Here is a 57671-nt window from a genome sequence, read left to right as displayed (position 1 = left end):
AACCTGCTGTTGCAGGTGATGGACAACGGTATGCTGACCGATAACAACGGCCGTAAAGCGGACTTCCGCAATGTGGTGGTGGTGATGACCACGAACGCCGGTGTACGTGAAACCGAGCGTAAATCGATTGGCCTGATTCATCAGGACAACAGCACTGACGCGATGGAAGAGATCAAAAAGATCTTTACCCCAGAGTTCCGTAACCGTCTCGACAACATTATCTGGTTCCGTCATCTGGATACCACGGTGATTCATCAGGTAGTGGATAAGTTTATTGTTGAGTTGCAGGCCCAATTGGATGCAAAAGGTGTGTCACTGGAAGTGAGTGATGACGCCCGTGATTGGCTGGCTGACAAAGGTTACGACAAAGCGATGGGTGCACGCCCGATGGCGCGTGCCGTGCAGGAAAATCTGAAGAAACCGTTGGCGAACGAGCTGCTGTTTGGTTCATTGGTTGATGGCGGTTCAGTATCGGTGGCGCTGGATAAAGAGAAAAACCAGCTGACTTACCACTTCCTGAGTGCGGAAAAACGTAAAACCGAAGGCACCGTGCATTAACATGCCAAGCTGCAAATAAGAAAAGGCCGGATAAGAATCCGGCCTTTTTTTTCGCGCTCAGTTACTTGCCACCAACGCGAGATGTGGGCAACAACTTAGCGACTACGGAAGACAATGCGGCCTTTGCTCAGGTCGTACGGGGTCAACTCGACAGTCACTTTGTCGCCCGTCAGGATGCGGATGTAGTTTTTGCGCATTTTACCGGAGATATGAGCGGTAACCACGTGCCCGTTTTCAAGTTCTACGCGGAACATGGTGTTAGGTAACGTATCCAGTACGGTACCTTGCATTTCAATATTGTCTTCTTTGGCCATCGAATCCTCTGGGTGAACTACCAAACTGTTGAACCGGCAAGATAATGCCGAATTCCATGATTTATGTAAAGAACCGTTGGTGATTTTGCCAACGCTTCGCCGTGCGGCGCGCCATTTTGCGCGTGCATTACGGATAAATTCGGGTGTTTTTGACGTCTGCGGGGGATTAGCGGGCTAAGAATCTGTCTTGATCAGCATCAGTGCATGACTGAGACAGTTTCGGGAAATGGATGAGATTCCCAACCTGGCAATTCCGGCTCGCCACAGCGAAGCGCGGACGACATACCAAACTCGCTCATAATATCACTTTTGTAGGGAATTGTGTGCAAAACATCTGCCGGAAGGTTCAAAAAAGGGTTTGTGTTTGCCAGCAACCGCTTAAAACGGGCTGCCAAGCCAATGTTTGCACATACTGTAAATAATCAACGCGCGGGATTTCTACGGCGCCGAGTGAAGCGGTATGCGGGTTGAGCACCTGGCAATCTATTAAACGTCCCTGATGTGCCAGGAAATGTTGCGCGAAAACCCACAACGCTGTTTTTGACGCATTTTCTTGACGACTGAACATCGATTCACCGCAAAAAATCTGTCCCAGTGCTAATCCATACATGCCACCCACCAGGCGGTGATCGCTCCAGACTTCAATGGAGTGCGCATGCCCCAGTTCGTATAAGCGTAACCATGCACGCTTAACTTCAAAGGTAATCCATGTCCCTTCCTGGCGACCGCTGGCGCAACCTTCCAGCACCTGAGGAAACGCCTGGTTCATGGTGACACGATAAGGTGATTTGCGATGAAAACGTTCCATGCTGCGGCTAAGATGGAAAGATTCTGGCAACATCACCGCGCGGGGATCCGGCGACCACCACAAGATCGGATCGCCAGGCGAGAACCATGGAAAAATCCCTCGCTGGTAAGCATTCATCAAGCGGGCAGGAGAGAGATCGCCCCCCATCGCCAGCAGTCCATTGGGTTCGCGAAGCGCCATCTCCGGTGGGGGAAAATTTAATGAATCCCGTGAAAGTTGTACCAGTCTCATTGCGTCAATTACCCTTCGGGCTGTTCGCTAAGACTATAGCGCAAAGCGCTGGTGGAAACGCCAATAGCGTCCTTCTTTTGAGATTAATTCGTCGTGGGTGCCTGATTCGATGATTTGCCCCTGGTCCATCACACAGATGCGGTCCATAGCAGAGAGGCCGTTCAAGCGATGCGTTACCATGATGAGTGTCTTGCCATGAGCAACCTGTTGTAACAGCGATAGAATTTGCTTTTCAGTGGTGGCATCCAGACCCTCGGTGGGTTCATCCAGCAACCATAAGTCGCCGTTGTGCAGTAGGGCGCGGGCAATCGCCAATCGACGCAACTCTCCGCCGGACAGTGGCCGGCCACCTTCTCCCATCCAGGCATTCAATCCCTCATCATGGTCGGCCAGATGGGTGAGCCCAACCTGGTGCAAGGCATCGTTTAATTGCGCATCGCTGGCGGCTGGGTCGGCCAGTAACAAATTATCACGCAGTGTCTGGCTAAACAGATGCACCCGTTGCGTCACGACGCTGATGCGTTGGCGCAGACTGGCTTCATCCCATGCCGCGAGTGGGATGTTGTTGAGTTCAATCTCACCCTGTTGAGCTTCCCAACCACGTGTGATCAAGGACAGCAAGCTGGATTTACCACAGCCAGTGGGGCCGAGCAGCGCCAGATGTTCACCTGATTGGATGGTCAGCGAGAGGTGATTCAATACCGATTCCGGGCGTGCGGATAACTGAAAACAATGTTTTCCAACTTAAGACTAAAACCGGACGAAGCAGGGACGGGGGGGTCAGGAAAACGGATCTGGGGTTCCTGCTCAACCAACTCACGGACACGGCGTGCAGCCCCTGTGACCTGCGCCAGCGGCAGAAATGCGCCAGCGACCGGAGCCAGTGCTTCGAATGCGGCCAGCCCGCAGAAAACGAACAGTGCGATGAGCGCCCCCGGTGACGTGTTCTCACCCACACCAGAGGCTGAAATCCACAGCAATAAAACGACGGTGGCGCCGCTAATCAACATCAGCAAACTTTGCGCAAATGCCTGTAAACGATGCTGTCGCTGCTGTGCTTGCTGCCATTCGACTTCTTCGGCATCCAGTTTGCTACGCCATGCGGCGGCGGCGCCGTAAATGCGTAATTCTGCGAGTCCTGTAATCCATTGCGTCAGTTGTAAGCGCCAGTTAGCCTGGCGCTGCGAGATGAGCTGCCCAGCGGAGATCCCTAGCCGCCAAAAAAGGGGCGGGATCGCGAGCAGTGTGAGGAGCATAATGCCCCCTAGCAGCAGAGCCAGTGGCACGTCTAACCACGCTAGTCCGCAAGTGACGACAATGATGACCAGTGCAGCACCGACCAAAGGGGAGATGACCCGTAGGTAAAGATGGTCAAGTGTGTCAACATCGCTGACAAAACGATTCAGCAATTCCCCCTGACGAAACCGTGACAGCTGTTCAGGTGACAGGGCGATCAGCTTGCTGAAGGTAAAGACACGCAGATGCTGCAAGACACGGAACGTCGCGTCATGGCTGACCAGGCGTTCAAAATAGCGTGAGGCAGTGCGTGTAATGGCCGCGCCGCGCACACCTGCTGCTGGCAGCATGTAATTAAAGCTATAAAGCCCGGCAACTCCTGCCAGTGAGGATGCGGCCAGGAACCAACCGGAAAGCGTTAGCAGGCCAATACTGGCGAGCAACGTCACAATGGCAAGGATGATGCCCAAGCCTAAGCGCCAGGGATGACGGCGATACAGACGTAAAAATGGCAATACATTTTTCATCACACAATCTCCTGCTGGCGATGCTGAACCATTTCACGCAACGGGCCATCCTGAGCCATCAAGGGTTGCCAGCCACCCTGCTGTACCAATTGCCCTGACTGCATGACCCACACCTCATCCCAGCTGGCTAAATCATGAAGTTGATGGGTGATCATCAACGTCGTTTGCTGTGTAGCGGCTTGTTGCAATGCATTCATCACATGCACTTCACTTTGGCTATCAAGCCCAGAACCCGGTTCATCTAACAGCAGTAACCGTGCGGGTTTTAACAGTGCTCGGGCAACCGCAATGCGTTGCGCCTGGCCCACAGATAAGCCGAGGGCACCTTCGCCTAATGGGGTATCCAGTCCCTGAGGTAAACGTGACAGAAATTCATCTACACCCGCACACTCCAGTACGCGATTCAAGGTTGTGTCATCCACTGTGCTATTCAGCAGCAGGTTTTCGCGCAGCGTTGCGGCCGGCAGTGTGGGATTTTGTCCGACCCATGCGAGCTGCTGTTGCCAGCTATCGCGGCTGATATCACGCAGCTCATGGCCATTGACCAGCAGTTTGCCTTGATAGGGGAGAAAGCCCAGTAATACATTCATTAAAGCTGTTTTTCCCGCACCACTTTGGCCAACCAGCGCCACCCGCTGGCCGGCAGCCAGAGTGAAGTTCAGTGGTTGCGACAGCGCCTCGCCTTTGGCTGTCAGAACGATCAGATCCCGAGCCTGAAGTGTTATTGGGGTCGCGAAAGTAACGGCAGCGCTGCCATTGGAGATCACACTGTCAGGGCTTTCTGTCAGAAAGCGCTCCAGCGCATCGGCACCGCCAACAGCCTGCGCTTTCGCATGATAGAAGGTACCCAGATCGCGTAAAGGTTGGAAAAACTCCGGAGCCAAAATAAGCGCCAGAAAACCAGCAAATAGCGTGACACCACTGCCGTAATGACCGAAGTTCAATTCACCGAGATAGGAAAAACCAAAGTAAACCGCCACGACAGCAATCGCGAGCGAGGCAAAAAATTCGAGTACGGCTGAAGAGAGAAAAGCAAGGCGAAGCACTTCCATCGTGCGTTCGCGGAAATCCGTCGTGCTTTCTGCGATGGCTTGCTGTTCAGCTTTGGCGCGATGGAACAAACGCAGGGTTTCACGTCCGCGAAGGCGATCATAAAAATCACCACTGAGGCGCGCGAGTGCGACAAAGTTGCGTCGATTTGCTTCCGCTGCACCCATACCGACCATCGCCATAAATAAGGGAATCAGCGGTGCCGTGGCCAGGAGGATTAGGCCGGCTGCCCAGTTGATCGGGAAAATCGCAATCAGAATGGCAAAGGGAATAAAAACGGCCAAAGACATTTGCGGCAGATAGCGTGCGTAGTACTCCTGCATCTCTTCGATCTGTTCCAGCAGCAGCGTTGCCCAACTGCCCGCAGGTTTGCCCTGAATCCATGCTGGACCAAGCGCATTCAGCCGATCCAGTACCTGCTGGCGCAATGCCCGGCGGATAGCCACACCGGCGCGATAACCGGCCATTTCACGCGCATAATTCAGTCCCGCACGCAGAATGAAGCAGAGTAGCAGCAGTAGGAATTCGTACAGCAGCGTACCACGTGGTTGTTGCGCCACAATCAGGCTTTGCAGCAGTGAAGCCAGTATCCACGCTTGGGCAATAATCACCAATGCACCTGCAAAACCCAAGAGTGATGCTGCACGTAAACCGCGCGTGCCGTGTTGGCGTTGCTGACGAAGCCAGCGAAGAATGTGTTGTTGCCGTGATTTTTCCATGCGAAGCCGTTTGATCACTGATGGAGAGGGGGCAAATACCGGATAAACTCTCCGGCCATTATTGGGCGTTTGAACTTTAGCATGCAGGAAATAAAAAAGGCGACCTAAACAGGTCGCCTGACAGCAATTATGATCAGCTTATTAACAAGTTACAGATCGCTTTTAACAAGCCCATCAAGGTAACGTTCTGCATCCAACGCGGCCATACAGCCGGTACCCGCAGAGGTAATCGCCTGGCGATAAATATGATCCATCACATCACCAGCGGCAAACACGCCCGGAATACTGGTTTGTGTTGCATTACCCTGTAGACCAGACTGTACTTTGATATAACCGTTTTCCAGCGCCAGTTGGCCATCGAAAATGGCGGTGTTTGGGCTGTGGCCGATAGCCACAAACAAACCGGCAACCTCTAACGCTTCCGGCTCATCACCTTGGGTGGAGAGGAGTTTCAGGCCAGTAACGCCCATCTGATCGCCGACCACTTCTTCCAGCGTACGATCGGTGTGCAGCACGATATTGCCGTTGCGCACTTTGTCCATCAGACGGTCAATGAGGATCTTTTCAGCACGGAAGTTGTCACGGCGGTGAATCAAATGCACTTTGGATGCAATGTTCGCCAGGTAAAGCGCTTCTTCCACTGCGGTATTACCGCCACCGATAACAGCGACTTCCTGGTTGCGATAGAAGAACCCATCACAGGTTGCACAAGCGGAAACGCCTTTGCCTTTGAAAGCCTCTTCAGAAGGCAGGCCAAGATAGCGCGCAGAGGCTCCCGTTGCGATGATCAGTGCATCAGCAGTGTATTCACCACTGTCACCGATCAGGCGGAAGGGACGGTTCTGCAAATCCACCGTATGAATATGATCAAAGATGATTTCGGTGTTGAACTTCTCAGCATGCTCGTGCATGCGTTCCATCAGTGATGGGCCAGTCAGATCGTGCGGATCGCCAGGCCAGTTCTCAACTTCAGTTGTTGTGGTGAGCTGGCCACCTTTTTCCAGCCCGGTAATCAATACCGGATTCAGGTTAGCGCGCGCGGCATAGACTGCAGCGGTATAACCAGCAGGGCCGGAGCCCAGAATGAGCAGCTTACTGTGTTTGGCCGTACTCATGTGTTCCTCAGTTTTTTTCTGACAACATAGTTTTTGATTGTAGGGAAATTAGCGTCGCAAAAAAAGGTTTCAACGATTTTGTTAACAATCGTTGTAAGCGGCATAGTCGATGAAAGCCGATTTTGCACGCCGTCTGCGCCAAAAGGGGGCATTGCTCGGTAATTCCTGGTGCAGCTGTACAAAAAATCTTATTTAAAACAGCAACCCAGAACTCTGTCTGGCATCTTGTACTGAATTTGGATGTTTTACTTTGACAATCGCCTGCTGTTTTGCGAAAACATTACCAGAAGCGGAGAATATTTAGCGGCTCAAGACAGAATTTCATTTCTGATTTAAGCGATTTTGCCAAATAAACTCAGTCTGACATTGGTAATGACGCATGATGTGGACAGACAACATGCGTCATACGGATGGTCGCATTACTGCACAGACTTATCGGCTTCACTTCAGTAAGGCCCTGAACAATGAGCGTTTTCAGGGTGTGGCAGGTAAAGGGAAGGAATTAAGAGAGACAATAATAATGGTAGACAATAAGAAACGCCCCGGAAAAGACTTGGATCGTATCGACAGAAACATTCTGAATGAATTGCAGAAAGACGGTCGTATTTCCAATGTTGAGCTTTCTAAACGTGTTGGATTATCCCCTACGCCGTGTCTTGAACGTGTGCGTCGCCTGGAGCGTCAAGGCTTCATTCTGGGTTATACCGCACAGTTAAACCCGCATTATCTGGATGCTTCACTGCTGGTGTTCGTTGAGATTACTCTGAATCGTGGTGCGCCCGATGTGTTTGAGCAATTTAACGCCGCCGTACAAAAACTTGAGGAAACTCAAGAGTGTCACCTCGTTTCCGGTGACTTTGACTACCTGCTGAAAACCCGTGTGCCGGACATGTCCGCCTATCGTAAGTTGTTGGGTGAAACCTTGCTGCGCCTGCCGGGTGTAAACGACACCCGTACTTACGTGGTGATGGAAGAGGTCAAACAGAGTAACCGCCTGGTGATTAAAACCCGTTAATCTGGGACAGGTGCAAAGCTTGCAGGAATTCGGTACACTCCTGTGAATTCATACAGGACCAGCGTCGGGCTTGCCCGGCGCTGTTGCCTTCTTAATTTACAGGCACCTGGAGAGTTCTCTTGAGCCAGGAATATACAGAAGATAAAGACGTTTCGTTACAACCGCTGAGCAGTGGACGCAGGCTGCTGGAAGCGTTGCTCATCCTTGTGGCCCTGTTCGCCATCTATTTGATGGTGTCGCTGGTTAGCTTCAACCCTTCAGATCCAAGCTGGTCTCAGACCGCCTGGCATGAACCGATCCATAATTTGGGCGGCAGTGTCGGCGCATGGCTGGCGGATACACTCCTGTTCATTTTTGGCGTGATGGCCTATGCCATTCCTCCGGTCATTATTGGCTTGTGCTGGATTACATTCCGTCAGCGCGATCGCCAGGATTATATCGATTATTTCGCGGTCGGCTTACGCTTGATTGGCGTGTTAGCCTTGGTGGTCACCACCTGTGGCTTGGCGGCATTGAACGTTGATGATATCTGGTACTTCGCCTCCGGCGGCGTCATTGGTAGCCTCGTGAGCAATGCTATGGCGCCGTGGTTCAGCTCTGCGGGTGGAACGCTGACGCTGCTGTGCGTCTGGGCAGCAGGCATTACGTTGTATACCGGCTGGTCATGGCTGACCATTGCCGAGAGAATCGGTGGTGTGGTGATGGGCGTGCTGACATTCGCCAGCAATCGTTCGCGTAATGATGAGCCTTGGCAGGAAGAAGACGAGTATGAAGAGGATGAGTCGGCAGAAGACGTCACTCCACCTCTGCGTGCTGCGCAATCTCATGATGAAGGTGATGATGTTCTGTTGGCGAAACCGCGTAAAATCGCTGAGCCTATAGCGGAACAGTTGCCTGACGACCCGCTGTTGGCGAAAGCCAGTGCCGCCACTGCTGCGGCTATTGCGGTTACCACTGAAGCCGCACAGCATGTGCCAGCCGTCGTTTCGCCGACGGTGGAGGCCGTCGCATCAGAACCGACGGCTGTTCGCCCAAGCGCCCCGGTTGTTGAGCCCGTGCCTGTTGTGCCTGAGCCGACAGTTCAACCCGCTCCACCGCTGTATCGCTTTGAAGTGCCGAATGAGCCAGCGCCTGCCATGTTCTCGCCGGCAGATGATGATGACGGCCCGCGGATGGGCAACTGGCAAGATGCCGCGCAATCCTCTACTCCGTTAAATACCGCGGCTGCGGTCGCATTGGGCGCTGCGGCAGTGAAGACGGCTTCCGCCTACACGCCGGCGTTCGATATGGTACCAGAGCGTGATTACAATCCGCAGGTGAAACAGGGCATCGGTCCTGAATTGCCGCGCCCTAATAAAGTCAAATTGCCGACGCGGCGAGAACTGGCTTCATATGGCATTAAACTCCCGTCGCAGCGTATGGCAGAAGAGAAGGCACGGGAAGAAGCGGAGCCGCCATTGCCAGAGATGACGGCGACTTACCATGAACCGCAGCATGATCAAGAAGATGATGCGGCGCTGGAACAAGCTCAGTTGCGTCAGGCCTTTGAATCTCAACAGCAACAGCGTTATGGCGAAAGTTGGGATGAGCAACCTGAAGAAGATGATGAAGAAACATTGCATCAAGCTCAGCTTGCCAATCAGTTTGCGGCGCAGCAACAGCAGCGTTATCAGGAAGCGGATGAAGGCCCAGTGTTCAATCTGGATACCGCGGCAGCCTTCGATTTTTCACCGATGAAAGATCTGGTTGATGACACTCCAAGCGAGCCTCTCTTCACCATTGCCGCGACCCCAGAATCTGAGGTGCCATCGCAGTGGCAGCAGCCTGCGACTCCGCAGCCAGAAACAATGCCTTCGTTGACTGAGCAAAATAGCCCATGGTCATCGGCTGAGCCGGAAAGCTATGCCGCGCCTGTGGAAACGCCAAAACCGGCGGCGCCAGCTCAGGATAGCCTGTTCCACCCGTTCTTGGTTCGCCATGAACGCCCGTTGGAAAAGCCTTCTACGCCGTTGCCGACGCTCGATTTGCTGACGTCACCGCCTTCTGAAGAGGAACCGGTGGATATGTTTGCTCTTGAGCAAACCGCACGTTTGGTCGAAGCACGCCTGGCGGATTATCGCGTCAAAGCGGAAGTGGTCGGCATCTCACCTGGCCCGGTCATTACTCGCTTTGAGCTTGACCTCGCACCGGGTGTGAAGGCCGCGCGTATTTCCAATCTGTCACGCGATTTAGCGCGTTCGCTCTCTGCTGTGGCAGTGCGCGTGGTAGAAGTGATTCCTGGTAAGCCTTACGTTGGCCTGGAATTGCCGAACAAGCATCGTCAAACCGTCTATCTGCGCGAAGTGCTCGATTGCGACAAATTCCGCGATAACCCATCACCGCTTGCAGTGGTGTTGGGTAAAGACATCTCCGGTCAGCCAGTCGTCGCCGACTTGGCGAAGATGCCACATTTACTGGTTGCGGGTACCACCGGTTCCGGTAAGTCGGTCGGCGTTAACACCATGATTATCAGCATGCTGTATAAAGCCACGCCGGAAGAAGTGCGCTTTATCATGATCGACCCAAAAATGCTGGAGTTGTCCGTTTACGAAGGCATTCCACATTTGCTGACTGAAGTGGTCACCGATATGAAAGATGCGGCAAATGCGCTGCGCTGGAGTGTGGGTGAGATGGAGCGTCGCTACAAGCTGATGTCTGCGCTGGGTGTGCGTAATCTGGCAGGGTACAACGAGAAGATTGAACAAGCAGCAGCCATGGGACGCCCAATTCCCGATCCGTTCTGGAAACCGGGTGACAGCATGGATATGACGCCACCGGTGTTGGAAAAACTGCCGTATATCGTGGTGTTGGTGGATGAGTTCGCCGATCTGATGATGGCAGTGGGCAAGAAAGTGGAAGAGTTGATTGCTCGCCTGGCCCAAAAAGCGCGTGCAGCTGGTATTCACTTGGTGTTGGCGACACAGCGTCCGTCTGTTGATGTCATTACGGGTTTGATTAAAGCTAACATCCCAACGCGTATCGCCTTTACCGTGTCCAGTAAAATTGACTCGCGTACCATCCTCGACCAGGGTGGCGCAGAATCATTGCTGGGTATGGGTGACATGCTGTATATGCCGCCCAACTCTTCGATGCCTGTACGTGTCCATGGTGCTTTTGTGCGTGACCAGGAAGTGCATGCTGTAGTGCAAGACTGGAAAGCGCGCGGGCGTCCGCAATACATTGAAAGTATCACGGCGGGTGAAGAGAGCGAAAGCGCTGCTGGGGGTCTGGACGGGGATGAAGAGTTAGACCAGCTGTTTGATCAGGCCGTGTCGTTTGTGGTGGAAAAACGCCGCGCTTCTATTTCCGGGGTACAGCGCCAGTTCCGAATTGGTTATAACCGCGCGGCGCGTATCATTGAGCAGATGGAAGCACAGGGAATTGTTTCTGAACCGGGCCACAACGGCAACCGAGAAGTGCTTTCACCGCCACCGCACGAGATGTAATTTAGCGCAAGGTAGACCGACTCACGGGCCAGTTAATACTGGCCCGTTGTTTATCTGCGAAACGATCCCCATATCTTTGGGAGCTTTCGGCTTTTTCTCCTGTCGAATTGGCAGGGCGGCAATTACGTTTAATGCAGTAAGTGTCGGGAAACCATGAATAAGGAATCGAATTAGATGAAATTACGCGTTATTGCCTGCGGCCTGTTGGCCAGTGTTATCTCCGCATCAGCATTGGCGGATGCCTCCAGCGATTTGCAACAGCGTCTGAATAAGGTGAACAGTTTCCATGCCAGCTTTAGCCAGAAGGTCACTGACGGCAGCGGTGCCAATGTGCAGGATGGTGAAGGGGAACTGTGGGTTAAGCGCCCAAGCCTGTTTAATTGGCATATGACCGCACCAGACGAAAGCGTCATCATCTCCGACGGTAAAAACCTGTGGTTCTATAATCCGTTTGTTGAGCAAGCGAGTGTCAGCCTGTTGCAGAATGCGACCAGTAACACACCGTTCATGCTGATCGCGCGTAACCAGTCGAGCGACTGGCAGCAGTACAACATCAAGCAGCAAGGTGATAACTTTGAGCTGACGCCAAAAAGCAGTGATGGCAATCTTAAGCAATTCACCATTACTGTTTCAGCATCAGGCACCATCAACAAATTCAGCGCGATTGAGCAAGATGGTCAGCACAGTGATTATCAGCTGAAAAGCCAGAAAAATGGCGCGATTAGCCCGGATAAATTTACCTTTACGCCGCCAAAAGGGGTAACGGTAGACGATCAACGTCAGTGAGGTCGTAGTGAGTAATCTGTCCCTGGATTTCGCCTCTTCGAATGAGTTCCAACCGCTGGCCGCACGTATGCGACCAGCGACGTTGCAACAATATATCGGGCAACAGCATCTGCTGGCGGCGGGCAAACCGCTACCTCGCGCCATTGAAGCCGGACATTTGCATTCGATGATCTTGTGGGGGCCGCCAGGCACAGGGAAAACCACATTAGCGGAAATCATTGCGCACTACGGTAAAGCCGATGTAGAGCGCATTTCCGCTGTGACTTCCGGCGTTAAAGAGATTCGCGAGGCGATTGAACGTGCGCGGCAAAATCGTCAGCTTGGTCGTCGTACCATTCTGTTCGTCGATGAGGTCCATCGCTTCAATAAAAGTCAGCAGGATGCATTCCTGCCGCATATCGAAGATGGCACCATTACGTTTATTGGCGCGACGACTGAAAATCCCTCATTCGAACTCAATTCTGCATTGCTTTCCCGTGCACGCGTCTATTTATTGAAATCCCTCACCACCGAAGATATTGAGCAGGTGCTAATCCAAGCGATGCAGGACAGTGCGCGAGGTTACGGTAACAGCGATATTCTGTTGCCTGATAACACCCGACGGATGATTGCTGAGTTAGTCAATGGCGACGCTCGTCGAGCACTCAACACGCTGGAAATGATGGCAGATATGGCGGAGAGCAACGCACAGGGCAAGCGTGAACTTACGCCACAATTATTAAATGAAGTGTCCGGTGAAAGGGCGGCGCGTTTTGATAACAAAGGTGACCGCTTTTACGATCTCATTTCAGCGCTGCACAAATCGGTGAGAGGATCTGCGCCGGATGCGGCACTGTACTGGTATGCGCGTATTATTACCGCCGGTGGCGATCCGCTTTACGTGGCTCGTCGTTTATTGGCGATCGCTTCTGAAGATGTCGGCAACGCCGATCCACGCGGTATGCAAGTCGCTATTTCTGCTTGGGATTGTTTCACCCGCGTTGGGCCAGCCGAAGGTGAGCGAGCGATTGCACAGGCGATTGTCTACCTCGCCTGCGCACCTAAAAGTAATGCTGTTTACACTGCTTTTAAATCCGCCATGCGTGACGCGCGTGAATTCCCCGATTATGACGTGCCAGAACATCTGCGTAATGCCCCGACCAAATTGATGAAAGAGATGGGGCTGGGCAAAGAGTACCGTTATGCGCATGACGAGCCCAACGCTTACGCGGCGGGAGAGGTGTTCTTCCCACCTGAAATGGCGCAAACGCGCTACTATCAGCCGACTAACCGGGGACTTGAAGGTAAAATTGGCGAAAAACTCGCCTGGTTGGCTGAACAGGATCAAAATAGCCCGATAAAACGCTACCGCTGATAAACACCTTACGGTAAGGTGAGCAAGTATTTCAATGCATTCCAGTGGGATGCATCCCTTCATTCGTTCAACCAACCTTAATTACACAGGATAAGCATGCTCGATCCCAATCTGCTGCGTAATGAGCCAGACGCAGTCGCAGAAAAACTGGCACGCCGAGGATTTAAACTGGATGTGGATACGCTGCGTTCGCTTGAAGAACGCCGTAAAGTCCTGCAAGTAGAAACCGAAAATCTGCAGGCAGAGCGTAACTCCCGATCCAAATCCATCGGTCAGGCCAAAGCACGTGGGGAAGACATCGAGCCACTGCGTCAGGAAGTGAACACGCTGGGTGAACGTCTGGATGCAGCAAAAGCTGAACTGGATACGTTGCAAAACGAAATCCGTGATTTTGCTCTGGCATTGCCTAACTTGCCGGTCGATGAAGTGCCGCTGGGTAAAGATGACAGCGAGAATCAGGAAGTCAGCCGCTGGGGCCAACCGCGCCAGTTTGATTTCCCAGTAAAAGACCACGTTGAGTTGGGTGAAGCGGCTAAAGGCCTGGATTTTGCTGCTGCGGTTAAATTGACGGGTTCACGTTTTATCGTGATGCAGGGGCAAATTGCTCGAATGCACCGTGCATTGAGCCAGTTCATGCTCGACCTGCATACACAACAGCACGGTTATCTTGAAACCTATGTGCCTTATCTGGTTAACCATGAAACACTGTTTGGCACGGGTCAGTTGCCGAAATTTGGTGAAGACTTGTTCCATACCAAGCCGCTGGGTGAAGAAGCGGGTAGCAGTAACTATGCGCTGATCCCAACAGCGGAAGTGCCGTTGACCAACTTGGTGCGCGACGAGATCGTCGAAGAAGAAAACCTGCCGATGAAACTCACGGCGCATACACCCTGCTTCCGCTCAGAAGCGGGCTCTTATGGCCGTGATACGCGTGGTCTAATCCGTATGCACCAGTTCGACAAAGTTGAGATGGTACACATCGTTGCACCAGAAACGTCGATGGATGCGCTGGAAGAGTTGGTTGGCCATGCTGAGAAAGTATTGCAGTTGCTCAATCTCCCTTACCGTAAAGTATTGCTGTGTACGGGCGATATGGGCTTTGGTTCCGCTAAAACTTACGACTTGGAAGTGTGGCTGCCAGCGCAAGATACTTATCGTGAAATCTCCTCTTGCTCTAATATGTGGGATTTCCAGGCGCGCCGCATGCAGGCACGCTGCCGTAACAAAACCGATAAGAAACCCCGTTTGGTGCACACGCTGAACGGTTCCGGTTTGGCTGTAGGTCGTACCTTGGTTGCGGTGTTGGAAAACTACCAACAAGCTGATGGCCGTATTGAAGTGCCAGAAGTACTGCGTCCTTACATGGGCGGTCTGGAAATCATTGGTTAATCAATGTTTTCTGCATAAAAAACCCGGCAATGCCGGGTTTTTTATTTTTAGTCTTAAACGATTATTTTTCAGTAAGAATTAATCAGAAATAAACGTTATCGACAGTAGGCAGCCTTAAAAGACTAAAACCCATTAATTCATGTAGATAGCTCACAGCATTAACAAAACGATCTCTTCTCTAACCTGCTGAAGATAAAAAAATAAATTGTTCAGCAGCAAATTGTGCGGCGGCTATTTTTTGCACATTGACTTTAAAATAGCGAATGGCAAACTGCGCGCAATTATCTCCATTTCTTTGGTTTTTAATCCCTATGTCTACCTGGTCGCGCCCCGTCGTGTTGCTGCTTTGCGGCTTAATGCTAATGACGGTGTCTATTGCTGTGCTTAATACGCTGGTACCACTGTGGCTTACTCACAATCAACTGCCGACCTGGCAGGTGGGTATGGCCAGCTCAGCTTATTATACCGGGAACCTGCTGGGGACTTTGCTGGCAGGTTGGTTGATTAATCGCTACGGCTTCAACCGCTGTTTTTATCTGGCAAGCGTATGGTTCGCGTTAGCCACTATGGGGATGGCGCTGTTTGAGGGCTTCTACAGCTGGACAATACTGCGTTTTGTCGCGGGCTTAGGTTGTGCATTGATTTGGGTAGTGGTGGAGAGCGCCTTGCTGTGTAGCGGCACTGTGCGTAACCGTGGTCGATTGCTCGCCGCCTATATGATTGTTTATTACCTGGGCACTGTTGCGGGTCAGCTATTAGTGAGCCGTGTTTCTACCGAATTGTTGCATGTTATTCCATGGGTCACTGCATTGATTGTCTGTGCGGTATTGCCAGTGTTGTTTCTGCGCGTCAATACCAGCGAAGCACCTGAAGAAGCTTCGACCGGGCGTATTTGGAGCATGTTACGTCGTCGTAGTTCTCGTTTAGGGATTAACGGTTGCATCATCTCAGGTATTGTTCTGGGTTCGCTGTACGGACTGATGCCATTGTATCTCTCACATCGTGGCATGAGTGATGCCAACATCGGATACTGGATGGCATTACTGGTCAGTGCGGGCATCGTTGGGCAGTGGCCTGTAGGACGTCTTGCAGATCGTTTTGGTCGCTTAATGGTGTTACGCGTGCAAGTTTTTGTGGTGATTCTGGGTGCGATTGCCATGCTAGGTGACACCGCAATGGCACCAGCACTGTTTGTGCTGGGGCTGGCTGGCTTTACGCTTTATCCAGTAGCCATGTCTTGGGCATGTGAAACCGTATCCCACCATGAACTGGTTGCTATGAACCAGGCGTTGTTGTTTAGCTACACCATTGGCAGTCTCGTAGGACCGGGGATGACATCCATGTTGATGCAGAATTACTCCGACCGCCTGCTGTTTGTGATGATTGCCGCAGTGGCGTTAGTCTATTTAGTCATGCTGTTGCGTAAGGCTGACCAACACGCGACGCCAGTGGCGCACGCATAAGGTTCTGCAGAACTGAGAAGGGGAGCGAATGCTCCCCTTTTTTGTGTCAATACATCACCTCATGACCATAGCTCGCGAGAATGTTCTTTACCCGCTCCATAGTTTCTTTGCTTGGGGGTTTTACGCCGTCAAGCTTGTACTCTTCACCCATGGCAATCCATTTATGTTTGCCTAATTCGTGATAGGGCAGCAGCTCGATTTTTTCGATGTTCTCCATGTCCTGGGTAAACTTGCCCAAACGGTGCACGGAGTCGTCATCATCCGAATAGCCCGGTACGACCACAAAGCGAATCCAGGTCCGTTTGCCTTTCTTTTGCAGATAGCGCGCGAAATCAAGGGTGCGATGGTTGGAAACGCCGACCAGAATCTGGTGCACATCATCATTGATTTGTTTCAGGTCGAGCATAACCAGATCGGTAGCATCCAGCAGTTCGTCAATCACCGGATCATAACGACGTACAAAACCGTTGGTATCCAGACAGGTATGAATGCCTTCCGCTTTACAGGCACGGAACCAATCGCGCACGAACTCGGCTTGCAGAATCGCTTCGCCTCCTGATGCAGTGACACCTCCCCCTGAGGCATTCATGAAGTGCCGATAAGACACGACATCCTTCATTAGCGCTTCAACGGTAATTTCTTTACCCCCGTGGGTGTCCCATGTGTCGCGGTTATGGCAATAAAGGCAGCGCATCAGGCAGCCTTGAAAGAATGTGATAAAACGGATGCCAGGACCGTCAACGGTGCCGCAAGATTCAAATGAGTGGATACGACCGATGGTAGACATTGCGATGAGTTCTCCGGTTTAGCCCTAACATCAGGCGGCACAATCTCTGTTGTGCTCTTGGATTAAAGTCGATTTTGCCAGGTTGCCCTAGTGAGCAAACGGGCAAAATAGACTTGTGGAGAAAAGGCTCCCGCAGGAGCCTTCAAATCTCAGGGAGGATTACAGTGACTGAGTGAATGTACGGGTAATCACATCCTGCTGCTGCTCTTTAGTCAGCGAGTTAAAACGTACAGCATAGCCAGACACACGGATGGTCAGCTGTGGATATTTCTCTGGATGTTCCATCGCATCCAACAGCATTTCACGGTTCATAACATTGACGTTAAGGTGCTGCCCGCCCTCAATGTTCGCTTCGTGATGGAAGTACCCATCCATCAAACCTGCAAGGTTGGTTTTGCGCACATTATCGTCTTTACCCAGCGCATTTGGCACGATAGAGAAGGTATAAGAGATACCATCTTTGGCGTAGGCAAACGGCAGTTTGGCAACGGAAGTCAGTGAGGCAACCGCACCTTTTTGATCGCGTCCGTGCATTGGGTTTGCACCCGGTCCAAATGGTGCACCGGCGCGACGACCATCAGGTGTATTACCGGTTTTTTTACCGTAAACCACATTAGAGGTGATGGTCAGAACGGACTGAGTCGGTACCGCGTTACGATAGGTTTGCAGTTTCTGAATTTTCTTCATGAAACGTTCAACCAAGTCACATGCCATGTCATCAACGCGCGAATCGTTATTCCCAAACTGCGGATATTCTCCTTCGATTTCAAAATCAACCGCGAGGCCATCTGCATCACGAACTGTTTTGACTTTAGCGTACTTAATTGCTGACAGGGAATCTGCTGCGACGGACAAGCCCGCAATACCACACGCCATGGTGCGATAGACGTCTCGGTCGTGCAGCGCCATCAATGATGCTTCGTAGCTGTACTTATCGTGCATGTAATGGATGATATTCAACGAGGTGACATACTGTTTTGCCAGCCAATCCATGAAGTGATCCATGCGTGCCATAACAATGTCGAAATCCAGAATCTCATCAGTAATTGGCGCTTCTTTTGGACCAACCTGCATTTTCAGTTTTTCGTCCACACCGCCGTTGATTGCGTACAGCAGCGTTTTTGCCAGGTTGGCGCGAGCACCAAAGAACTGCATTTGTTTGCCGACAATCATCGGGCTCACACAGCAGGCAATGGCGTAGTCATCATTGTCAAAGTCAGGGCGCATCAGGTCATCATTTTCGTACTGCAATGACGAGGTATCGATGGAGACTTTCGCCGCGTATTTTTTGAAGTTAATAGGCAGTTTTTCTGACCACAGAATGGTCATATTAGGTTCTGGTGAAGGGCCCATAGTGTAAAGGGTGTTGAGGAAGCGGAAGGTGCTTTTTGTCACCATCGTACGTCCATCGACACCCATACCCGCGAGCGACTCCGTTGCCCAAATTGGGTCACCAGAGAAGAGTTCATCATATTCTGGGGTACGCAGGAAGCGCACCATACGCAGCTTCATCACCAGATGGTCGATCAGTTCCTGCGCGCCTTCTTCCGTTAGTTTACCGGCTTTAATATCGCGGTCGATATAGACGTCAAGGAAGGTTGATACGCGGCCAAATGACATGGCGGCGCCGTTCTGAGATTTCACGGCAGCCAGGTAACCAAAGTAAGTCCACTGTACCGCTTCTTGTGCAGTCTCAGCTGGCAGAGAGATGTCGAACCCATATTTTGCCGCCATCTCTTTGATCTGACCCAGCGCACGATGTTGTTCAGAGATCTCTTCACGCAGGCGGATGGTGTCTTCAAGATTGACACCATTTTCCATATCGCTCTGCAGTGAATTGAACTGCGCCACTTTATCTTTCATCAGATAATCGATGCCGTACAGCGCAACGCGACGGTAGTCACCGATGATACGACCACGACCATAGGCATCAGGCAGACCGGTTAACACACCAGACTTACGGCAGCGCAGGATGTCAGGAGTATAGACATCGAACACACCTTGGTTGTGAGTTTTACGATAGTCGGTAAAGACTTTTTTCAGTCCAGAATCGAGTTCGCGGCCATAAACCTTGCAAGAACCCTCGACCATTTTGATACCGCCAAACGGGATGATGGCGCGTTTCAGAGGTGCTTCGGTTTGCAGACCCACAATGGTCTCAAGAGACTTATTAATATAACCCGCATCGTGTGAAGTGATGGTAGAAGCGAGGTCAGTATCGAAATCAACCGGTGCATGGGTGCGGTTCTCTATTTTGATACCTTCCAGCACGCTATCCCACAATTTAGTGGTGGCTGGCGTTGCGCCCGCAAGGAAAGTCTCATCACCTTCATACGGGGTGTAGTTTTTCTGGATAAAGTCACGGACGTTGACGCCGTTCTGCCATTCGCCGGCGCTAAATCCTTCCCAGGCTGACGCCATCTTTTCGTTAAGTTCGGACATAATATACCTGCCTTATTTAGGGAGACTCTGACGATGACGTGCCCTTGAGCACGCCCGTTTTAATTTCTTAATGCACCGGATCATCACCGCGCAGATAGATGACCCAGTAGGTCAAACCGACTAACAACCCACCACCGATAATGTTGCCGATTGTCACTGGAATGAGGTTATTAACAATAAAGTCGCCAACGCTGAGAGAAGGGAACTGCGCGGCGCTGGAACCGGCCATTTGCCAGAATTCCGGGCTGGCGAAATCGCGAATGACGATAGCCATAGGGACCAAAAACATGTTGGCGATGCTGTGCTCGAAGCCGCTGGCAACAAACATCCCGACAGGCAATATCATGGCAAACATTTTGTCGAACAAGCTGCGACCGGAGTAACTCATCCATACGGCCAGACAGACCATCAGATTGGCGAGGATGCCCAGACTCACGGCTTCAACAAAGGTGTGATGCATTTTATGATCAGCGGTCTGGAGTACGTTTAAACCCCACGCACCATTGGCGACCATATGTTCCCCCGCTAGCCACATCAGTACGACAAAGAACAGCGCACCAAACAGATTGCCGATATAGACATACAGCCAGTGACGGCCGAGTTGCAGCCAGGTAATGCGACCGCTGGCTTTTGCGACCACAATGAGGACGGTTGAGGTGAAGAGGTCTGCGCCACAAACGACCACCAACATCAAGCCTAATGAGAAGCAAATTCCCCCAATCAACTTGGCTATACCGTAAGGCATTGCACCAGTGCCAGTGGTGGCTGTGATGTAAAAGACGAATGCGATTGAAATAAATACGCCAGCGGTGATGGCAAGGAAGAAGGTCGTGAGAGGATGTTTAGTCGCTTTATAGACACCGGCATCTTCTGCAACTTTTGCCATTGCCGCGGGTAGTAATGCATTAAAAGGGTTGTCAGCTTTCACACTAACGCTCTCCATAAATTGTCTGTAGAGATACTAACAAACGAGTATAGGACAGGAATTGATGTGGATCATAAATGCCGGGTAGGTGAGGGATAAGCGAGGCGAGTGGATTGAGGTTTTGTTATTAACTACATGATTTATATATATTAAATATTTTTTAATTTATACAATAAAATTTTAATGGAGCAGGGTGCTTGCCAGAGTAATGTTAATTTAATTTAACTATTGAAGATGACTTGTTAAATATAAACATTAACTGTGATGCGCGTATTTCATGACAATAAAAAAGGCACTGAAATAGTTCAGTGCCATCTATTACATATCTCTGATGCGGGATGAAATAGTCGTAATTATTTCTTTGACCAGTATTGACGCTTAGCCACCTGCAACTTCTCATAAGCTGCTAAGAGAGCTTGGTGCGCAGGGAATGCTTTCAAATCGAGGTCTACCGCTTGCAGGCCATAGAATGGCGCTTCGCCACTGATAGCGGCAGAGGCATCGTCAACCGCTGCTTGGCCATACATACGAACGAATGCGCGGTGATATTGCAGAGGATCACGCTCTTCTTCCATCGCCAGCAGCAACAACGTCTGCAGGCAGCGGTAGTAGTTGGCGCGCTCTTCAGTGAAGATCGACTGGTTGAACTCCATGGTCCATTCGGTCCAGATCAACGCTTGATCCAAATCGCCACCGGCCAGCGCTAGCATGGCTTTCAATTCACCAATGCGCAGGGTATACCAGCCGTTGTCTTTACCGGATGCAAGGCCTAACAGTTCACGTACACGGGTGAAGTCGTCATGGCCTTCTTCATCCAACTGCTCGATAAGGTTCAAATAGGCCTCGGGTTCCCATTCGCTAGCAGGCAATGCCAGTAAGGTTTCACGCAGTGGCGCACCCATGCTGTTATTTGCTAGCAACAAGTCTTCCGCCGGATAAATATCAGACATGCCAGGAACGATGATGCGGCAAGCGTAAACGCTCAGATGTTCGTAGTCAGCGATGTAAACTTCTTTATCTTCTGCACGGAAGATGGCCATCAGCGTATCGAACTCTTCATGGGTATTCCCCGCGAAGCTCCAGTCAACGAACGGATAATCCGCATCGTCTTTGAACATATCCCAAGAGATCAAACCACTGGAGTCAATGAAGTGAGTTTCCAGATTGGCATGTTCAGCGACTTCTTCGTCATCGAACGTCGGCGGCGTGAAGACGTCGAGATCTTTTAGTCCACGGCCTTGCAGCAATTCGGTTACGGTACGCTCAAGCGCGACACCGAAGTCTGGATGTGCACCAAAGGAGGCGAAGCAAGTGCCGTTGGCTGGGTTGAACAGCACCACGCAAATAACCGGGTACTTGCCGCCGAGTGAAGCATCGTAAGAGAAGATAGGGAAACCTTCGGCTTCCAGACGTTCAATGGCCTCAATGACGCCCGGATAGCGCTGCATAACTTCAGCAGGGATCTCTGGCAGGCTGATGGATTCCGCGATAATGCGATTTTTGATGTGGCGTTCAAAGACTTCAGAAAGCCCCTGCACACGAGCCTCATTCGCGGTGTTACCCGCTGACATACCGTTAGATACGTATAGGTTGCCGATGATGTTCATCGGAATGTAGACCGTCTGCTGGTCTGACTGACGGGTAAATGGCAGGCCGCAGATACCACGGTCAGCATTACCTGACTGCAGGTCAATCAGATCTGAGGCGTTCAGGCTGTCTTCAGGATCGTAAAACTTCTGCAAACGCGCATCCAGAATGCCTGCTGGCAAGCTGTTATCGTCGGTCAGTGGGAACCATTTCTCATTCGGGTAATGAACGAAATCGCCATTGGCAATCGACTGACCCAGCCAGAAATCGGCAAAGAAATAGTTGGTTGAGAGACGCTCAAAATATTCGCCCAACGCTGAGGCCAGTGCGGCTTTCTTACTGGCACCTTTACCGTTAGTAAAACACAGTGGGCAGTCGCGATCGCGGATGTGCACAGACCAAACATGTGGAACCGGGTTCAGCCAGGAGGCTTCTTCAATGTTGAAGCCTAAGTCTTGCAGTTTCTGCTGGAAGCGTGCGATGGAGTCTTCCAGTGCGGCGTCTTTTCCTGGAATAAACGTTTGCGTCATGTTGGCGCTCTCTCAAGTCGATGGGGTGGGCGTAAAGCGCGCAATGATACGGGTTTTGCGCCTGCTTCGCTATTCATGGTCCAAATTTATCGCGGCATTGTTACGGCTTTTTCAGTGGCTGGCTGCATTCTGATTTTACTTCAGGAAACGACCTCACAAAATTCCGTGGCTTATTGCATTTATGACATAAGCTGCGGCGGTGCCAGCTCTGGAAATGTGATCTCCACCGGATTAATGATTGCAGCCATTCGGAGGCAATGATAAAACCGATGGGGTATTCATAACCGTTCGATATGACAGTGGTGAGGGGAAATGACGCAGGTTTATAATTTTAGCTCCGGCCCGGCGATGCTGCCGGTAGAAGTGCTCCGTCGTGCAGAACAAGAATTGACAAACTGGCACGGATTAGGCACCTCGGTGATGGAGATCAGTCACCGCAGTAAAGAGTTTATTGCTGTCGCTGAAGCAGCAGAACAGGATTTTCGCGATCTGCTAAAGATCCCATCCAACTACAAAGTTTTGTTCTGCCATGGTGGCGCACGCGCGCAGTTTGCTGCCATTCCGGGCAACCTGTTAGGCGATGCTAAAACCGCAGATTACATTGATGGTGGTTACTGGGCCCATAGCGCCATTAAAGAAGCAGAAAAATTCTGTTCGCCGAACACCATTGACATCAAAACCACGCATGAAGGTAAACGTGCTTTGTTACCGATGCGTGAATGGCAGTTGAACGATGACGCTGCCTACGTGCATTTTTGCCCGAATGAAACCATTGATGGTATTGCCATTGATGAAGAGCCAGATTTTGGTGACAAAGTGGTGGTTGCCGATCTCTCGTCCACTATCTTGTCTCGTCCAATTGACGTCAGTCGTTACGGTGTGATTTACGCCGGCGCGCAAAAAAATATTGGCCCAGCCGGTCTGACGTTGGTGGTCGTGCGTGAAGATTTGTTGGGCAAAGCGCAAAGTCACGTGCCTTCTATCCTTGATTATAAGGTGCTGGCTGAAAATGAATCCATGTTCAATACTCCACCAACATTCGCTTGGTATCTTTCAGGTTTGGTCTTCAAATGGCTGAAAGAGAACGGCGGTGTGGCAGAGATGGATAAGATCAACCAAGCGAAAGCTGATCTTCTCTATGGCGTCATTGATAACAGCAACTTCTACCGCAATGATGTCGCGTCTTCTAACCGTTCACGTATGAACGTGCCCTTCCAGTTGGCTGATGCTGCACTGGATAAAGTGTTCTTGGAAGAGTCGCTGCAGGCTGGCCTGCATGCGCTGAAAGGGCACCGTGTGGTTGGCGGCATGCGCGCATCGATCTACAATGCGATGCCACTGGAGGGTGTAAAAGTCCTGACTGAGTTCATGATTGACTTCGAACGTCGCCACGGCTAATTCCTCACTCATGCCAGCGTAGCTGGCATCTGGCCCCGTTATTGGACGGGGTCTCGTCTTTTCTGGAGATTTGGTTTCACATGCAGGACTCCCTGACTCTACAACCGATTGCCCGCGTTGACGGCACGGTAAACTTACCGGGTTCAAAAAGCGTTTCTAACCGCGCGTTGTTACTCGCCGCGCTGGCAAACGGCACGACTCGCCTGACGAACTTGCTGGACAGCGATGACGTTAAACACATGCTGAATGCGCTAAAGGCGCTGGGTGTCAATTACACGCTCTCTGCCGATCGTACTGTGTGCGAAGTGGTTGGGAATGCCGGGCCGCTGCACAGTGACCAGGCTCTGGAGCTGTTTCTGGGCAATGCCGGTACCGCCATGCGCCCGCTGGCTGCGGCATTGTGCTTAGGCCAACAGTCCATAGTTTTGACTGGCGAACCGCGCATGAAAGAGCGTCCAATCGGCCATCTGGTCGATGCGCTGCGTCAGGGCGGAGCAAATATTGATTACCTGGAGCAAACGGATTATCCGCCACTGCGTCTGAACGGGGGCTTTGTTGGCGGTGATGTCAGTGTCGATGGCAGTGTTTCAAGTCAGTTCCTGACCGCCTTGCTGATGACCGCACCGTTGGCCCCAAAAGACACGGTCATCTCTATCAAAGGTGACTTGGTCTCCAAGCCTTATATTGATATCACTCTGCATCTGATGCGTTGCTTTGGTGTTGAAGTGGACAACCAGAACTACCAACGTTTCGTGGTGAAAGGCCAGCAACAGTATCAGTCTCCAGGCGATTACTTAGTTGAAGGCGATGCGTCTTCTGCCTCGTATTTCCTCGCAGCGGCGGCCATCAAAGGCGGCACGGTACGTGTGACAGGTATTGGGCGTAATAGCGTGCAGGGCGATATTCGTTTTGCTGACGTTTTGGAAAAAATGGGCGCAGTGATCGAGTGGGGCGATGACTACATTGCTTGTACGCGCGGGACACTGACCGCTATCGATATGGACATGAACCACATCCCTGATGCGGCGATGACCATTGCCACCACGGCGTTGTTCGCGGAAGGCACCACCTTAATGCGTAACATCTATAACTGGCGCGTAAAAGAGACGGATCGTTTAGCCGCGATGGCGACCGAATTGCGCAAAGTGGGTGCGGAAGTGGAAGAAGGGCACGATTTTATTCGTGTTACCCCTCCGGCTCAGTTGCAGCATGCAGACATTGGAACCTACAACGACCACCGTATGGCGATGTGCTTTGCTTTGGTTGCCCTGTCAGATACGCCTGTCACTATTCTTGACCCAGGTTGCACGGCGAAAACATTCCCAGACTACTTCCAGCAGTTGCAAAAAATTAGTCACGCCTCCTGATCTCTCTACCCGGTGCGCTTGTGCCGGGTTTCTACGTCTATTTCTGGTCTTGTTGGGCGGAAATTCTTCTGAATCTGTCGAAATTTCTAGCGCTGTCTACGCTAAGGGGTAACTAACCTGACGCGGGCAGCGTATAATGCTGCGCAATCCAGACAGCCAAGAAGGCTGATAATAAGTACGCAGCAACAGGAGAAAACAATGACGGCAATCGCCCCGGTAATTACCATTGATGGGCCAAGTGGCGCTGGTAAAGGGACTTTGTGTAAAGCGATGGCGGAGTCATTGCAGTGGCACTTGCTGGATTCTGGTGCCATTTATCGCGTTTTAGCCTTGGCTGCACTTCATCATCAAGTGGATATTGAATCTGAAGAAGCCTTAGTCCCGATGGCGGCACACCTTGATGTGCGTTTCTTATCGGTTGAAGGCGAAATGCAGGTAATTTTGGAAGGTGAGGATGTAACGGGTGAAATCCGTACGCAGGAAGTCAGTAATACTGCTTCGCGCGTAGCCGCTTTCCCGCGTGTTCGTGAAGCGCTGCTGCGCCGCCAACGTGCCTTCCGCGAAGAGCCCGGACTGATCGCCGATGGTCGTGATATGGGGACGGTGGTTTTCCCCGAAGCACCGGTTAAAATCTTCCTTGATGCAAGTTCAGAAGAGCGTGCGCATCGTCGTATGCTACAGTTGCAGGAGAAGGGCTTTAATGTTAACTTTGATCGCCTTTTATCCGAGATAAAGGAACGCGATGACCGCGATCGTAATCGCGCAATTGCTCCTTTAGTGCCTGCCGCTGATGCTCTGGTGCTGGATTCAACCAGTATGTCCATTGAGCAAGTGATTGAAAAGGCACTTGATTATGCCCGCCAAAAGTTGGGTATTTAATCTATTCGGTAACTGAATTGCAGTAACCCTGTACCAAGGACCCGGTGCTGGGCATGTGAAACAACCCCATCCGACAATGACGTCAGGTGGACGTTAAATTGAAGAATCCTAAGATTATCAATATGACTGAATCTTTTGCTCAACTATTTGAAGAATCACTGAAAGAAATCGAAACCCGTCCGGGTTCCATCGTTCGTGGCGTTGTTGTCTCTATCGACAAAGACGTAGTCCTGGTTGATGCGGGTCTGAAATCTGAGTCTGCAATTCCTGCAGAGCAGTTCAAGAACGCAGCCGGCGAACTGGAAATCCAGGTTGGCGACGAAGTTGACGTTGCGCTTGACGCAGTTGAAGACGGCTTCGGTGAAACCCTGCTGTCCCGTGAGAAAGCTAAGCGTCACGAAGCTTGGATCACGCTGGAAAAAGCTTACGAAGAAGCTGAAACTGTTACCGGTGTTATCAACGGCAAAGTTAAAGGTGGCTTCACAGTTGAGCTGAACGGTATTCGTGCGTTCCTGCCAGGTTCACTGGTTGACGTTCGTCCGGTTCGCGATACTCTGCACCTGGAAGGCAAAGAGCTTGAGTTCAAAGTTATCAAGCTTGATCAGAAACGTAACAACGTGGTTGTTTCTCGCCGCGCAGTTATCGAATCTGAAAACAGCGCTGAACGCGATCAGCTGCTGGAAAACCTGCAGGAAGGCATGGAAGTTAAAGGTATCGTTAAGAACCTCACTGACTACGGCGCATTCGTGGATCTGGGTGGCGTTGACGGCCTGTTGCACATCACTGACATGGCTTGGAAACGCGTTAAGCATCCGAGCGAAATCGTCAACGTGGGCGACGAAATCACTGTTAAAGTGCTGAAGTTCGACCGCGAACGTACTCGTGTATCCCTGGGCCTGAAACAGCTGGGCGAGGATCCATGGGTTGCTATCGCTAAGCGTTACCCAGAAGGCACCAAGCTGACTGGTCGTGTAACCAACCTGACTGATTACGGCTGCTTCGTTGAAATCGAAGAAGGCGTTGAAGGTCTGGTACACGTTTCTGAAATGGACTGGACCAACAAGAACATTCACCCATCTAAAGTTGTTAACGTGGGCGATGTTGTTGAAGTTATGGTTCTGGACATCGACGAAGAGCGTCGTCGTATCTCCCTGGGTCTGAAGCAGTGCAAAAACAACCCATGGCAGCAGTTCGCAGAGACCCACAACAAAGGCGATCGCGTTGAAGGTAAAATCAAGTCAATCACTGACTTCGGTATCTTCATCGGCCTGGACGGCGGCATCGACGGTCTGGTTCACCTGTCAGACATCTCCTGGAACGCGACCGGCGAAGAAGCTGTTCGTGAGTACAAAAAAGGCGACGAAATTGCCGCTGTTGTACTGCAGGTTGATGCAGAGCGCGAGCGCATCTCTCTGGGCGTGAAGCAGTTGGCTGAAGATCCATTCAACAACTACATCACCCTGAACAAGAAAGGCGCTATCGTTAACGGTAAAGTCACTGCAGTAGACGCTAAAGGTGCTACAGTAGAATTGGCTGATGGCGTTGAAGGTTACCTGCGCGCTTCAGAAGCTTCACTGGACCGTATCGAAGACGCAACTCTGGTTCTGAGTGTTGGTGACGACGTTGAAGCTAAATTCACCGGCGTTGACCGTAAGAACCGCGTTGTAAGCCTGTCTGTTCGTGCTAAAGACCAGGCTGATGAGAAAGAAGCAATCAACACTGTTAACACCAAACAGGAAGAAAGCAACTTCTCTAGCGCTATGGCTGAAGCGTTCAAAGCGGCTAAAGGCGAGTAATCGACCCGAGGCACCGGACGATGCTAATCGTCCGGTTTCGGTAAAAGCTGTCATACCTTTCCCATTAAGGATTAACCGGAGGTTACATGACCAAGTCAGAACTGATTGATAGACTTGCTGGACAGCACACTCATATTCCGGCGAAAGTCGTTGAGGATGCTGTTAAAGAAATGCTCGAGCATATGGCCACTACGTTGGCACAAGGCGAGCGCATTGAAATCCGGGGATTCGGCAGCTTTTCTTTGCACTACCGCGCACCGCGCACTGGTCGTAACCCGAAAACGGGTGACAAAGTGGATCTGGAAGGTAAATACGTTCCCCACTTCAAGCCAGGCAAAGAATTGCGTGACCGTGCAAATATCTACGGCTAAGCCGTTACCGAACGACAAAAACGACACTCTTGGGTGTCGTTTTTTTTTGCCTAAAATGAAAGATGCGATCCGACTTCCATCAGCAAGCTACCACTCTGTAATACCCGCGAAAAGTTCTGACTCCCTACCGAAGAAGCTAAATCCGCAGCAAGCTATTTGCCCTCACGACCCGCAAACTCGCTACTCTATCAGGGAGAAGATAAATGCGTGTGACATGGATTGTGCTGGCTCGAGCGGTGATTCTTGCAGCGTTACCATTAACGATATTGCCGCAAATACCCTCGACCGGAACTATCGCCATGATCGGAGCGGGGGGCTTAATCGCTGGATTGATTTCAAGGCCAATGTTACGGGTTATCGGCATCGCACTGCTACTGCTGGCATGGATGCTAGCTGAAGCACGACAGGTTCTCAATGCGATTGAAACGCTGACGGCGGCCCCCGCTGAAGTGACATTACGTATCACTGAAGTGAAACCCGCTAGTCAGCAAATAACGGCGCAAATTATACGCGTCGGCGATAGATACCAGTTTCCGCCCATATTCGCCACGATCAGTACGACCTCATCCGAACCCCCATTTTGTGTTGGGCAGCGCTGGCAAATGAAACTGCGCCTGCGCGCGGTGCATGGGCGCTTAAATGAAGGTGGATTTGACGCACAGCGATTTGCGTTGGCGAACCATACGCCATTGCAGGGACGCATCATCAGCCAACATGCCGAGTCATTGCATTGCAGCACGCGTTCGCAATTAATCGACTATCACTCACCAGTGCTGAAGGGTTTGCAGCAGCCCGCGATATTAGAAGCGTTGGCGTTTGGTGAACGAGGAAATTTGACCCAGATTCAACGCCAGCTATTACGGGAAACCGGAACCGCACATTTGATGGCAATTTCTGGTATGCACATCGCCTTGGCCGCAAGTGTGGGGTGGCTAGCGGTTCGTGGTCTGCAAGTTATCTTTCCTGCTCATTACATTAGCTATAGTTTGCCGCTGTTGGGCAGTTTTATCACTGCGGCAATTTACTGCTGGATTTCGGGCAGCCATGCTCCCGCACAGCGGGCAATAGTGGCACTGGGGATGTGGATGGTGATGCGGCTTGCGGGCTGGCAACTCAGCGGATGGCAAATCTGGACGTTGTGTATCGGCGGGCTGCTATGGTTTGACCCGCTCACGGTACTGTCAGAAAGCTTTTGGTTGTCTGCTCTCGCGGTGGCGATGCTCATCATTTGGTTTCAATGGTTTGCTCTGCCAGCCCGGTTCAGCAAAGCCAAAAGATGGTTGCCATTACGTTTACTGCATTTGCAGCTCGGCATGATGATTTTGATGGCACCCCTGCAGATTTTCCTTTTTCAGGGCATCAGTGTCAGCGCGATACTGGCCAACCTGCTGGCTGTGCCGGTGGTGTCTTTGATCACCGTTCCTTTGATATTACTGGCGCTATTATTTCCCGTGTCATCTGTTTCTGCGGGTCTATGGTGGCTGGCCGATCACTCAGTTCATAAAGTGATGCAAGGATTAATGCTATTACCTGATGGTTGGTGGCCACTCAATCAAGCATGGCTAGCAATGACGGTGTTGTGGTTAGGTTTACTCCTGTGGCGCAGCGGCATCATCTATCAGCTGCTACTGCCAGCCTGTTGCGTGGCGCTGGCTTTCATTCTCTGGCGCAGTCAGACGGAACAAGACGACTGGCAAGTAGATATGATAGATATCGGCCATGGGTTAGCTATCGCGATCACTCAGGGGAATGAGGTTGTGATGTATGATGCAGGCCCGCGTTGGTCAAAGGATGATGCCGGGTCGCGCGTGATTCTGCCTTGGCTGCATTATCATGGGAGAAATCTGCAAACGGTGATCATCAGTCATAAGCACTTGGATCATCAGGGTGGGCTGTCTTCGCTGCGAAAGGCTAATCCCAACGTGGCGATTCGCAGTGCATTAGCAGACGTAGGGCATCTACCTTGTCAGCGTGGAGAACAATGGCAGTGGGGGAAACTGACCTTTACCGCGCTTTGGCCACTTGCAGGTAATACACACGGGCAAAATAATGACTCCTGTGTAGTACGCGTGGATGATGGCACCATCAGCCTGCTGCTAACCGGCGATCTTGAGCTAGAAGCAGAAAAAAAATTGGTCGCACTAGAGAAAGAGCAGCTTGCCAGCACTTTTTTACAGGTTCCACATCATGGCAGCCGAACATCGTCGGGACCTTTACTGTTACGTAGTGTTGCTGGAGAGGCTGCACTGGCCTCTGTAGCACGCTACAACGCATGGCGGATGCCAGCACAAGCCGTAGTGGGCCGCTATCGCCAACAGGGTTACATTTGGTACGACACCGCACAATCAGGCCAGATTCATATCGGCATTCGGCAAGGTCGCTGGCAGATTAAGGGCTTAAGAGAGCAAATAATGCCCCGCTGGTATCATCAGTGGTTTGGCGTCAAACGCGATTCCAGGTAGAATGAGCGGCTATTTCAAACAGCGTGAATAAATAATGCATCAAGACAAAGATCTCTCAACGTGGCAGACATTCCGCCGACTCTGGCCGATGATTGCGCCGCACAAAGCTGGACTGATTGTGTCTGCGGTGGCGCTGATTCTCAATGCGGCTGGCGATACATTAATGTTGTCGCTGTTGAAGCCTTTACTGGATGATGGCTTCGGGAAAGCCGATAAGTCCGTGATGCTGTGGATGCCATTGGCCGTGATTGGCCTGATGCTGATCCGTGGCGTCACCAGTTATATCTCCAGCTATTGTATCTCTTGGGTTTCCGGCAACGTCGTCATGAATATGCGCCGTCGTTTGTTTGGTCATATGATGGGCATGCCGGTCGCGTTTTTTTGATCAGCAATCGACCGGTACGCTGCTCTCGCGTATTACCTATGACTCAGAACAAGTGGCTTCCTCCTCATCCAGTGCACTGGTGACGGTGGTACGTGAAGGGGCCTCCATCATCGGCCTGTTCATCATGATGTTTTACTACAGCTGGCAGCTGTCGTTGATTCTGGTGGTACTGGCACCGATTGTTTCTTTTGCCATCCGTACCGTCTCCAAGCGCTTCCGCAGCATCAGTAAAAATATGCAGAACACTATGGGGCAGGTGACGACCAGTGCAGAACAGATGCTGAAAGGGCATAAAGAAGTGCTGATTTTTGGTGGCCAGGATGTCGAAGCGGAGCGCTTCTCACAGGTCAGCAATAAAATGCGTCAGCAGGGCATGAAGCTGGTTTCTGCTTCCTCAATTTCTGACCCGGTGATCCAACTGATTGCTTCGCTGGCGTTGGCATTTGTCCTGTATGCCGCCAGCTTCCCAAGCGTGATGGAAACATTGACTGCGGGTACCATCACCGTGGTGTTCTCTTCGATGATTGCACTGATGCGTCCTTTGAAGTCACTGACTAACGTTAACGCGCAGTTCCAGCGCGGTATGGCAGCTTGCCAGACGCTGTTCTCCATTCTGGATAGCGAACAGGAAATTGATAACGGTAAGCGTGAAGTGACTCGTGCAAAAGGCGACGTCGAATTCCGTAATGTCACCTTCACCTATCCGGGACGTGAAGTCCCTGCACTCCGCGACATCAACCTTTCATTGCCCGAGGGCAAAACGGTGGCGTTGGTGGGACGCTCAGGCTCGGGTAAATCTACCATGGCCAGTCTGCTTACCCGTTTTTACGACATCGATTCAGGTGAGATTTTGCTGGACGGGCACGACCTGCGTGAATACACCCTGCGTTCGCTGCGTAATCAGGTTGCTCTGGTTTCCCAGAATGTTCATCTGTTCAATGACACCATTGCCAATAACATCGCCTATGCGCGCAATGGCGATTATACCCGTGAGCAGATTGAACAGGCTGCAACCATGGCGCATGCGATGGATTTCATCAAGAAGATGGATAACGGGCTGGATACCGTCATTGGTGAGAATGGTGTACTGCTCTCGGGTGGTCAGCGTCAACGTATCGCCATCGCGCGTGCGCTGCTGCGTGATTGCCCGATTCTGATTCTCGATGAAGCGACATCAGCGCTGGATACGGAGTCTGAGCGCGCGATTCAGGCTGCTCTGGACGAGTTACAGAAAAACCGTACTTCTCTCGTGATTGCCCACCGCCTTTCAACCATCGAAAAAGCCGATGAAATTGTGGTGGTGGAAGATGGCCGAATTGTAGAACGCGGCACACACCCTGTGTTACTGGCCCAGAAGGGTGCCTATGCGCAACTTCACAAGCTGCAGTTTGGTCAATGATTGATCGCATCTGGAGCGGGCGTTCGCCTTTGTGGCTGCTGTTGTGGCCACTCAGCCTGCTGTATGGGGCAATCAGTACGCTGATTCGCCTCAGCTATCAACGTGGCTGGCGCAAGAGTTGGCGGGCGCCTTGCCCAGTGATTGTGGTGGGGAATCTGACCGCCGGGGGTAATGGGAAAACGCCTGTCGTGATTTGGCTGGTGCAGGCACTGCAGCAGCGTGGTATTCGTGCTGGCGTCGTGTCGCGCGGTTACGGTGGCAAATCTGAACATTATCCTCTGTTCGTCACGGCGGAAACGGCTACAGCATTGGCCGGCGATGAGCCAGTGCTCATCGCACAGCGAACTCAAGCGCCGGTGGCAGTGGCCCCTAAACGCCGTCAGGCGGTTGAAGGTCTACTTTCCACACAGGATCTGGATGTCATCATCACCGATGACGGGCTGCAGCATTATGCGCTGCAGCGAGATCGGGAAATTGTGGTCATTGATGGTATGCGTCGTTTTGGTAATGGCTGGTGGTTACCTGCCGGGCCGATGCGTGAACGTGCGTCACGCCTGCAGAGCGTCAATGCTATTATCGTCAATGGTGGTGAGGCGCAGGCGAATGAAATTGCCATGACCTTGCAGCCAGGGCTAGCCGTGAACCTGTTAAGTGGTGAGACGGCGCCCTTAAACCAACTCCCTGAGATCGTCGCGATGGCAGGAATTGGACATCCACCCCGATTCTTCAACACCTTAAAACAACAGGGTGTGAAGCCCGTGGCTGAAGTGGCCTTTGCTGACCACCATGCCTACAGCGAAGACGAATTGTCGCGTTTAACACAAGCCCATCAATGTTTGTTGATGACCGAAAAAGATGCGGTGAAATGCCATGGTTTCGCTCGCGCTAACTGGTGGTATCTGCCCGTTGATGCGCATCTGTCAGGTGAGCCACTCGCCGCGCTTCTGGACGATCTGACCCAACTCTGCATGGCCTCGCGCTAACACTGTGAAAGGGAACTGAGTTTATGATTGTCGCTGATTCCCTTTCTCTGCAAAATGCACGTCATCTCCACTTAGCGGCACAGGGGTTGTTACGTCCACTGGGCCGCCGTGCGCGCTTTCCAGATATTCATGCCAGCGTCCGCCAAATGTCCCTGCTACAAATCGACACCATTAACGTAGTGGCACGCAGTCCCTATCTGGTGTTGTTTAGCCGCTTGGGTACTTACCCGGCTAACTGGCTGGAAGAGACCTTGGCCTCGGGTGCACTGTTTGAGTACTGGGCACACGAAGCCTGCTTTATCCCCTTTGAAGATTATCCGCTATTGCGTCATCGCATGCTGGAACCCCAACGTCTGGGCTGGAAATACAGCGAACAGTGGGTGGAGGAACACCAGCAGGAGATTGCTGATTTACTGGAACATATCGCACAACAAGGTCCGGTACGTGCAGCGGATTTTGCCAATGATAAACAGACCAAACCGGGTTGGTGGGCGTGGAAACCGCATAAACGTCACCTGGAAAATCTGTTTAGTGCTGGTGAATTGATGGTGGTGGAGCGCCGTAACTTCCAGCGTGTTTACGATCTGCGCAGCCGCGTGATGCCAGAATGGGATGACGCGCAGCATGCGTTAAGTGAAGACGATGCCGTGCTGGCGATGCTAAGTCACAGCGCGCGCAGCCTCGGCATTTTTCGTGCTAGCTGGCTGGCGGATTATTATCGTTTGAAACGCGCCCCTCTCAAGAGCTGGCTGGCTGCTGCACAAGCGCGTGATGAAATCGTGCGGGTTGAGGTCGAGCAACTGGGTGAAATGTGGCTTCACCATAACTTATTGCCGCTGTTGGAAAACCTGTCCTCTGCGACGCATACCGCTTTGCTTTCACCCTTTGATCCGGTGGTGTGGGATCGTAGACGAGCGCTGGAGCTGTTCGATTTTGATTACCGCATTGAGTGTTACACCCCCGCAGAGAAGCGCAAATATGGTTATTTTGTCCTACCGGTTCTGCATCGTGGCGCATTAAAGGCACGTATTGATGCGAAGATGGAGCGGCAGGCTCAGCAGCTCGTGATTCGGGCATTCTGGTTGGAACCCGGTGTGCGAATCAGCAACGCCTTTCTCAATGATGTGCAAAAAGCCATTAACCGCTTTGCGCAGTGGCAAGGTGCGAATCACGTCATACTCGAAAATGCACCACCAGAGTTGCTCGCGGCTTGGTCTCATCAATGGGCCATCAACAGTTAATATCACCCTAATTTTGCCGTACCCGGCGCACTGCCGTCGGGTACGCTATGGTATGCTTAGCGCCTGAATAGTCGGTGCTGAAAGGAGAAAATGATGGATCACCGTTTACTTGAAATTGTTGCCTGTCCGGTTTGCAACGGAAAACTGTATTTCAATAAAGAACAGCAGGAACTGATCTGCAAACCTGATGGCCTGGCTTACCCGGTGCGTGATGGCATTCCAGTGTTATTGGAAGTGGAAGCGCGTACGCTGTCGGTTGAAGAGATCCATCCATGAGTTTTGTCGCCATTATTCCCGCGCGTTATGCCTCTACACGTCTACCGGGCAAGCCCTTGGTCGATATTCAAGGCAAACCCATGGTGGTGCATGTGATGAAGCGTGCCCGTGAGTCGGGCGCAGATCGTGTCATTGTTGCCACTGACCATCCGGAAGTGGCGGCGGCTGTTACTGCAGCGGGCGGTGAAGTCTGTATGACACGCGCGGATCATCAGTCCGGCACTGAGCGTCTGGCGGAAGTGATTGAGAAGTATCAGTTTGCCGATGACACCATTATCGTCAACGTGCAGGGTGATGAGCCGATGATTCCGGCTGAAATTGTGCGTCAGGTTGCCGAAAACCTGGCACAAGCCGACGCGGGAATGGCGACGCTGGCGGTGCCCATTGCGGATGCAGAAGAAGCGTTTAACCCGAATGCAGTGAAAGTGGTGATGGACGCGAAAGGCTATGCGCTGTATTTCTCGCGCGCCACTATTCCCTGGGATCGCGAACGCTATGCCAAATCGCGCGAGCAAATTGGCGATACCCTACTGCGTCACATTGGTATCTACGCTTACCGTGCAGGCTTTGTCCGTCGCTACATTGCGTGGGAGCCATGTCCGCTAGAGCACATTGAGTTGCTCGAGCAGCTACGCGTGTTGTGGTACGGCGAGAAAATTCATGTCGCTGTGGCGCAGACGGTGCCAAGTGTCGGGGTGGATACGCCAGAAGACTTAGCACGCGTGCGTGCAGCCATGCAGCGTTGATATCTTATCGGCCAGCTTTCCATGCTGGCCACAAAGTTTGATCTGGCGCTAAGTTTTACGCGACCATGGCCTCCAGGATAGTGAAGTCATTTGGCTGTGGAGGATAACGCATGGAACAGCTCCGTTCAGAACTGGCGCTGGTACTGGGTGAAGGTATCAGCCGCCTTGAAACCATCAGCGAACAGGCGCAATCGCGGTTGTACGCACTCTATGATAACGACTGTAAACCCATGCCGCTGGTGGCGAAGTATTTCCGCCATCAGGGCCGGGCCGCGCTGGAAGCTAAAAAACTCACCATGTTGGGGCATGACGGGCTAATTGCAGTGCCCGCCGTGTTCGGTTTGGTCTTAAGCCAACAGCAACCCGTGCACGAAATGCTGCTGATGGCGCGTTTCAATGGCGTTTCCGCTGAAGCACCAGCCCGCACTGTACTGCGTTGGGAACAGCTGTGTGAGCAAATTGTGGAAGGGGTATTGGCCTGGCACCGCATCGACAGCCACGGTCTGGTGGGGAGCGTGGACAGTGTGCAGGAAAACAGTTGGCCTGCCTGGTATCGCCAGCGTGTTGAGGTACTGTGGTCAACGCTGAGTTATCTCTCTCCTCCCGCCTTTACACTGGAAGATCGACAAATTTTATTTCGCAGTCGTCAGCAGCTAAGCAAATTGTTTGTCGATTTCGATGACCCTTGCGTGCTGATGCACGGTAATTTGCGCCTGGCCAGCATGTTGAAGGATGCGCACAGCGATCAACTGGTGGCGATGATGCAACCGGGGAATATTTTGTGGGCACCGCGTGAGTATGAGCTGATGCGGCTGGCAGACAATGGGGCTGAAGCGTCGCTCCTGCGGCACTATTTGCAGCGCGCACCTGTCTCCGAAGGCTTTCTCTGGCGTCGCTGGCTCTATCAGTTGTGGGATTGCGTCGATACGTTAGTGAGCAGTGGGCAGTTTGACCGCCCACGCTTTAATCATGCCCGTGAGCAGCTACTTCCCTGGCTCGGCTGAGGTGAGTTCATCCCCCCTCAGTCTCTGCCATATGCGCCCCAAGGTTTCATAAATTGCACGCTCACTGTGACTCAACCAATACGGAGAAGGCAGAAGGCGATCCCATACGCTGATTGGCGACGTAATCGCTAATTGGTTGGCGGGAGCGGCCAGTGGATTCATGCCGGCACTCTGGAAAAAGTGCATCGCACGCGGCAGATGGTTGGCTGAGGAGACCAGCAGGAACGGGTGTTGCCCAATCGTCTGCTTCACTGCCAGTGCCTCTTCGCCGGTATCGTGCGGTTGGTCCAGCGTAATGATTGCATCATGCGGTACCCCGAGACTTTCTGCTACGGCGGCCGCTACGCTGGCATTGCTACGGCGATTAAACCTGCGGCAGCACCCGTAAAAATCATTTTAGCTTGCGGGTAACGGCGCCACTGTCGAACACCTTCAGTCACGCGTGGCAGGCTGTTGTTGAGCAAGTTAGAACTCGGTGCCCAATTCGGATTGTAGGTATAGCCACCGCCCAGCACCACGATATAATCCACAGGTTCAGTGCCGTTCCAGGTGGGATATTGTCGTTCGAGGGGCAGCAGCAAACGGTCGGCGATGGGTTGCAAACTGAGCAGCAACAGCAGTAGCCAGCTGGCAGAGATCAGGATTTTGCCGCTTTTTTGCCAACGGCTAAACCAGAGTAGTAAAAGTCCCGCCGCCATCAGCGACAACAGCAGTGGCAAAGGCAATAACATCGCGCCAATCCATTTCTTTAACGCAAAAAACATGGAAAATTGCTCCTTTTGTCCGAAAAAACAGCAGCCAGACAGTTACTGTGGCGTGAAAGGTTCATTCTTGTTGAGCCTGTGACAAAATAGCACAAGTTGAATGCAGCAAACCGGAGCCATCATCATGCAGGATCGTAACTTTGACGATCTGGCGGACAAATTCTCGCAGAACATTTATGGCACCCGTAAGGGGCTGGTGCGTCAAGCGATCCTTTGGGACGAACTCGATGCACTACTGCCGACCTTGCCGGATGGCCCTCTTTCCGTGCTGGATGCCGGTGGCGGGGTCGGACAAATTTCTTGCGGTCTGGCCGCGCGAGGTCATCAGGTCCTGTTGTGCGATCTCTCTGCTGAAATGCTCAAACTGGCTGAAGCGCATGCGCACACCGAGGGTGTGAGCCACAACATGCAATTCAAACAAATTAGCGCGCAGCGGGTTGGCGAACATTTGGATCAGCCAGTTGATCTGGTATTGTTTCACGCTGTGTTGGAGTGGGTCGCGGAACCAGAAGCGGTATTGCGTGCGCTGTGGCAAACGCTGAAGCCCGGCGGCGTGCTGTCGTTGATGTTTTACAACGCGCACAGCCTGACGTTCCGCACACTTCAGCTCGGCAATTTCGGCTATCTGCGTGCCAATATGACTAAACGCAAAAAACGCACGCTGTCGCCCGATTTCCCCCGCGATCCAGAGGATGTTAATCGCTGGCTAGCCGATGCAGGCTTTGAGATTGAATGCCGTGCAGGGATCCGTGTGTTTTCTGACTACATGAAACCGCCACCGCCCGGCATCGTGAAAAGCGTAGAAGACATTATTGAGATGGAACGGCGCTACTGTCGTCAGGAGCCCTTTTTAAGTTTAGGGCGTTATATCCACGTGACCGCGCGCAAACCCAGGTAGAAGGATCAACTATGAGCGAATTTTCCCAGACGGTCCCCGAATTGGTGGCATGGGCGCGCAAGAATGACTTTTCACTTGCGTTGCCGGTAGAACGTCTGGCCTTTTTGCTGGCTATCGCCACCTTAAACGGTGAGCGCATGGACGGTGAAATGAGTGAAGGTGAACTGATCGATGCATTTCGTCATGTCAGTAAAGCCTTTGAGCAAACCCACGAAACCGTGCAGGTGCGTGCCAACAACGCCATCAATGACATGGTGCGTCAGCGCCTGCTCAATCGCTTTACCAGCGAGTTAACTGAAGGCCATGCGATTTATCGTCTGACGCCGCTGGCCATCGGCATTACCGATTATTACATTCGCCAGCGCGAGTTTTCCACGCTGCGCCTGTCAATGCAGTTGTCGATTGTGGCACAGGAGCTGAAACGCGCTGCTGATGCCGCTGAAGAAGACGGTGATGAATTCCACTGGCATCGCAATGTCTTTGCCCCGCTGAAATATTCCGTGGCAGAAATCTTCGACAGCATCGACATGACACAACGTCTGATGGATGAGCAACAACAAACGGTCAAAACCGATATTGCTGACCTGCTCAACAAAGACTGGCGTGCAGCGATTTCAAGCTGTGAACTCCTGTTGTCAGAAACCTCCGGCACACTGCGTGAACTGCAGGATACGCTAGAAGCGGCAGGTGACAAATTGCAGGCCAATCTGTTGCGCATTCAGGACGCCACGTTGAGCAGCCCGGATTTGGGCTTTGTCGATAAGCTGGTGTTTGACCTGCAAAATAAGCTGGACCGCATCATCAGTTGGGGTCAGCAGGCCATCGACTTGTGGATTGGCTACGACCGCCATGTGCATAAATTTATCCGTACCGCCATCGACATGGACAAGAACCGCGTCTTTGCGCAACGTTTACGCCTGTCGGTGCAGAATTACTTCGACCAGCCTTGGGCATTGACCTACGCGAATGCCGACCGTCTTTACGATATGCGCGATGAAGAGATGACGCTGCGTAATGATGAGGTGATGGGTGAACTGCCGCCGGAGATGGAGTACGAAGAGTTTAACGAGATTCGTGAGCAGCTCGCCGCGATGATCGAAGAAGCATTGCAGATTTATAAGCTGGAGCAAAAGCCGCTCCATCTCGCTACGGTGATGCGCGATTACCTGGCGCAATACCCACGTGCGCGTCACTTTGATTTGGCGCGTATCGTCATCGATCAGGCCGTACGCCTCGGCGTCGCCGAAGCTGATTTAGCCGGTCTGCCGGCAGAATGGCAGACTATTAATGATTACGGAGCCAAGGTGCAGGCACATGTCATCGACAAATATTGAACAAGTGATGCCAGTTAAACTGGCGTTGGCACTGGCAAACCCGATTTTCCCTGCGCTCGATAGCCAGTTACGCGCGGGACGCCACATTGGTATTGAAGAGCTGGATAATCACGCTTTTCTGATGGATTACCAGGAGTACCTGGAAGAGTTTTATGCTCGCTACAACGTTGAGCTGATGCGAGCGCCGGAAGGATTCTTCTATCTGCGTCCGCGTTCGACCACGCTGATTCCGCGCTCGGTACTGTCTGAGCTGGATATGATGGTGGGTAAAATCCTGTGTTATCTCTACCTCAGCCCAGAGCGTCTGGCCAATGAGGGGATTTTCACCCAACAGGAGTTGTATGACGAACTGCTGTCACTGGCGGATGAGAGCAAGCTGCTCAAGCTGGTGAACCAGCGTTCGACAGGCTCTGATGGATCGCGCCAAGCTGCAGGAAAAATGCGTGCTTCACTGAGCCGCCTGCGCCGTTTAGGCATGGTGTGGTTTATGGGCAACGACAGCAGCAAGTTCCGCATCATGGAGTCGGTGTTCCGCTTCGGTGCGGATGTGCGCAGCGGTGATGATGCGCGTGAAGCACAGCTGCGTCTGATCCGCGATGGCGAAGCCATGACGCTGGAGAACAAAGCCGCGGCCAACGAGAGTGATGATGCAGATAACGAAAATGACGTTGAAAGCGATGCGAATGATAACGCGGAGGATGAACAGGAATGATTGAACGCGGTAAGTTTCGTTCGCTAACGCTGATCAACTGGAACGGCTTCTTTGCGCGTACTTTTGATCTCGATGAGCTGGTGACCACGCTCTCCGGCGGTAACGGTGCGGGTAAATCGACCACCATGGCGGCTTTCGTCACGGCACTGATCCCCGATCTCACCTTGCTGCATTTCCGTAACACCACCGAAGCGGGGGCCACCTCTGGTTCACGTGATAAAGGTCTGCACGGAAAACTGCGCGCCGGCGTCTGTTATGCGGTGTTGGATGTGGTCAACTCACGTCATCAGCGCGTTGTGGTGGGTGTCCGTCTGCAGCAGGTAGCCGGTCGCGATAAGAAGGTGGATATCAAGCCTTTCAGTATCCACGGCCTGCCGACCGATTCGTTGCCGACGGATATGTTGACCGAGATTCTTAATAGCCGTCAGGCGCGTGTATTGCCGCTGGCGGAAGTCAAAGAACGTGTTGAAGCGCAGGAAGGCGTGCAGTTCCGTCAGTACAACTCTGTCACTGACTATCATGCCGTGCTGTTTGAGCTGGGTGTCGTGCCGCGTCGTCTGCGTACCGCCAGTGACCGCAGTAAGTTCTATCGCCTGATTGAAGCTTCACTGTACGGCGGTATCTCCAGCGCCATCACCCGTTCACTGCGTGATTATCTGTTGCCGGAAAACGGCGGCGTGCGTAAAGCCTTCCAGGATATGGAAGCGGCGCTGCGTGAAAACCGCATGACGCTGGAAGCCATTCGCGTTACGCAATCCGATCGCGACCTGTTTAAGCATCTGATTTCTGAAGCCACCAGCTATGTGTCGGCGGATTATATGCGTCACGCCAATGAGCGTCGCATCCACCTCGATGGGGCGCTGCAACTGCGCAATGAGCTGTTTACCAGCCGTAACCAGTTGGCATCAGAACAGTATCGCCATATTGAGATGGCGCGTGAGTTGTCCGAGCACAACGGTGCAGAAAACGATCTGGAAACCGATTATCAGGGCGCGAGTGATCACCTGAATCTGGTGCAGACGGCCATGCGTCAGCAGGAGAAGATCGAACGCTATGATGCCGATCTCGAAGAGCTGACTTACCGTCTCGAAGAACAGAACGAAGTGGTCGCCGAAGCGCGTGAAGTGCAGGAAGAGAATGAAGCGCGATCTGAAGCAGCTGAAATTGAAGTTGATGAACTGAAAAGCCAACTGGCCGATTTCCAGCAGGCACTTGATGTGCAGCAAACGCGGGCAATTCAGTATCAGCAAGCGTTGCAGGCGCTGGAAAAAGCGCGTGCGCAATGCCAGTTACCGGATCTGACCATCGATAACGCGGCCGAATGGCAGGAAACCTTCCAGGCGCGTGAAGAAGAAGCCACCGAGCATCTGCTGCGTCTGGAACAAAAACTGAGTGTGGCCGAAGCGGCACACAGCCAGTTTGACCAAGCGTTAGCACTGGTCACCAGCATTGCCGGTGAAGTCAGTCGTCAGGAAGCATGGCAGGTAGGACGTGATTTGCTGCGCGATGCGACCAACCAGCGCCATCATGCCGATCAGCTCTCCTCGCTGCGCCTGCGTCTGAATGAGCTGGAAACCCGCCTGCGTGAACAGCACGAGGCCGAGCGTCTGCTAGCCGATTTCTGCAAACGTCAGGGGCAACAGTACGATGCCGATGCGCTGGAAGGGCTGCAACGTGAGCTGGAAGCACAGATTGAACAGCTGAATGAAAGCGTGGCTGATGCCGGTGAACGCCGCATGCTGATGCGTCAGGAGCTGGAACAACTGCGCGAACGTATCACAGCGCTTACGGCGCGTGCACCACACTGGCTGGCGGCGCAGGAAATCCTGACGCAACTGAGCGAGCAGACCGGGCAAGAACTGACCAATAGCCAGCAGATCACCGAGTTCATGCAACTACTGCTGGAACGTGAGCGTGAGACCACCGTTGAACGTGACAATGTGGCGGCACGGAAACGTGAAGTTGAACAGCAGATTGAACGCCTGAGTCAACCCGGTGGTGCCGAGGATGCGCGACTGACGCAACTGGCTGAGCGCTTTGGCGGCGTGTTGCTGTCAGAAATCTATGATGATGTCACGCTGGATGACGCACCGTACTTCTCTGCGTTGTATGGTCCATCTCGCCACGCGATTGTGGTGCCAGACCTGTCACTGGTCCGCGATCTGCTTGATGGCCTCGACGATTGCCCAGAAGACCTCTACCTGATTGAAGGGGATCCGCAGTCATTTGATGACAGCGTATTCAGTGTCGATGAGCTGGAAAGTGCCGTGGTGGTGAAAGTGGCCGAGCGTCAGTGGCGCTACTCCCGTTTCCCGAAAGTGCCGCTATTTGGTCGCGCTGCGCGTGAAAATCAGCTGGAGCTACTCGGCAACGAGCGTGAGCAGTTGGCTGAACGTTTCGCCACCTTGTCATTTGATGTGCAGAAAACTCAGCGTTTACACCAATCCTTCAGCCGTTTTATCGGCAGTCACTTAGCGGTGGCCTTTGATGAGGATCCCGAAGCCCTTATCCGTCAGCTGAACAGCCGTCGTGGTGAGCTGGAGCGTGCGCTGGCACAGCATGAAAATGACAACCAGCAGCAGCGCGCGCAATTCGAGCAGGCGAAAGAGGGCGTTAGCCAGCTTAACCGCTTGCTGCCGCGCGTTAACCTGCTGTTGGATGATTCGCTAGGCGATCGCTGCGAAGAGATTCGCGAGCGCGTCGAAGAAGCACAGGAAGCGGCGCGTTTCCTGCATCAACACAGTAACAAACTCACTAAGCTGGAGCCGCTGGTGGCGGTGTTGCAGAGCGATCCTCAGCAGCACGATCAGCTGGAACGCGATTACCAACAAGCACAGCAGCAGCAGCGTGATGCACGTCAGCAAGCCTTTGCTCTGACGGAAGTGGTGCAGCGTCGCGCTCACTTCAGCTATGAAGATTCAGCTGGCATGTTGACCGGCAACAGCGATCTCAACGAGAAGCTGCGCCAGCGTCTGGAGCAGGCAGAAGGTGAGCGTAGTCGCGCTCGCGAACGTCTGCGTGAGCATCAGGCTCAGCTGACGCAATACTCACAAGTGCTAGCCTCGTTGAAAAGCTCCTATGACGCCAAGCGCGACATGCTCAAGGAATTGCAGCAGGAGATGCAGGATATTGGCGTCCATGCTGATGCCAGCGCCGAAGAGCGCGCTCGCGCCCGACGCGACGAACTCTATACCGCATTAAGTCATAACCGTGCTCGTCGTAATCAGCTGGAGAAACAGCTGACGTTCTGCGAAGCCGAGATGGACAGCCTGCAGAAGAAACTGCGTAAGCTGGAGCGCGATTATCATCAGATTCGTGAGCAGGTCGTCAGCGCTAAAGCGGGCTGGTGTACAGTGCTGCGTCTGGTGAAAGAGAACGGCATGGAGCGTCGACTGCATCGCCGTGAAATGGCCTATCTGGGCGGTGATGAGTTGCGTTCAATGTCGGATAAGGCATTGGGTGCGCTGCGTCTGGCGGTGGCGGATAACGAACACCTGCGCGATGTGTTACGCATGTCGGAAGACCCCAAACGCCCTGAACGTAAGGTGCAGTTCTTTATCGCGGTGTATCAGCATCTGCGTGAGCGTATTCGTCAGGACATCATCCGTACCGATGATCCTGTCGAAGCCATCGAACAGATGGAAATCGAGCTGAATCGTCTGACGGAAGAGCTGACCGCGCGTGAGCAGACGCTGGCAATCAGTTCACGCAGTGCCGCGAATATCATTCGCAAAACCATTCAGCGCGAGCAGAACCGTATTCGTCAGCTTAACCAAGGCCTGCAGGCAGTGAGCTTTGGCCAGGTGCGCAGTGTGCGTCTCAACGTTAACGTCCGTGAAGCGCACTCCACGCTGCTGGATACGTTGTCAGAAGAGCATGAGGCGCACCAGGATCTGTTCACCAGTAATCGCCTGACCTTCTCTGAAGCACTGGCAAAATTGTATCAGCGTCTCAACCCGCAAATCGATATGGGCCAGCGTACGCCGCAAACCATTGGTGAAGAGCTGCTCGACTACCGCAACTATCTGGAGATGGAAGTGGAAGTGAACCGTGGTTCTGACGGTTGGTTGCGCGCAGAAAGTGGTGCGCTGTCGACCGGTGAGGCGATCGGTACCGGTATGTCAATTCTGGTCATGGTGGTACAGAGCTGGGAAGAGGAGTCACGACGTTTGCGCGGCAAAGATATTTCACCGTGCCGTCTGCTGTTCCTTGATGAAGCGGCGCGTCTGGATGCCCGTTCCATCGCCACCTTGTTTGAACTGTGCGAGCGTCTGGAGATGCAGTTGGTGATTGCCGCGCCGGAGAACATCAGCCCAGAAAAAGGCACAACTTACAAGCTGGTACGTAAAGTGTTCAACAACACTGAACACGTTCACGTGGTGGGCCTGCGTGGTTTCTCGGCTGACCCAGCCCCAGTGAAGCCGGAAAACAGCGATATTGATTTAGAAACAGAAAATACCTAGCGCCGAATCTGGTTAAAAAACAGCGCACCGTTTAATCTGTAAGCGGCATTTGCACACTGAGGCAGATGCCGTTTTTTATTTTATACTCAATAATAAGAGTAAGGCTGTACATGGCGATAACAGGGCGCTGTGTCTTAGGTGAGAAGGGGGCAGGGATGTTGCTGAACAAAAGAAGCAGAGTCAGTCGTGCTGTATTAGCACTCAGTGTTGCATGGGTATTATCGCCGTTGGCTGTCAGTCATGCTGCGATTATCGCCGCATTGCCCGGTACGTCACATAGCATCATGTCAGTGGCAGCTAGCCAGCATCAGATACAGCAGGCATTTAGCCCCAGCGAACAACCTTTCTATCTGCCCGGTCTGGCCGGGATTTACGCCTCACGCAATATGGCGCCACTGTGGCAGGACCACGAGGCAGTACAGGCTTTTCAGCAGCAGCTGGCGGAAGTGGCGCTTTCAGGTGTGCAACCGCAGTTTACGCGTTGGGTGGAACGGCTCACTAACCCCGAGATCAAGGGCTTGGCGCGTGATATTGTCCTGAGCGATGCGATGTTGGGATATCTGCAGTTTGTTGCCAATGTACCAACGCAGGGTGAAACCTGGCTCTACAGTAACGTACCCTACAAACTCACCATGCCTTCACTCGCCGCCATTAATCAATGGCAGAATGCGGCGAATGGGGGAGGTAGTCGTGCGTTTGTCGTCTCTCTGGCACCGCAGCATCCGCAATATGCACCGATGCACAGTGCGCTTAAAGCATTGCTGACCGATAATCGTCCATGGCCACAGCTGCGTGATAGCGGAACGCTGCGCCCCGGCCAAATCAGTAACGATGTGCCTGCACTGCGTGAGATTTTGCAGCGCACCGGCATGTTGACGGATGCCACGCACAGTAGCACACCGACCCCAGCCGATGATGCCGTGCCAACCGCGCCGGTGCCGGTCAGCCAGAGCAATCAGCCGATTGCGGTGAGCCCATCGGCCGCCAGCGTTAATGATTTGTCTGCGCAGGCACCTGTCGCGACCGGCAACGTCGTGGCGAGTGCGACGCCTGCTGGCGACAATGTGTATGACGCCGCGCTGGTGGAAGGGGTAAAACGCTTTCAGCACTGGCAAGGCTTAGCGGATGATGGTGCTATAGGCCCTCGTACGCGCGAGTGGCTCAACGTCTCGCCGCAAATGCGGGCTTCTTTGCTGGCGTTAAATATTCAGCGCCTACGCCTGCTGCCGGATGATATGCACAACGGCATCATGGTGAACATCCCCAACTATTCACTCACTTATTACAACAACGGCGCCACGATTCTGTCATCGCGGGTGATCGTGGGTCGTCCCGATCGCAAAACCCCGCTGATGCGCAGTGCGTTAAATAATGTGGTGCTCAATCCACCGTGGAATGTGCCCACCACGTTGGTGCGTCAGGACATTGTGCCAAAAGTGAAACAGGACCCCAGCTATCTCTATAAACATGGATACACCCTGTTATCGGGATGGAGTGCGGATGCAGAAGTGGTCGATCCGTCAATGATTGACTGGCATATGGTTTCCGCAGCAAGTTTCCCTTATCGCATTCGTCAGGCGCCAGGGGCAATGAACTCTCTGGGTCGCTATAAATTTAACATGCCTAGCTCGGATGCCATCTACCTGCATGATACGCCCAACCATGGCTTGTTCCAGCGTGACATCCGTGCGTTGAGTTCTGGCTGCGTAAGGGTAAATAAAGCCTCGGAACTGGCTGATTTGCTGTTGCAGGATGTGGGCTGGAACGACAGTCGCATTTCCGACACGTTAAAGCAGGGCGACACGCGCTACGTGCCGATTCGCCATCGCATCCCGGTTAATCTTTATTATTTAACCGCGTGGGTCGCGGCGGATGGTCAGCCTCAGTATCGTACAGATATTTACAATTATGATAACACTGCGCGCTCTGGTAGCCAGGTGCTGAACAAAGCCGGGAAGCTGCTGCTCTAGTGGTTGATTTCATTATTATCCCTCGCCATTGAAAACATCAGAACCCGTTGCGAAAAATTTGATTTCGCATTGGTTTTGGTGTGTCCCTGCCATATTCCGGGTTGACTGACTTCCAGGCTGCGGTTACTGTTCGGCCTTGTGTACTTTTTACACATTTTTTTATCGCTTTAGATTAGGTAACCCCGCTACATGGCTAATTTTGATTCCCAACGTCGTCGATTACTCCTGATTGGAGGCGCAGCGGCAGGTTTGTCACTGCTTCCTGGTTCAGCTCTGGCTTCGCTTTCCACGGCCCGCCCCCGAGTATTGACGCTTAATAACCTTCACACCGGTGAAACCCTTAAAACGGAGTTTTTTAACGGTAAGAGTTATGACAAGGATGAGTTAGTCCGGTTAAACCACTTCTTCCGTGATTATCGTGCCAATCAAGTTAAACACATTGATCCGCATCTGTTTGACCAGCTTTATCGTTTACAGATGGTGTTAAACACTCGTAAACCGGTGCAGCTGATTTCGGGCTACCGTACGCTGGCAACGAATAATATGTTGCGTGAATCGGGACCTGGCGTGGCAAAACACAGTTATCACACCAAGGGACAGGCGATGGACTTCCACATTGAGGGGATTTCATTGAGCAATGTTCGCAAAGCGGCGTTATCAATGCGCGCGGGTGGTGTAGGATATTACCCGCGCAGCAACTTCGTACACATTGATACCGGGCCTGCAAGGCACTGGTCCTGATACCGGCAGCGCTGCGTGTGTCGGTCATGGAGCGCTATGAATTATCAAATTATTCCGGTTACGGCTTTTTCTCAGAACTGCTCGGTTATTTGGGATGAAGATACCCAGCAGGCAGCGTTGGTTGATCCCGGCGGTGATGCCGAGACGATTATCGCCACTCTGGCGGAGAAGGGGCTAACCCCGTCGCAAATCCTGCTGACGCATGGGCATCTTGACCATGTGGGTGCCGCCGCTGAACTGGCGTCACACTATCAGGTTCCCATCGTTGGGCCGCATAAATTGGATGCGTTTTGGCTGGATAATCTGCCTACACAAAGCCGTATGTTTGGTTTGCCTGAGTGCGCGCCGCTGACGCCAGATCGCTGGTTGGAAGAGGGGGAAACGGTGCAGGTCGGCAATGTCACGCTGGAAGTCCTGCTTTGCCCTGGCCACACGCCCGGTCACATTGTTTTCTTTGACCGTATCGGTCGTCTGTTGATATCGGGTGATGTGATTTTCAATGGTGGTGTCGGACGTACCGATTTCCCGCAGGGCAGCCACAGCGATTTAATCAATGCGATTAATACCAAGCTGTTACCGCTGGGTGATGATGTGACCTTTGTACCTGGCCATGGCCCTGTTTCGACGCTGGGCCGCGAGCGGATCAGTAATCCTTTCCTGCAATAAAAAATGGGCCGTTATGGCCCATTTTTCATGCTGCTCATTCAGAAATTACAGCACTGCGACAATCGCTTCACACAGCGCAGACATATTGTCTGGCGTCATGCCGGCAACGTTGACGCGTCCGGAATTGACCGCATAGACGCCAAACTCTTCACGCAGGCGCACCACCTGATCTTTGGTCAGGCCGCTGAATGAGAACATGCCATTTTGCTTGATGATAAAGCTGAAGTCCTGGTTTGCCCCTTTCTCTGCCAGCGTGTTTACAAACAGCTGGCGCATACGCTGAATACGCTGGCGCATGTCGCTCAGCTCCTGCACCCAGATGGTACGCAGCGCATCATTGCCGAGAATGGTGGCTACCACAGCCGCACCGTGCGAAGGTGGATTCGAGTAGTTAGCACGAATGCTGTACTTCACCTGGCTGAATGCCGTTTTAGCCACCTCGTTGCTGGCCGCGACCAGCGTCAGCGCACCGACACGTTCGTTATACAGGCCAAAGTTTTTAGAGTAGGAGCTGGCAACCAGAAACTCCTGATGGGATGCCGCGAAGATACGCAGACCTTCAGCGTCTTCATCTAAGCCACGAGCAAAGCCCTGATAGGCAAAGTCGAACAGCGGCAACCAGCCTTTCTCCTGTGACAGCTTCGCCAGCTGCTGCCATTGATCGGCAGAAGGGTCAACGCCCGTTGGGTTATGGCAGCAACCGTGGAACAGCACCACATCACCCGCTTTGGCTTCCTGCAGAGAGGCGACCATGCCAGCAAAGTCGAGGCTGTGATTGGCAGCATCGTAATACTGGTAATCACACACTTCTAAGCCTGCGGCATTGAACACATTCTTATGGTTTGGCCAGCTTGGATTGCTCACCCAGACGCGTTTAACGCTGGTCTGGTTCGCCAGGAAATCTGCCGCCACGCGCAGAGCACCGGTACCGCCTGGCGTTTGTGCAGTGCATGCACGGCCAGAAGCGATCAGGTTACTCTCTTTGCCGAATAACAACTCCTGAGTGCAGCGGGCAAAATCAGCCAAACCATCAATGCTCAGGTAGTTCTTAGTGGTTTCATTTTCCAGCAGATACTGCTCAGCTTTTTTAACACTGGTAAGCACCGGTGTTTTACCGGTTTCATCTTTGTAGACACCAATGCCAAGGTTGATTTTATTCGGGCGGTCGTCGGCGCGAAACAGGTCAGCCAGTCCTAGAATAGGATCGGCGGGTGCGGCAGAGATCGATTCAAACATGAGTCAGTTCCGTTTGGGTGAACTTTAGCAAAATGAGCTATCAGGGTAGCGTCAGATGATACGCTTGCCAACCGCTGACATAAAAAAGAAATAAGTCGCATGTATAAAGTAGTGGCGCTAATTGAGAGGCTGATCACTGAAACGCAAAACGGAGCCCGAAGGCTCCGTTTTTAGGTATTACGCAATGCTAATCGGGTGATTAGAACTGGTAAACCAGACCTACTGCTACGATATCGTCGGTGTTCAGACCCAGCGCGTTGTCGTCTTTCAGCTGGTTGATACGGTAGTCGACATAGGTCGCCATGTTTTTGTTGAAGTAGTAGGTTGCGCCCACATCGAAGTATTTAACCAGGTCAACATCGCCGATACCGTCGACATCTTTGGCTTTAGACTGAACGTATGCCAGGGATGGACGCAGACCGAAGTCGAACTGGTACTGAGCTACAACTTCAAAACCTTGAGTTTTGTTAGCAAAACCAACCTGACCGTTGTCGATGCTGCCGGCGTTGCTGTTAGAGATGTAGGTAGAGTTGCGGGTTTCGTTGTACATGGCAGCCAGGTACACGTTGTTCGCATCATATTTCAGACCGGTTGCCCACTGCTGAGCTTTATCGCCTTTACCGTAGAACTGGCTGTTCTGGGTGTTGGTACGGTCGCTTGAACCGTAAGCACCAACGATACCTACACCGATTGGTGAGGTGTAAGACACTGAGGTGCCCCAGCCGTCGCCGTTAGAACGACGAGCGTCGGTGGTGCGGTCGTTTTTGCCCTGATACTGCAGAGCAAAGTTCAGGCCATCAACCAGACCGAAGAAGTTGGTGTTACGGTAGGTAGCCAGACCAGTAGAACGGCCAACCAGGAAGTTGTCAGAGTAACCGGTATCGCCACCGAACTCTGGCAGTACGTCGGTCCAGCCGATTGCGTCATACACTACGCCGTAGTTACGACCGTAGTCGAATGAACCTGCATCGCCGAATTTCAGACCAGCAAAGCCCAGACGGGTTTTGTTACCAGACTGCGCGTCGGTACCGCCTTCTGAGTTGTTCGCCTGAATGTTGTATTCCCACTGGCCGTAACCGGTCAGCTGGTCGTTAATCTGGGTTTCACCCTTGAAGCCGAAGCGAACATAAGTCTGGTCGCCATCGCTACCAGCATCATCAGAGAAGTAGTGCAGACCAACAGCTTTACCGTACAGATCCAGTTTGTTGCCGTCTTTGTTATAGATTTCTGCTGCGTTTGCTGCGCCGGCAGCTAACAGAGCAGGGATAACCACTGCAAGAATGTTGCGCTTCATCATTTTTTATTACCCTCATTGGAGTTATTTGGACATCTGCCACTGCCGTCAAGAAACCTTTACGGAACCTTGAAAGAAGTTTGATGTCTCCTGTGTCTGCACGCATCTTTCCATCACGGGGTTGCTATTTCTAGCCCGAAAATGATTCAAATCTCGCAATTACGTATCAAAAGGAAATTTTGTATTACAATTTGTAAAATATTGGGAACTTTGTGAGAGAACTCAAAATTTACAAAAATAAAAAAAGGCCGGCAGTGCCGACCTTGTTATATATATGAATTACTTATATTTAATCGCGAATTTTAGAAATTGGCGTTACGTGGAGTACGTGGGAAGGGGATAACATCCCTTACATTTTGTACGCCGGTGACATAGGCGATTAATCGTTCGAAACCTAATCCAAAGCCAGCATGTGGAACGGTGCCATAACGACGCAGGTCACGATACCACCAGTAATCTTCTTTATTCAGACCCATTTCTGCCAGACGTGCATCCAACACATCCAGGCGCTCTTCACGCTGTGAACCACCAATGATTTCACCAATACCTGGCGCCAAGACATCCATCGCCGCCACGGTTTTACCATCTTCGTTCATACGCATGTAGAAGGCTTTGATATCTTTCGGGTAGTTTTTCACTACAACCGGTGCCTGGAAATGTTTCTCTGCGAGGTAACGTTCATGCTCGGAAGAGAGATCCACGCCCCATGAAACCGGGTTTTCAAACGTCTGGCCACTCTTCAACAGAATGTCGACGGCGTCTGTGTAGTCTACTTGTGCGAAATCGGTAGTCACAAAACGTTCTAAGCGAGCAATCGCATCTTTGTCTACGCGCTCCGCAAAGAATGCCATGTCATCCGCACGCTCTTCCAACACGGCTTTGAACACATATTTCAGCATGGCTTCTGCCAGCGCGGCGGCGTCGTCCAGGTTGGCGAAGGCAACTTCCGGCTCCAGCATCCAGAATTCCGCTAAGTGACGGCTGGTGTTGGAGTTTTCTGCACGGAAGGTTGGGCCAAAAGTATAGACTTTTGACAGCGCACAGGCATAAGTCTCGGCGTTTAACTGACCAGAAACCGTCAGGAAAGCCTCTTTGCCAAAGAAGTCTTTGTCGTAATCGACTTTGCCCTGTGGATCGCGCGGCAGGTTTTCCATGTCCAGCGTAGAAACACGGAACATCTCGCCCGCACCTTCCGTATCTGAAGCGGTGATCAGCGGGGTAGAAACCCAGAAATAGCCGTTCTCATGGAAGAAGCGATGCAACGCCTGCGCCAGCGTGTGGCGTGTACGGGCTACCGCACCGACAAGGTTAGTGCGTGGGCGCAGGTGTGCCACTTCACGCAGATATTCAATGCTGTGGCGCTTCGCTGCCATCGGGTAGGTGTCCGGGTCGTCCACCCAGCCAGTGACTTCCACTTTGGTCGCCTGCAGTTCGAATGCCTGGCCTTCACCAGGGGACTCAACCACTTTACCGGTGACGATCACAGAACAGCCCGTGGTCAGACGCAGCACTTCATCCTGATAATTATTCAGAGAATTATTGACGACGGCCTGAACGGGATTAAAGCAGGAACCGTCATAAACGGCGATAAAGGAAAGACCGGCTTTGGAATCTCTTCGGGTACGCACCCAACCACGTACGGTGACTTCACTGTCAACCGCGACACGGCCGTGCAGTACATCCGCTACAGGCACTACGCTCATAAATATCTCTCTATATATAGAAGTGGATAAAAGCCCAAATTAGGGTTTTGCTATGTTACTTGCGAGCCAACAGGAAACAAGCAATTTTGCCGGGAGCGGGGGAGATTTGTTGCAAGAGAGCAGGGTGCGAGCACCCTGCATCATCAATTAGCTGGCTCTTTTCACCAGTGGAAGGTCGAAAGCTTTGCGCAGGGCACGGACGAAGGCTTTATCTTGGCAGATGGTTTTACCCGGACTGTCAGAGAGTTTCGCCACCGGTTTGCCATTGCAGCTCACCAGTTTAATCACAATATTGAGTGGCGTAACGCCAGGGATATCGCAGGTGAGGCGTGTGCCAATGCCAAACACCACATTGGCGCGCTGGCCAAAGTGACGATAGAGCGCCAAGGCTTTATCCAGATTGAGGTTGTCTGAGAATACGAGCGTCTTACTTCGCGGATCAATATCCAGACGCTGGTAGTGCGCAATCGCCTTTTCACCCCATTCCACCGGATCACCCGAATCATGGCGTAAACCCTGATAACGGTTGGCAAAGCCCGGACCGAAATCACGCAGGAATGCATCCATGGTGATGCAGTCTGTCAACGCAATACCGAGTTGGTCATCGTACTCATCCAGCCATGATTGCAAAGCAGCCCGCTGGCTGTTTGCCAATACCGGACTGATCTGCTGATGCGCCTGGAACCACTCATGGGCTTGTGTTCCCACGGGGTTCAGCTGTAAGCGGCGAGCCAGATCGTAATTACTGGTTCCGACCAACCACGGGAACTCAGTTTTAAGCGTACTCACAATCGCTTCCTGCACCGCTTTGGAGTAGCGGCGACGGGTGCCGAAATCCATGAGTTGGAAGCGCGACATATCAAGGTCGCCCACCTGTTGACGGAAATCCACCAGCTTGTGCTGCAAGTGCGCGACGGCCTGCTCAACACCCATCTGTGGTGTGCGATGACGATGCACCACTTCACTGATCAGCGCGAGCAGCGGCACTTCCCATAGAATCACTTCACGCCATGGACCACTGATCTGAATCGTCAGACGGCCATTATCATTGCGGACATGGACCTGGGAAGGCTCAAAACGGAATTGACGCAGCCAGTTGAGGTAGTCGGTTTCAAAGAAAGGTAAGCCGCTAAGGTAGTTATATTCGTCGTCGCTCAGGGCGAGGGAGGGCAGCATATCGATTTGCGCGCGAATCTCATCGGCATACTGACCGAGTAATTCATCGCCGCGACAGCGAAATTCTGCCGTAACCGGGACATCGTAATAACGATGATAAACGGCCTGCTGCATATGAAGCTTATACGCATCGGTATCAAGCAGCGTGGTCAAAATCGGGGAAGCGTGTCCAGTCATGGTGCGTTTCAGCATCCTCTTCCGCGGAGCAGAGCCCGGTGTCAACAAAGTCATAAAGACGCAGGAGTATAAAACAGTAATGACCGGGATCACACCATAATTGCGGGTGGCAGGTCGAGTGTCATTTGTGCCATTGTTAATGAATTGTAGCCTTTTCAGCAAAGGCACGCATTGTGCGTGGCAACGAAGGCGCAACCCGCTTAGACTTTGACGGGTAGACATTTCAACGATGCGAGAAGGACTTATGACGCAACAGCCGCAAATTAAATATCGCCACGACTATCGTGCGCCCGATTACACCATCACTGATATTGACCTGACTTTTGACCTCGATGCGGCTTCCACGCGCGTGACCGCCGTCAGTCAGGTAAAGCGTCTCGGTGCTGCGGATACCGAACTGCGTCTTGATGGCGAAGATCTCACGCTGATCTCGCTGGCAGTGGATGGCAATCCTTGGTCACACTATCGTGAAGAAGAAGGTGCATTGGTGTTAAGCCAGCTGCCGGAAAACTTCACGTTAACCCTGATAAACGACATCCATCCAGACAAAAACACCGCGTTGGAAGGGCTCTACAAGTCGGGTGATGCGCTCTGTACCCAGTGTGAGGCTGAAGGTTTCCGCCATATTACCTGGTATCTTGACCGCCCAGATGTGCTGGCACGTTTTACCACCACCATTATTGCGGATGCCGCGAAATATCCGTTCTTGCTGTCAAACGGCAACAAACTGGAGAGCGGTCGTCATGAGGATGGTCGTCACTGGGTGAAGTGGCAGGATCCGTTCCCGAAACCTTGCTACCTGTTTGCTTTGGTGGCCGGTGACTTTGATGTGCTGCGTGATAGCTTTACCACGCGTTCAGGCCGTGATGTGGCGCTGGAGATCTTTGTCGATCGTGGCAATCTCGATCGCGCCGACTGGGCGATGACCTCATTGAAAGCCAGCATGAAGTGGGATGAAGAGCGCTTCAATCTGGAATATGACCTCGATATCTTCATGATCGTCGCGGTGGATTTCTTCAATATGGGCGCGATGGAGAATAAAGGCCTCAACGTCTTTAACTCCAAATATGTGCTGGCGAAAGCCGAAACCGCAACCGATAAAGATTACCTCGGCATCGAGGCTGTGATTGGGCATGAATATTTTCATAACTGGACCGGCAACCGCGTCACCTGTCGTGACTGGTTCCAACTCAGCCTGAAAGAGGGTTTAACGGTATTCCGTGACCAGGAGTTCAGTTCTGATCTCGGCTCACGTGCGGTGAACCGCATCGACAACGTACGTGTGATGCGCGGCGCGCAGTTTGCCGAAGATGCCAGCCCAATGGCGCATCCGATCCGTCCCGATCAAGTCATCGAGATGAACAACTTCTATACCTTGACCGTTTACGAGAAAGGCTCAGAAGTGATTCGCATGATGCATACCTTACTGGGTGAACAGAATTTCCAGAAAGGCATGCAGCTCTACTTTGAGCGCCACGATGGTAGTGCCGCGACCTGCGACGATTTTGTGCAAGCGATGGAAGATGCGTCTAACGTCGATCTGTCGCAGTTCCGTCGCTGGTACAGCCAAGCGGGTACACCGGTGCTGACGGTGCGTGATGACTACAATCCAGAGCTGGAACAGTACACATTGCATGTCACGCAGCACACGCCAGCAACGGCCGAGCAGAAAGAAAAGTTACCGCTGCACATCCCGCTGGATATCGAACTGTACGATAACGAAGGTAAGGTGATCCCGCTGCAGCACAATGGTCATCCGGTGCATCACGTGCTGAATGTCACGGAAGAGTTCCAGACCTTTATTTTCGATAACGTCCACTTCCAGCCAGTGCCGTCACTGCTGCGCGAATTTTCTGCGCCAGTGAAGCTCGATTATAAATGGAGCGATGCGCAGCTGACATTCTTGATGCGCCACGCGCGCAATGATTTCTCCCGCTGGGATGCCGCACAAAGCCTGCTGGCCACCTACATTCGCCTGAATGTGGCACGCCACCAGCAGGGACAGCCATTGTCACTGCCGCTTCATGTCGCTGACGCTTTCCGTGCCGTGCTGCTGGATCAACAGGGCGATCCGGCCTTGATGGCGCTGATCCTCTCGCTGCCTTCTGAGAACGAAATCGCTGAACTGTTTGACGTGATCGATCCTCTTGCTATCTCCGCAGTGCGAACCGCGCTGGTGCACGCGCTGGCGACGGAGCTCAGTGATGAGTTTTACGCGGTGTATCTGGCCAATCAAAGCCAGGAGTACAAAGTTGAACATGCGGAAATTGGTCGACGCGCACTGAAGAACGTCTGCTTGAGCTATCTGGCATTTGCAGATGCGGAGCAGGCGGATAAATTGGTGCAGGCGCAGTACCATAATGCCAACAATATGACGGATGCGCTGGCGGCGCTCTCGGCGGCGGTGGCTGCACAGTTGCCTTGCCGTGAAGCCTTACTTGCGGCTTATGATGAGAAGTGGCATCAGGATGGTCTGGTGATGGATAAATGGTTTGTATTGCAGGCGACCAGCCCAAGGGATGATGCGCTGAGTAATGTGCGTAAATTGCTCAATCACCGCTCATTCACCATGGGCAACCCGAACCGTATCCGCTCTCTAATTGGTGCTTTTGCCTCCGGTAATCCAGCCGCGTTTCATGCTAAAGATGGCAGTGGTTATCAGTTCTTGGTTGAGATGCTGACCGACCTCAACACGCGTAATCCGCAAGTTGCTGCGCGCATGATTGAGCCGCTGATTCGCTTGAAGCGTTATGATGCCGGTCGTCAGGCGCTGATGCGTCAGGCGCTGGAAACCTTGAAAGGGTTGGATAAGCTGTCAGGCGATCTGTATGAGAAGATCAGTAAAGCCTTGAGTGCGTAGATAAAAATCGTGCAATAAATTGCGCCGCTACAGCGTTACACCTGCCTGTAGCGGCGCGATTTATCGCGTGCCCGCATCAAAGTTTGCACTTCTTTGCAGCGGCTCGATTTATCGCGCTTTTACATTAACGCTGCTGGGCGAATTTCAGCGGTTGGTCAGAGGTGTTGCGCTTCATCACACGATCCAATACTTCGGCTTCAAGCTCGGCCAAACGCGCCGAACCACGGCGGCGAGGTCGTGCCAAATCCACCGTTAAATCCAAGCCAATTTTTCCTTCTTCGATGAGCAACACGCGATCGGCAATGGCGACGGCTTCGCTAACATCATGCGTGACCAGCAGCACGGTGAAGTTATGCTGCTGCCACAAAAACTCGATCAGTCCCTGCATTTCAATACGGGTCAGGGCATCCAACGCCCCAAGTGGTTCATCCAGCAACAATAAGCCGGGACGGTGGATCAGCGCGCGGGCTAAGGCCACACGCTGTTTTTGCCCACCAGACAAGGCGGCAGGCCACTCATTGGCGCGATCGGCCAAGCCGACGGCTTCAAGTGCTTCCAGCGCGGCGTTACGCCACTCGCGACCTTTCAAACCCAGCCCGACATTATCAATCACTTTCTTCCATGGCAGCAGACGAGCATCCTGAAACATCAAACGCGTGTCTTCGCGTGCTTCAGCCAGCGGTGCAGTGCCTGCCAGTAGCTCACCACGGGTAGTGGATTCCAGACCGGCGAGCAGGCGCAGCAAGGTGCTTTTACCGCAGCCGCTGCGGCCGACAACCGCCACAAATTGTCCCGCAGGGATATGCAGATCGATGTTATTGAGGATCGTGCGGTCGCCATAACGTTTGCTGACGCCGTTGACACCGACTGGCGTACCGCTGTTCAGACGTGATGGACTCAAAGTTGCGTTGCTCATGCGGTCTCCTTCAATTGGTACGCTGGATGCCAGCGCAGCCATACGCGCTCCAGCAGTTGGGCGGCAACATCGGCCAGCTTGCCGAGTAGCGCATAGAGAATGATGGCAACCACCACCACATCGGTTTGCAGGA

At 52.4% G+C, this 57671-nt stretch carries 40 protein-coding genes and 3 pseudogenes (2 of these 43 only partly in view); 27 read left to right on the top strand and 16 right to left on the bottom strand.

Going from position 1 to position 57671, the window contains the following annotated elements; all coding sequences use genetic code 11:
* On the top strand, positions 1-558 hold the end of the coding sequence (clpA, locus tag HA51_RS12040; RefSeq protein ID WP_084934734.1) for an ATP-dependent Clp protease ATP-binding subunit ClpA. The gene continues 1722 nt to the left of window position 1, outside the view; the window shows 558 of its 2280 coding nt (coding positions 1723-2280); the start codon falls outside the window, past its left edge; it ends in the stop codon at positions 556-558.
* Between the two features lie 95 nt (positions 559-653).
* Here the strand turns inward: clpA and infA are convergent, their stop codons facing one another.
* The 5 genes and pseudogenes from infA to trxB form a co-directional block, all read right to left on the bottom strand.
* Positions 654-872, bottom strand: a complete 219-nt coding sequence (infA, locus tag HA51_RS12035; RefSeq protein ID WP_002211347.1) for a translation initiation factor IF-1 — start codon at positions 870-872, stop codon at positions 654-656.
* A 346-nt stretch (positions 873-1218) separates the two neighbouring features.
* The gene (gene aat, locus HA51_RS12030) at positions 1219-1911 is read right to left on the bottom strand and encodes a leucyl/phenylalanyl-tRNA--protein transferase (RefSeq protein WP_084934733.1); all 693 of its coding nucleotides are present in this window, start codon (positions 1909-1911) and stop codon (positions 1219-1221) included.
* Between the two features lie 33 nt (positions 1912-1944).
* Positions 1945-3674, bottom strand: a pseudogene (cydC, locus tag HA51_RS12025) (heme ABC transporter ATP-binding protein/permease CydC).
* Positions 3674-5443: a heme ABC transporter permease/ATP-binding protein CydD gene (cydD, locus tag HA51_RS12020; protein ID WP_084934732.1), complete on the bottom strand. Its 1770-nt coding sequence runs from the start codon at positions 5441-5443 to the stop codon at positions 3674-3676. The pseudogene cydC and the gene cydD overlap by 1 nt, the downstream one beginning before the upstream one ends.
* 149 nt (positions 5444-5592) lie before the next feature.
* Positions 5593-6558 carry a thioredoxin-disulfide reductase gene (gene trxB / locus HA51_RS12015; protein WP_084934731.1) on the bottom strand — a complete coding sequence of 322 codons (966 nt, stop codon included), beginning with the start codon at positions 6556-6558 and terminating at the stop codon, positions 5593-5595.
* Between the two features lie 520 nt (positions 6559-7078).
* Here trxB and lrp point away from each other — a divergent pair.
* The 6 genes from lrp to HA51_RS11980 all read left to right on the top strand — a co-directional run bounded on the left by lrp (position 7079) and on the right by HA51_RS11980 (position 16050).
* Positions 7079-7573, top strand: coding sequence for a leucine-responsive transcriptional regulator Lrp (gene lrp, locus HA51_RS12005; RefSeq protein WP_006118610.1), 495 nt, complete (start codon positions 7079-7081; stop codon positions 7571-7573).
* A 119-nt stretch (positions 7574-7692) separates the two neighbouring features.
* A complete protein-coding gene (locus HA51_RS12000; RefSeq protein ID WP_084934730.1) occupies positions 7693-11058 on the top strand; it encodes a DNA translocase FtsK 4TM domain-containing protein in 3366 nt (1121 codons plus the stop codon).
* Between the two features lie 174 nt (positions 11059-11232).
* Positions 11233-11844, top strand: coding sequence for an outer membrane lipoprotein periplasmic chaperone LolA (gene lolA / locus HA51_RS11995; protein WP_084934729.1), 612 nt, complete (start codon positions 11233-11235; stop codon positions 11842-11844).
* A 7-nt stretch (positions 11845-11851) separates the two neighbouring features.
* Complete coding sequence (locus tag HA51_RS11990; protein WP_084934728.1) at positions 11852-13198, top strand: replication-associated recombination protein A; 1347 nt, start codon at positions 11852-11854, stop codon at positions 13196-13198.
* Between the two features lie 96 nt (positions 13199-13294).
* Entirely contained in the window at positions 13295-14587 is a 1293-nt protein-coding gene (gene serS, locus HA51_RS11985; protein ID WP_084934727.1) for a serine--tRNA ligase, read from the top strand.
* Between the two features lie 311 nt (positions 14588-14898).
* Positions 14899-16050 (top strand): MFS transporter, encoded by a 1152-nt coding sequence (locus tag HA51_RS11980; RefSeq protein ID WP_084934726.1) that lies wholly within the window; start codon positions 14899-14901, stop codon positions 16048-16050.
* Between the two features lie 46 nt (positions 16051-16096).
* Here the strand turns inward: HA51_RS11980 and pflA are convergent, their stop codons facing one another.
* The 4 genes from pflA to ycaO all read right to left on the bottom strand — a co-directional run bounded on the left by pflA (position 16097) and on the right by ycaO (position 22321).
* The gene (gene pflA, locus HA51_RS11975) at positions 16097-16837 is read right to left on the bottom strand and encodes a pyruvate formate lyase 1-activating protein (protein WP_084934725.1); all 741 of its coding nucleotides are present in this window, start codon (positions 16835-16837) and stop codon (positions 16097-16099) included.
* A 159-nt stretch (positions 16838-16996) separates the two neighbouring features.
* Positions 16997-19279: a formate C-acetyltransferase gene (gene pflB / locus HA51_RS11970; protein ID WP_084934724.1), complete on the bottom strand. Its 2283-nt coding sequence runs from the start codon at positions 19277-19279 to the stop codon at positions 16997-16999.
* 67 nt (positions 19280-19346) lie between these two features.
* Positions 19347-20207, bottom strand: coding sequence for a formate transporter FocA (focA, locus tag HA51_RS11965; RefSeq protein WP_084934723.1), 861 nt, complete (start codon positions 20205-20207; stop codon positions 19347-19349).
* A gap of 350 nt (positions 20208-20557) precedes the next feature.
* Complete coding sequence (gene ycaO, locus HA51_RS11960) at positions 20558-22321, bottom strand: 30S ribosomal protein S12 methylthiotransferase accessory factor YcaO (RefSeq protein ID WP_084934722.1); 1764 nt, start codon at positions 22319-22321, stop codon at positions 20558-20560.
* A 312-nt stretch (positions 22322-22633) separates the two neighbouring features.
* Between ycaO and serC the strand changes: the two genes are divergently transcribed.
* The 12 genes and pseudogenes from serC to HA51_RS11895 all read left to right on the top strand — a co-directional run bounded on the left by serC (position 22634) and on the right by HA51_RS11895 (position 36628).
* The gene (gene serC / locus HA51_RS11950) at positions 22634-23719 is read left to right on the top strand and encodes a 3-phosphoserine/phosphohydroxythreonine transaminase (protein ID WP_084934720.1); all 1086 of its coding nucleotides are present in this window, start codon (positions 22634-22636) and stop codon (positions 23717-23719) included.
* 80 nt (positions 23720-23799) lie between these two features.
* Positions 23800-25086 (top strand): 3-phosphoshikimate 1-carboxyvinyltransferase, encoded by a 1287-nt coding sequence (gene aroA / locus HA51_RS11945; RefSeq protein WP_084934719.1) that lies wholly within the window; start codon positions 23800-23802, stop codon positions 25084-25086.
* A gap of 198 nt (positions 25087-25284) precedes the next feature.
* Entirely contained in the window at positions 25285-25965 is a 681-nt protein-coding gene (cmk, locus tag HA51_RS11940) for a (d)CMP kinase (protein ID WP_084934718.1), read from the top strand.
* Positions 25966-26087: 122 nt separating this feature from the next.
* Positions 26088-27761 carry a 30S ribosomal protein S1 gene (gene rpsA, locus HA51_RS11935; protein ID WP_034820570.1) on the top strand — a complete coding sequence of 558 codons (1674 nt, stop codon included), beginning with the start codon at positions 26088-26090 and terminating at the stop codon, positions 27759-27761.
* An 86-nt stretch (positions 27762-27847) separates the two neighbouring features.
* Positions 27848-28132 carry an integration host factor subunit beta gene (gene ihfB / locus HA51_RS11930; RefSeq protein ID WP_084934717.1) on the top strand — a complete coding sequence of 95 codons (285 nt, stop codon included), beginning with the start codon at positions 27848-27850 and terminating at the stop codon, positions 28130-28132.
* A gap of 203 nt (positions 28133-28335) precedes the next feature.
* Positions 28336-30594, top strand: coding sequence for a DNA internalization-related competence protein ComEC/Rec2 (locus HA51_RS11925; protein WP_084934716.1), 2259 nt, complete (start codon positions 28336-28338; stop codon positions 30592-30594).
* Positions 30595-30628: 34 nt separating this feature from the next.
* Positions 30629-32378, top strand: a pseudogene (msbA, locus tag HA51_RS11920) (lipid A ABC transporter ATP-binding protein/permease MsbA).
* Positions 32375-33361, top strand: a complete 987-nt coding sequence (gene lpxK / locus HA51_RS11915; protein ID WP_084934715.1) for a tetraacyldisaccharide 4'-kinase — start codon at positions 32375-32377, stop codon at positions 33359-33361. The pseudogene msbA and the gene lpxK overlap by 4 nt, the downstream one beginning before the upstream one ends.
* A 23-nt stretch (positions 33362-33384) precedes the next feature.
* Positions 33385-34602, top strand: coding sequence for a winged helix-turn-helix domain-containing protein (locus HA51_RS11910; RefSeq protein WP_084934714.1), 1218 nt, complete (start codon positions 33385-33387; stop codon positions 34600-34602).
* Between the two features lie 93 nt (positions 34603-34695).
* Complete coding sequence (locus HA51_RS11905; RefSeq protein WP_007887424.1) at positions 34696-34878, top strand: Trm112 family protein; 183 nt, start codon at positions 34696-34698, stop codon at positions 34876-34878.
* Complete coding sequence (gene kdsB / locus HA51_RS11900) at positions 34875-35624, top strand: 3-deoxy-manno-octulosonate cytidylyltransferase (protein WP_084934713.1); 750 nt, start codon at positions 34875-34877, stop codon at positions 35622-35624. Before HA51_RS11905 ends, kdsB begins: the two co-directional genes overlap by 4 nt.
* A gap of 110 nt (positions 35625-35734) precedes the next feature.
* The gene (locus HA51_RS11895; RefSeq protein WP_084934712.1) at positions 35735-36628 is read left to right on the top strand and encodes a YcbJ family phosphotransferase; all 894 of its coding nucleotides are present in this window, start codon (positions 35735-35737) and stop codon (positions 36626-36628) included.
* Here the strand turns inward: HA51_RS11895 and elyC are convergent.
* Positions 36608-37392 (bottom strand): annotated as a pseudogene (gene elyC / locus HA51_RS11890) (envelope biogenesis factor ElyC). The gene HA51_RS11895 and the pseudogene elyC overlap by 21 nt on opposite strands.
* A gap of 124 nt (positions 37393-37516) precedes the next feature.
* On the opposite strand from elyC, the gene cmoM reads away from it, so the two are divergent.
* From cmoM to HA51_RS11855, 7 genes are all read left to right on the top strand, one after another.
* Entirely contained in the window at positions 37517-38290 is a 774-nt protein-coding gene (cmoM, locus tag HA51_RS11885; protein ID WP_084934711.1) for a tRNA uridine 5-oxyacetic acid(34) methyltransferase CmoM, read from the top strand.
* Positions 38291-38301: 11 nt separating this feature from the next.
* A complete protein-coding gene (gene mukF / locus HA51_RS11880) occupies positions 38302-39624 on the top strand; it encodes a chromosome partition protein MukF (RefSeq protein WP_084934710.1) in 1323 nt (440 codons plus the stop codon).
* Positions 39605-40336: a chromosome partition protein MukE gene (gene mukE, locus HA51_RS11875; protein ID WP_084934709.1), complete on the top strand. Its 732-nt coding sequence runs from the start codon at positions 39605-39607 to the stop codon at positions 40334-40336. The genes mukF and mukE overlap by 20 nt, the downstream gene beginning before the upstream one ends.
* Positions 40333-44799 (top strand): chromosome partition protein MukB, encoded by a 4467-nt coding sequence (gene mukB / locus HA51_RS11870; RefSeq protein ID WP_084934708.1) that lies wholly within the window; start codon positions 40333-40335, stop codon positions 44797-44799. Before mukE ends, mukB begins: the two co-directional genes overlap by 4 nt.
* Positions 44800-44954: 155 nt before the next feature.
* Positions 44955-46769 (top strand): L,D-transpeptidase, encoded by a 1815-nt coding sequence (gene ldtD / locus HA51_RS11865; protein WP_084934707.1) that lies wholly within the window; start codon positions 44955-44957, stop codon positions 46767-46769.
* Between the two features lie 189 nt (positions 46770-46958).
* Entirely contained in the window at positions 46959-47510 is a 552-nt protein-coding gene (gene mepK / locus HA51_RS11860; RefSeq protein WP_084934706.1) for a peptidoglycan L,D-endopeptidase MepK, read from the top strand.
* Between the two features lie 36 nt (positions 47511-47546).
* On the top strand, positions 47547-48176 hold the full coding sequence (locus HA51_RS11855) for an MBL fold metallo-hydrolase (RefSeq protein ID WP_084934705.1): 630 nt from the start codon (positions 47547-47549) through the stop codon (positions 48174-48176).
* A 45-nt stretch (positions 48177-48221) separates the two neighbouring features.
* Here the strand turns inward: HA51_RS11855 and HA51_RS11850 are convergent, their stop codons facing one another.
* The 4 genes from HA51_RS11850 to pncB all read right to left on the bottom strand — a co-directional run bounded on the left by HA51_RS11850 (position 48222) and on the right by pncB (position 53762).
* Complete coding sequence (locus tag HA51_RS11850) at positions 48222-49412, bottom strand: amino acid aminotransferase (protein ID WP_084934704.1); 1191 nt, start codon at positions 49410-49412, stop codon at positions 48222-48224.
* A gap of 199 nt (positions 49413-49611) precedes the next feature.
* On the bottom strand, positions 49612-50709 hold the full coding sequence (ompF, locus tag HA51_RS11845) for a porin OmpF (protein ID WP_084934703.1): 1098 nt from the start codon (positions 50707-50709) through the stop codon (positions 49612-49614).
* A 299-nt stretch (positions 50710-51008) separates the two neighbouring features.
* Positions 51009-52409 carry an asparagine--tRNA ligase gene (asnS, locus tag HA51_RS11840; RefSeq protein WP_084934702.1) on the bottom strand — a complete coding sequence of 467 codons (1401 nt, stop codon included), beginning with the start codon at positions 52407-52409 and terminating at the stop codon, positions 51009-51011.
* A 147-nt stretch (positions 52410-52556) separates the two neighbouring features.
* Positions 52557-53762, bottom strand: coding sequence for a nicotinate phosphoribosyltransferase (gene pncB, locus HA51_RS11835; protein ID WP_084934771.1), 1206 nt, complete (start codon positions 53760-53762; stop codon positions 52557-52559).
* A 244-nt stretch (positions 53763-54006) separates the two neighbouring features.
* Between pncB and pepN the strand changes: the two genes are divergently transcribed.
* Positions 54007-56622, top strand: coding sequence for an aminopeptidase N (gene pepN / locus HA51_RS11830; RefSeq protein WP_084934701.1), 2616 nt, complete (start codon positions 54007-54009; stop codon positions 56620-56622).
* Between the two features lie 124 nt (positions 56623-56746).
* On the opposite strand, the gene ssuB is transcribed toward pepN, so the two are convergent.
* Positions 56747-57538 carry an aliphatic sulfonates ABC transporter ATP-binding protein gene (gene ssuB, locus HA51_RS11825; RefSeq protein ID WP_084934700.1) on the bottom strand — a complete coding sequence of 264 codons (792 nt, stop codon included), beginning with the start codon at positions 57536-57538 and terminating at the stop codon, positions 56747-56749.
* Positions 57535-57671: the 3' end of an aliphatic sulfonate ABC transporter permease SsuC gene (ssuC, locus tag HA51_RS11820; RefSeq protein ID WP_084934699.1), read on the bottom strand. The gene runs 652 nt beyond the window's last position; 137 of the gene's 789 nt are visible here — the last part of the coding sequence; the start codon falls outside the window, past its right edge — the gene reads right to left on this strand; the stop codon is at positions 57535-57537. The genes ssuB and ssuC overlap by 4 nt, the downstream gene beginning before the upstream one ends.

This window comes from Pantoea rwandensis (genome assembly GCF_002095475.1).
GTDB lineage: Bacteria > Pseudomonadota > Gammaproteobacteria > Enterobacterales > Enterobacteriaceae > Pantoea > Pantoea rwandensis.
This window is presented reverse-complemented; position numbering and strand designations above follow the sequence as displayed.

What these genes read in the sequence shown, in the direction of transcription:
- infA (WP_002211347.1), bottom strand. Translation starts at nt 872, where the DNA reads ATGGCCAAAGAAGACAATATTGAAATGCAAGGTACCGTACTGGATACG.
- aat (WP_084934733.1), bottom strand. Translation starts at nt 1,911, where the DNA reads ATGAGACTGGTACAACTTTCACGGGATTCATTAAATTTTCCCCCACCG.
- cydD (WP_084934732.1), bottom strand. Translation starts at nt 5,443, where the DNA reads ATGGAAAAATCACGGCAACAACACATTCTTCGCTGGCTTCGTCAGCAA.
- trxB (WP_084934731.1), bottom strand. Translation starts at nt 6,558, where the DNA reads ATGAGTACGGCCAAACACAGTAAGCTGCTCATTCTGGGCTCCGGCCCT.
- lrp (WP_006118610.1), top strand. Translation starts at nt 7,079, where the DNA reads ATGGTAGACAATAAGAAACGCCCCGGAAAAGACTTGGATCGTATCGAC.
- lolA (WP_084934729.1), top strand. Translation starts at nt 11,233, where the DNA reads ATGAAATTACGCGTTATTGCCTGCGGCCTGTTGGCCAGTGTTATCTCC.
- serS (WP_084934727.1), top strand. Translation starts at nt 13,295, where the DNA reads ATGCTCGATCCCAATCTGCTGCGTAATGAGCCAGACGCAGTCGCAGAA.
- HA51_RS11980 (WP_084934726.1), top strand. Translation starts at nt 14,899, where the DNA reads ATGTCTACCTGGTCGCGCCCCGTCGTGTTGCTGCTTTGCGGCTTAATG.
- pflA (WP_084934725.1), bottom strand. Translation starts at nt 16,837, where the DNA reads ATGTCTACCATCGGTCGTATCCACTCATTTGAATCTTGCGGCACCGTT.
- pflB (WP_084934724.1), bottom strand. Translation starts at nt 19,279, where the DNA reads ATGTCCGAACTTAACGAAAAGATGGCGTCAGCCTGGGAAGGATTTAGC.
- ycaO (WP_084934722.1), bottom strand. Translation starts at nt 22,321, where the DNA reads ATGACGCAAACGTTTATTCCAGGAAAAGACGCCGCACTGGAAGACTCC.
- serC (WP_084934720.1), top strand. Translation starts at nt 22,634, where the DNA reads ATGACGCAGGTTTATAATTTTAGCTCCGGCCCGGCGATGCTGCCGGTA.
- aroA (WP_084934719.1), top strand. Translation starts at nt 23,800, where the DNA reads ATGCAGGACTCCCTGACTCTACAACCGATTGCCCGCGTTGACGGCACG.
- cmk (WP_084934718.1), top strand. Translation starts at nt 25,285, where the DNA reads ATGACGGCAATCGCCCCGGTAATTACCATTGATGGGCCAAGTGGCGCT.
- rpsA (WP_034820570.1), top strand. Translation starts at nt 26,088, where the DNA reads ATGACTGAATCTTTTGCTCAACTATTTGAAGAATCACTGAAAGAAATC.
- ihfB (WP_084934717.1), top strand. Translation starts at nt 27,848, where the DNA reads ATGACCAAGTCAGAACTGATTGATAGACTTGCTGGACAGCACACTCAT.
- HA51_RS11925 (WP_084934716.1), top strand. Translation starts at nt 28,336, where the DNA reads ATGCGTGTGACATGGATTGTGCTGGCTCGAGCGGTGATTCTTGCAGCG.
- lpxK (WP_084934715.1), top strand. Translation starts at nt 32,375, where the DNA reads ATGATTGATCGCATCTGGAGCGGGCGTTCGCCTTTGTGGCTGCTGTTG.
- HA51_RS11910 (WP_084934714.1), top strand. Translation starts at nt 33,385, where the DNA reads ATGATTGTCGCTGATTCCCTTTCTCTGCAAAATGCACGTCATCTCCAC.
- HA51_RS11905 (WP_007887424.1), top strand. Translation starts at nt 34,696, where the DNA reads ATGGATCACCGTTTACTTGAAATTGTTGCCTGTCCGGTTTGCAACGGA.
- kdsB (WP_084934713.1), top strand. Translation starts at nt 34,875, where the DNA reads ATGAGTTTTGTCGCCATTATTCCCGCGCGTTATGCCTCTACACGTCTA.
- HA51_RS11895 (WP_084934712.1), top strand. Translation starts at nt 35,735, where the DNA reads ATGGAACAGCTCCGTTCAGAACTGGCGCTGGTACTGGGTGAAGGTATC.
- cmoM (WP_084934711.1), top strand. Translation starts at nt 37,517, where the DNA reads ATGCAGGATCGTAACTTTGACGATCTGGCGGACAAATTCTCGCAGAAC.
- mukF (WP_084934710.1), top strand. Translation starts at nt 38,302, where the DNA reads ATGAGCGAATTTTCCCAGACGGTCCCCGAATTGGTGGCATGGGCGCGC.
- mukE (WP_084934709.1), top strand. Translation starts at nt 39,605, where the DNA reads ATGTCATCGACAAATATTGAACAAGTGATGCCAGTTAAACTGGCGTTG.
- mukB (WP_084934708.1), top strand. Translation starts at nt 40,333, where the DNA reads ATGATTGAACGCGGTAAGTTTCGTTCGCTAACGCTGATCAACTGGAAC.
- ldtD (WP_084934707.1), top strand. Translation starts at nt 44,955, where the DNA reads ATGTTGCTGAACAAAAGAAGCAGAGTCAGTCGTGCTGTATTAGCACTC.
- mepK (WP_084934706.1), top strand. Translation starts at nt 46,959, where the DNA reads ATGGCTAATTTTGATTCCCAACGTCGTCGATTACTCCTGATTGGAGGC.
- HA51_RS11855 (WP_084934705.1), top strand. Translation starts at nt 47,547, where the DNA reads ATGAATTATCAAATTATTCCGGTTACGGCTTTTTCTCAGAACTGCTCG.
- HA51_RS11850 (WP_084934704.1), bottom strand. Translation starts at nt 49,412, where the DNA reads ATGTTTGAATCGATCTCTGCCGCACCCGCCGATCCTATTCTAGGACTG.
- ompF (WP_084934703.1), bottom strand. Translation starts at nt 50,709, where the DNA reads ATGATGAAGCGCAACATTCTTGCAGTGGTTATCCCTGCTCTGTTAGCT.
- asnS (WP_084934702.1), bottom strand. Translation starts at nt 52,409, where the DNA reads ATGAGCGTAGTGCCTGTAGCGGATGTACTGCACGGCCGTGTCGCGGTT.
- pncB (WP_084934771.1), bottom strand. Translation starts at nt 53,762, where the DNA reads ATGACTGGACACGCTTCCCCGATTTTGACCACGCTGCTTGATACCGAT.
- pepN (WP_084934701.1), top strand. Translation starts at nt 54,007, where the DNA reads ATGACGCAACAGCCGCAAATTAAATATCGCCACGACTATCGTGCGCCC.
- ssuB (WP_084934700.1), bottom strand. Translation starts at nt 57,538, where the DNA reads ATGAGCAACGCAACTTTGAGTCCATCACGTCTGAACAGCGGTACGCCA.